The following is a 57671-nucleotide window of genomic DNA, read 5'->3' as shown; positions in this document are numbered from 1 at the left end:
CGTGCCACAGCGGAGGCCTTCTCCAGCGCCTTGTCCTGCGCGGGGCGGGGGTGCGGCTTGACGGTGGAGAGCACGGCGGCCGTCTTCTTGGCGGAGGCGATGGACTTCTCCGGCGGCTTGACCTTCTTGAACTTGGCCCAGGCGACCAGCCCGAGGAGGCCCGCGAGCAGCACGTTGAACGCGAAGGACAGCAGGAAGCACCAGATGAGGTTCCAGCCGCCGTTGCCGTTGTGCCCGCCGGTCCAGGTGTTGATGGCGTACGCGAGCGCGAAGCTCAGCATCGGCAGCGAGAACAGCAGCACCACGATGGCGCCGATCCCCATGATGCTGCCGAACGCCCCGCGCTTCACGTCCTGGCGGAGTTCGGCCTTGGCCAGGGCGATCTCGTCGTGCACCAGCGCGGACATCTCGGCGGTCGCCGAGGCGACCAGCTGGCCGAGGCTGCGCTCGGTTCCGTCGAACGGGTCGCTCATCGCTGCTCCCTCTTCTCTTCTGCGGTCCGAGTCTTTCTGCGGTCCGACTCAGATCATGCCGGACGGTCGGCCCCGTCGCGCGGTGCCCCCGCCAGTCGGGCGCGCTCGCGGTGCTCGGCGGCCTTCTTCTCGTAGATCTCGGCCATCCGGAGGTGGTACTCGGGGTCGTCCTCCTCGTAGATGTCGGGGATGCCGTCCTGGTCCTCGTCGCGCTCCTCGGCGGTGACGAGCGCCTGGTACTTCCGGACCCGCAGCTTCAGCAGGACGGAGGCGAGGACGGCCGCGATGAGCGAGCCGATGAGGACGGAGGCCTTCACCTCGTCGGTGAGGACGGCGTCGCCGGCGAAGGCCAGCTCGCCGATGAGGAGGGAGACGGTGAAGCCGATCCCGGCGAGCGAGGCGACGGCGAACACGTCCGGCCAGGCCAGTTCGGGGTTGAGCTCCGCCCGGGTGAAGCGGGCGGCCAACCAGGTGCCGCCGAAGATGCCGATCGCCTTGCCGACGACGAGGCCGAGGACGACGCCCAGGGTGACCGGCTGGGTGAACACGTCGTGGATCGCGCCGCCGGAGATGCTGACACCGGCGGAGAACAGGGCGAACAGCGGGACGGCGAGACCGGCCGAGAGGGGGCGGACCAGGTGCTCGATGTGCTCGCCGGGGGAGTGCTCCTCGCCCTCGCGGGTGGTGCAGCGCAGCATCAGGCCCATGGCGACACCGGCGATCGTGGCGTGGACGCCGCTGTTGTACATCAGGCCCCAGATGACCAGGGCCAGCGGGACGTACACGTACCAGCCCCGGACGTCCTTGCGGAGCAGGAACCAGAAGAGGACGAGGCCGGCGACGGCGCCGCCGAGGGCCGCGAAGTTCAGGTCGCTGGTGAAGAAGACCGCGATGATCAGGATCGCGAAGAGGTCGTCGACGACGGCGAGGGTGAGCAGGAAGGCGCGGAGCGAGGAGGGCAGCGAGGTGCCGATGACCGCGAGGACGGCGAGCGCGAAGGCGATGTCGGTGGCGGTGGGGACCGCCCAGCCGTCCATGGAGCCGTTGCCGACGGCGTTGACCAGGGCGTAGACGAGGGCGGGCGCGGCCATGCCGCAGATCGCGGCGATGACGGGGAGCGCCGCGGCCTTGGGGTCGCGCAGTTCGCCCGCGACGAGTTCGCGCTTGAGCTCGATGCCGGCGACGAAGAAGAAGATCGCGAGGAGGCCGTCGGCGGCCCAGTGCTGGATCGACAGGTCGAGGCCGAGGGCGGCCGGGCCTATGTGGAAGTCGCTGACGGCCTCGTAGCTGTCGCTCAGCGGGGTGTTGGCCCAGACGAGCGCGGCGACGGCGGCGACGAGGAGGAGGACACCACCGACGGTCTCGGTACGCAGGGCGTCGGCGAGAAAGCGCCGCTCGGGCAGCGGGAGTCGGCCGAGGAATTTGCGGTCGGTGGGCGCGGACACGTGGTGAACCTCCGTCGGGCAGGCAGGGCGAAGCACATGCCGACCAGACTTCCCGGCTCACCTAGGTAATTCTGTCGCGTTCCTGACGCGATCCTTACCTTACCTAACGAGCCGGGGTTGTGTCCGGCGAGATTCACTCTAGGGAGATATGAGGCTTTCGTCCCCTCGGGCCGGACACGGAAACGCCCGCCCCGAATCGATCGGGACGGGCGCTTCCGGCGTACGGGCCCCGGCCTCGTGGCGTACGGGCCGTGGCGTACGGCCCCGGCTCAGTCCTCGCTGGACGCGGTCGGCAGCTGGGTCTGGATGAGCGACATGACCGAGGAGTCGGTCAGCGTGGTGACGTCACCCAGCTCCCGGTTCTCCGCCACGTCGCGCAGCAGACGGCGCATGATCTTGCCCGAGCGGGTCTTCGGCAGCTCCGCCACCGGCAGGACGCGCTTCGGCTTCGCGATCGGGCCGAGGGTCGCGCCGACGTGGTTGCGGAGGTCGGCGACCAGGCTCTCGTCCTCGCTCGCCGTACCGCGCAGGATGACGAAGGCGACGATCGCCTGACCGGTGGTCTCGTCTGCGGCGCCGACGACGGCCGCCTCGGCGACGGCCGGGTGCGAGACGAGCGCCGACTCGACCTCGGTGGTCGAGATGTTGTGGCCCGAGACGAGCATGACGTCGTCGACCCGGCCGAGCAGCCAGATGTCGCCGTCCTCGTCCTTCTTGGCCCCGTCACCGGCGAAGTACATGCCCTCGAAGCGGGACCAGTAGGTGTCGATGTACCGCTGGTCGTCGCCCCAGATGGTGCGGAGCATCGAGGGCCACGGCTCGGTGAGGACCAGATAGCCACCGCCGCCGTTCGGCACCTCGTTGGCCTCGTCGTCGACGACGGTGGCGGAGATGCCCGGCAGCGGACGCTGGGCGGAGCCCGGCTTGGTCTCGGTGACGCCCGGCAGCGGCGAGATCATCATCGCGCCGGTCTCGGTCTGCCACCAGGTGTCCACGATCGGGCACCGGTCGGCACCGATGTGCTTCCGGTACCAGACCCACGCCTCGGGGTTGATCGGCTCGCCGACCGAGCCGAGCACCCGGAGGCTCGACAGGTCGAACTTGGCGGGGATGTCGTCGCCCCACTTCATGAACGTACGGATCAGCGTCGGCGCCGTGTAGAGGATCGTGACGCCGTACTTCTGCACGATCTCGAAGACCCGGCCCTGGTGCGGGGTGTCCGGGGTGCCCTCGTACATGACCTGCGTCGCGCCGTTGGCCAGCGGGCCGTAGACGATGTACGAGTGCCCGGTGACCCAGCCGATGTCGGCGGTGCACCAGTAGACGTCGCTCTCCGGCTTGAGGTCGAAGACGGCGTCGTGGGTGTACGCGGCCTGGGTGAGGTAGCCGCCGGAGGTGTGCAGGATGCCCTTCGGCTTCCCGGTGGTGCCGGAGGTGTAGAGGATGAAGAGCGGGTGCTCCGCCTCGAAGGCCTCCGGGGTGTGCTCGGCGGACTGGCGGGCGACGATGTCGTCCCACCAGACGTCGCGGCCCTCGGTGAAGGCGGTCTCCTGGCCCGTACGGCGGACCACGAGCACGTGCTCGACCTGCGGGCACTTGGCGACGGCCTCGTCGATGGCCGGCTTGAGGGCGCTCGGCTTGCCACGGCGGTAGCCGCCGTCGGCGGTGACGACCAGCTTGGCGTCGGCGTCCTGGATGCGGGAGGCGACGGCGTCGGCGGAGAAGCCGCCGAAGACCACCGAGTGGGCGGCGCCGACACGGGCGCAGGCCAGCATCGTGATGGCGGCCTCGGGGATCATCGGCAGGTAGACGGCGACCCGGTCGCCCTTGCGGACACCCAGCTCGGTCAGGGCGTTGGCGGCCCGGGAGACCTCGTCCTTGAGCTCGGCGTAGGTGATCGAGCGGCTGTCGCCCGGCTCGCCCTCGAAGTGGATGGCGACGCGGTCGCCGTGACCGGCTTCGACGTGCCGGTCGACGCAGTTGTACGCCACGTTCAGCTCGCCGTCCGCGAACCACTTGGCGAACGGCGGGTTCGACCAGTCGAGGGTCTCGGTCGGCTCGGTGGCCCAGGTCAGGCGCTTGGCCTGCTCGGCCCAGAAGCCCAGCCTGTCCGCCTTGGCCTGCTCGTACGCCTCCGCCGTCACGTTGGCGTGCGCGGCCAGCTCGGCGGGCGGCGAAAATCGACGCTCTTCCCGAAGCAGATTGGCCAGGCTTTCGTTGCTCACGACATCTCCCTTTCCCAGGGCGTCCTCTGTGCGTATGTGTCCCGCGTCATAGCTCATCAGTCGGAGGCCCGGGTGACAAGAGCATCCAGGCAATTGGTTTAGACCTGTGAGTTGTCCGACGTGCGGGGGCCCCTTCTTCCCGAGCGGTGGGAGAAGGGGCCACACAGTCTCACGGACGGCAGGGGCGGAAGGTTCAGGACGCGCGGGCCGGTTCCAGGGCCCCGGTCGGCATGACCTGGGTGAATACGTCGTCGTAGCTGTGCACCTCGTCCGTCCCGGAGAGCAGGTACGCCTGCGCCTCGCCCACGTGGAAGTACACGCCGTGCAGCGTCAGCGAGCCCTCGGCGAGGCGCCGCGCCACCGGCTCGTACGCCCGCAGGTGCTCCAGCTGCTGCACCACGTTCGTCAGGCACAGCTGCTCGACCGCGTCCGCCGGGAGCCGCCCGGAGATCCGGGCCCAGGCGTGTCTGCGGCTCGCCATCCGCTCCAGGCTGGGCCGGCCGTGGCGCAGCCAGCGGCGGAGCGGGGTCGGCGGATCGTCCGGGCCGGCGTTCAGCAGGGCCTGCATCGCGCCGCAGCCGGAGTGGCCGCAGACGGTGATCGACGCGACCCGCAGCACGTCCACCGCGTACTCGATCGCCGCCGCCACCGAGTCGTCGCCGCTCTCCTCGCCCGGGAGGGGCACGAGATTGCCGACGTTGCGCACGGTGAAGAGGTCGCCGGGGCCGCTCGACGTGATCATGCTCGTGACCAGGCGGGAGTCGGCGCAGGTCAGGAAGAGCTGCGAGGGCGTCTGGCCCTCGCGCGCGAGCCGCGCAAGCTCGTCCCGGACCAGCGGGGCGGTGTTCCGCTGGAACTTGCCGATGCCGCTGGCCAGGTGCAGCCCCGTCGTCGTGCGCTCGGGGGTCTGGCTCTCCGTCCGCTCGGCCGGCCGCTCCCCGCACTGGTGGTTGTGCCAGGGCGTCCAGGGACGGCAGCAGGAATGGCCGGCGGAGGCGGTCGCGGGGGCCGGCTCGGCGATCCGGGCGCCGGACGGGCCGGTCGTCTCGACCGTCCCGCCGTGGGCGAGGTGCCCGGCGGTCCAGTCGCTCAGCGTCTCGTAGGCGGCGTGGTCCATGAAGGACCCGTCGAGCTCGACCACCACGTCCGAGCCGTGCGGCAGCTGGTGCAGGGCCCGGCTCAGCCGGGGCACGGCGAGGAAGGTCAACTGGCCGCGGACGTGCAGCAGCTGACGGCCGTCCCGCTCCTCGCGGGTGATCCGGGTGCGGGCGAGCCGGTGCAGGGCGACGGCGATGGCCACGCCGACGCCGAGAGCGACGCCCTCCAGGATGCCGACGAGGACGACACCCGACAGGGTCACCGCGTAGACGACGACCTCGCGGTGCCGGGTGACGGTACGGATGTGGGTGATGCTGACCATCTGGAGGCCGACCACCATGACCAGCGCGGCGAGCGCCGGCAGCGGGATCAGGTCGAGCACCGGCACCAGGAGCAGGGCCGCGAGCACGATCCACAGGCCGTGGAGCATCGTGGAGGCGCGGGACACCGCGCCCGCCGAGACGTTGGCGACGCTGCGGACCGCGACCCCGGCGACCGGAAGGCCGCCGAGCGCCCCCGAGACCACGTTCGCCGCGCCCTGACCGGCGAGTTCGCGGTCGAGGCGGGAGCGCGGGACGCCCTTGCCGTGGTCGGGGCGGCCGGCGATCAGCTTGTCGACGGCGACGGCGGAGAGCAGCGACTGCACGCTGGTGACCAGGGTGATCGTGAGCACCCCGGCCGCGATGCCGAGCACCGGGCCCTCGGGCAGGCCGGGCAGCGCGTGGCTGCTCCAGGACGGCAGGTCGACCCGGGGCACGGCGAGCCCGGCGAGCGCGGCCACCGCCGTCGCCCCGGCCACCGCGACGAGCGCGGCCGGGACCTTCCGTACGAGCCGACCGGCCCGGCCCGGCAGGCGCGGCCAGCAGAGCAGTACGGCCACGGTGAGGGCGCTGATGCCGAGCGCGGCCGGCTGGGCGTGCGCCAGCTGGGCGGGCAGGCCGAGGGCGTTGCCCACGGCGGAGCTCTGGGGAGTGCCGCCGAGCACGATGTGGAGCTGGGCGAGGGCGATGGTGGCGCCGATGCCGGCCAGCATGCCGTGCACGATCGCGGGCGAGACGGCGAGTGCCGAGCGGGCCACGCGGAGGGCGGACAGGCCGAGCTGGACGAGTCCGGCGAGGACGGTGATCGCGCAGGTGGTGCGCCAGCCGTACAGCCGGATGAGCTCGGCGGTCACGACGGTGAGGCCGGCGGCGGGGCCGCTCACCTGGAGCGGGGAGCCGCCGAACCGGCCGGCGATCAGGCCGCCGACGGCGGCGGCGACCAGGCCGGACTGGAGCGGGGCTCCGGTGGCGAGCGCGATGCCGAGCGAGAGCGGCAGCGCGATCAGGAAGACGGCGACCGAGGCGGAGAGGTCGGCGCCGGCGATAAGGAAGCGGCGTGGGCCGCCCGGCGGACTGTGGGGCCGCTGGACGCGGGGTCGGTTGGTCGTGCGGGCAGGGGTGCAGAGGGTCATGTTCCCGTCTCCTCCGGGGCAGCGTGGTCGCGGCTCGTGCGGGGTGCAGTGGCGGGGACACCGAGGCGGGAGGGCGGGGACGGCCATCAACGCTCGGTAAACGAACAGTAATGGAGAGTAAAGTCTGCGGCATTATTTTCGGGGCAAACAGGGCAATGATTCACCGGTTCCGGTGACAGAACGCGCTTATGCCGCTTGTCGTTGACGCCCTTCGGTCCTCGCGGTGCGACGTTGACGCCGCTTGTAGGGAAATCAGAGGATCCGAAGAGAGGTGTGCGGATGTCAGCCGCCCGCAGAACGACCACCGTCCGGAGGAAGGCGCTCACCGTCGGCGCGCTCACCCTCGCTCTCGCCACCGGCCTCGCCGGATGCTCGGGCTCCGACGGCCCCGCGAAGGAGGGCGCGCTGGGCGGCGCGGGCGTCAAGAAGGGCCCGGCAGCGGCCCCGCAGACCGCGCCCCGGCTGATCGGCGACGGCTCGACCGCCTTCACCGGCGCCCAGCCCCACCAGCCGACCTGGCAGCGCCTCAAGCCGGGCGAGACCCCGCCGCAGTTCGTCGTCTTCTCGTGGGACGGCGCGGGCGAGGACAGCCAGAAGCTGTTCTCCCACTTCCGCTCGGTGGGCAAGAAGTACGACGCCAAAATGACGTACTTCCTCAGCGGCGTGTACCTGCTGCCCGAGGAGAAGCGGAACCTCTACGACCCGCCGCAGCACAGCGCCGGCCGCTCCGACATCGGCTTCAACGACACCGAGGGCATCCGCGCCACCGTCCGCGAACTCCGTGCCGCGTGGCAGGAGGGCAACGAGATCGGCACCCACTTCAACGGGCACTTCTGCGGCGCCGACGGCGGCGTCGGCAACTGGTCCGTCGAGGAGTGGAAGAGCGAGATCAAGCAGGCCAAGTCCTTCGTCAAGAACTGGAAGACGAACGCCGGACTGCGCTCCGAGCAGCCGCTGCCCTTCGACTACGACAAGGAACTCGTCGGCGCCCGCACCCCCTGCCTCGAAGGCCGGAAGAACTTCGTCCAGGCGGCGGCGCAGATGGGCTTCCGCTACGACACGAGCGGCGTCAACGACCAGATCTGGCCCAAGAAGGACCTGGGCCTCTGGGACCTCTCGATGCAGCTCGTGCCGGTCCCCGGCCGCGCCTTCCAGACGCTCTCGATGGACTACAACTTCCTCGTCAACCAGTCCCCGGGCACGACCCAGGGCGACCCGTCCCAGCGCGAGTACTGGGGCGACCAGATGAGGGACGGCCTGGTGCAGGCCTTCGAGCGCTCCTACCGGGGCAACCGCGCGCCGCTCGTCATCGGCAACCACTTCGAGTCCTGGAACGGTGGCGTGTACATGCGGGCCATCGAGGAGACCATCGCCACCGTCTGCACGCAGAAGGACGTCAAGTGCGTGTCCTTCCGTCAGCTCGCGGACTGGCTCGACGCCCAGGACCCCGACGTCATCGCCAAGATGCGCGGGCTGAAGGTCGGCGAGGCCCCGGCGGCCGGCTGGAAGGCCTTCCTGGCCCCCCAGCCGGCGGCCCCGGCGGGCGCCCCGGCGACCGGCGCCGGCGCCCCGGCGGCAGCCGTCAAGCCGGCTGAACGGCACTGAGCCTTTCGGCGAGTACGAAATCGGGGTCGACCTGCGCCGCCAGGTCGGCCCCGGTCTTCGCGTTCCCCCAGCTCTCCGCGTTACGCAGATGGAAGTGGACCATCTGGCGCGTGTAGCGCTCCCAGTCGCGGTCGGCGTACGAGTCGTCCGCCGCGTCCTGGAGGGCCTGGAGCGACATACGGTTGTCCGCCTCCAGGAGCTCGAAGCGCGGCGGGCGGCCCTTCTCCATCGCACGGACCCAGTCCGAGTGCCCCACCGTGACGAGCAGGTCCTCGCCGACCTCGGCGCGCAGGAAGTCGAGGTCGTCCTCGCCCTGCACCTTGTTGCCGACGACCTTGAGCGCGACGCCGAAGTCCCGCGCGTACTCCTTGTACTGGCGGTAGACCGAGACGCCCTTGCGGGTCGGCTCGGCGACCAGGAACGTCATGTCGAAGCGGGTGAAGAGCCCGGAGGCGAAGGAGTCCGAGCCCGCCGTCATGTCGACGACCACGTACTCGTCGGCGCCGTCGACCAGGTGGTTGAGGCAGAGCTCGACCGCCCCGACCTTCGAGTGGTAGCAGGCGACCCCGAGGTCCGACTCCGTGAAGGGGCCGGTCGCCATCAGCCGGATCTCGCCGTCGTCGAGCACGACCGGCCGCGCGCAGGCCTCGTAGACCGGGTTCTCCTCGCCGACCCGCAGCAGCCGCGAGCCCTCCCCGGGCGGAGTGGTCTTGATCATCGTGTCGGCGGAGGTGATCCGCGGGTTGGTGCCCCGCAGGTACTCCTTGATGAGCGGCAGGTGCGCGCCCATCGCGGGCAGCGCGGCGGCTTCCGCCTCGGGCAGGCCGAGCGCGGCACCGAGGTGCTGGTTGATGTCGGCGTCGACGGCGACGACCGGGGCTTCGTTGGCGGCGAGGTGGCGGATGAAGAGCGAGGACAGCGTGGTCTTGCCGCTGCCGCCCTTCCCCACGAAAGCGATCTTCATGTTCACCTAGCGTAGTGGTATGAACGCGGCCGGTGGTCAGGGTGCGTGAAGAAGACCACTCCATCGTGGGGCGGGCGGCCGGGGCGCGTAGCCTCCCTACTTATGAGTACGCACGCCTCTGACCCCTTGGCCGCCCTCGGCTCCCTGCCGGGCGTCGCCGATGCGGTGGACTCCGTACGCAAGGCCGTCGACCGGGTCTACGGCCACCGTGTGATGCGCCGCCGCAGCAACGAGATCTCCTCCGAGGCGGCCCTGCGCGGGGCCCGCGGTTCGGCCGCCCTGTCCGGCGCCGACTGGGCCCTCGAAGAGGTCCGCCGCCGCACCGACTTCGGTACCGAGCCCGAGGCCCGCACGGTGGGCGCGGCCCTGCGGCTCGGCGCCGAGGCCGGGCAACTGCTCTCCATCTGGCGCCAGTCGCCGCTACGGGTTCTCGCCCGGCTCCACCTGGTCGCCGCGGGCGACCCGGGGGACTCGGTGGGGCGGCCCCGGCTGGACGGCGAGACCGTCGACGAACCGCTGGTCGAGGCCCCGCTGCCGAGCCCGGCCGAGGTCGCGGGACGGCTGGACGGTCTCTCGGAGCTGATCGTCGCGGGCGGCGAGGCCCCGGCGCTGGTGACGGCCGCCGTGGTCCACGGCGAACTGCTCGCGCTGCGCCCCTTCACCTCGTACAACGGCCTGGTCGCGCGGGCGGCGGAACGGATCGTGCTGGTCGGCAGCGGGCTCGACCCCAAGGCGATCTGCCCGGCCGAGGTCGGCCACGCGGAGCAGGGGCGGGTCGCGTACCTCGCCGCGTTCGAGGGGTACCTGTCGGGGACCCCGGAGGGCGTGGGCGGCTGGATCGCGCACTGCGGACGCTCGGTCGAGCTGGGGGTCCGTGAGTCGACGGCGGTCTGCGAGGCACTCCAGCGCGGCGCGGCCTGAGCCGGTGAGGCGGGGGCGAGCCGGCGGCGCGGCCTGAGGGCGAAATGAATTTCCGGGCCCCGTGCGGGGCCCGGAAAAGGGTTGCGGCGGCACCCGTTCAGGTACCGCCGCTGGCACGTCTACCCAGTTACCATGCGTCCTCGAATATGTGCCCATCAGGCCGGGAACTTTGCCCGTGGCCTGGTGCGGCTGGCCCGTAATCGACGGGTCGACGTCGCGTGGGTGCTCGGTTTCTGTGCTAGGTCCGTGGGGCCTTCATGCTCAACAGGTGATCCTCTCGGATGTCCTTGGTCTCGCGGGCCTGATTCCTTTCTACTCCTGTCCGCCAGGAAGCGAAAGTGCTGGCTCCGCTTCTCCTGCCCTCTCGCTCAAATTCGGGCAAAGCCATCCGTGAGCCGATGGGCGAGAGCGGCCTGTCGGCGCCGGGAGGCGTACCAGACGAGTCCGGCCCCCACGGCTGCCGCACCCACCGCCGCGGCGGCGACGAGCGTGGGACGCGGCGGCATCCGGAACCCGGGCAGCCGCTGCTTGAGCCGCACCGGCTTCTCGAAGGCGAGAACAGGCCATTCCCGCGCCGCGGCCTCACGGCGCAGCGCCCGGTCCGGATTGACGGCGTACGGGTGGCCGACGGCCTCCAGCATGGGGACGTCGGTCGCCGAATCGCTGTACGCGTAGCAGCGCGAGAGGTCATAGCCCTCGGACTCCGCCAGCTCCCGGACGGCCTCGGCCTTTGTCGGGCCGTAGGCGTAGTACTCCACCTCCCCGGTGAAGCAGCCGTCCTCGCCGACCACCATCCGGGTGGCGACGACCCGGTCGGCCCCGAGCATCTCGCCGATCGGCTCGACGACCTCGGCGCCGGAGGTCGAGACGATCACGACGTCGCGGCCGGCGGCGTGGTGCTCCTCGATGAGCGAGGCCGCCTCGTCGTAGATGATCGGGTCGATCAGATCGTGAAGGGTCTCGGCGACGAGCTCCTTCACCTGGGCGACGTTCCAGCCTTTGCAGAGCGCGGAAAGATATTCACGCATCCGCTCCATCTGGTCGTGATCGGCTCCGCCCGCCAGGAAGACGAACTGGATGTACGCCGTCCGCAGGGCGGCGCGGCGGCTGATCAGTCCGCCCCGGTAGAAGGACTTGCTGAAGGTCAGCGTCGAAGACTTCGCAATGACCGTCTTGTCCAGGTCAAAGAAGGCGGCTGTGCGCGGCAAGGAGTGGTTTTCCACAAGCCTGAGCATAGGTGCCCGCCATTCGGCGTACGCTGGGGCGCGTGGGTTTGCCTGAGAAGGCTCTCGGGTACACCATGGAAGTCACGGATCGTTCGCGACCGTGTCAACCCGGTCCGGCTCCTCCCCCCCCGAGTCGGCCGGAAAGACGACCCCCGCTCTCCCCCCCGGCGGGGGTCGTCGCATGTCCGGAGCCGTTTTGGCCCTGAGTGACATCGTCAGCTCCTCTCTTTCCGGCCAGCGGCCGCCGCCCCGGCCGAAGTCCTGCCGGACACTCGATTCATCACTCACAGTAACCGGCGGGCTGCGTTCCGGGCAGTCCCCCGAGGGGTGACGAAGATATTCACAGGGCTTCGGATATCCCCAGTTTTTCAGCAAGATCCCCAGGATTTTCGGTACGGCCCCACGGTGATTCCTGTCGCGAAGTTCGCGGACGGCAGGAATCACGAGAGGGGTGTGCGTCATGGCGACATCGAGGACTTCCGGGGCCAGGGGTGCGGCGCGGAGCGGGGCGGGTGAGTCCGCCGCCGCCGAACCCCGCCGCACCGGGCCGCTGATCGTCACCGAGGACCTCGGGCTGCTCGACGACCTGCTGCGGCTGTGCGCCGCCGCCGGCGTGGAGCCCGAGGTCCACCACCGGGTGCCGGAGCGGCGGGCGGGCTGGACCGATCCACCGCTCGTCCTGGTCGGCGAAGACGCCGCGGGCAGGTGCCGGGGAGCGGCCCGCCGCGCCGGACTCGTCCTCGTCGGACGCGACCGGGACGACCCGGGGATCTGGCGGCTCGCCGTCGAGATCGGAGCGGAATGCGTGCTGCGGCTGCCCGAGGCCGAGAGCCTCCTCGTCGACCGCATCGCCGACGCCGCCGAAGGCGTGGGCCGGCAGGCGCTCGCCGTGGGGGTCGTCGGCGGCCGGGGCGGTGCGGGCGCCTCCACCCTGGCCTGCGGTCTCGCCCTCGCCGCCGCACGCACCGGGCGGCGCACCCTGCTCGTCGACGGAGACCCCCTGGGCGGAGGGCTCGACGTACTGCTCGGCGGCGAACGCGAGGAGGGGCGGCGCTGGCCCGACTTCGCCGCCTCGAAGGGACGGCTGGCCGGCGGCGCCCTGGAGGAGTCCCTGCCGTCCGTGCGGGGCGTCCGGGTGCTCAGCTGGGGCCGGGAACCCACGGTGCCCGTGCCGCCCGAGGCCGTGCGGTCGGTGCTCGCCGCCGCCCGCCGCCGAGGAGGCGTCGTCGTGGTCGACCTGCCGCGCGGAACCGATGCCTCGGCCGCCGAGGCCGTGGCCCAGCTCGACCTCGGACTGCTCGTCGTGCCGGGGGAGTTGAGGGCGGTCGCGGCGGCCCACCGGGTGGCCTCCACCCTCTCCGCCGGAGTGCGCGACCTGCGGGCCGTGGTCCGCGGGCCGTACGCCGCAGGACTCGACGAGCGTTGGGTCGCCGACGCGCTGCGGCTGCCGCTGGCCGGTGAACTTCCCTACGACCCGGGGATCGTGACCGACCAGGACGCGGGCGTACCACCGGGCGCCGAACCCCGCGGGGCGCTCGGCCGGTTCTGCGACGCGTTCTGGGCCCGCGCCCTCACCCCCGGCGGTGCGGCATGACCGGGCCCGGGACGGGAGTCGGGGCGGGGGCCGTCGGCGGTGGTGGCGTCGGGCTGCTCGACGCCGTGCGGCAGCGCCTCGCCGCCAGCGGCGCCGAGCCCACCCCGGCGCGCGTCGCGGCGGCGCTGCGGGCCCAGGGGCGACTGCTCGGCGACGCGGAAGTGCTCGGAGCGGCGGAGGAGTTGCGGTGCGAACTCATCGGCACCGGACCGCTGGAACCCCTGCTCGCCGACCCCGCCGTCACCGACGTCCTGGTCTCGGCACCCGACCGCGTGTGGGTCGACCGGGGCGCCGGACTCGAACGGGCCCCGGTGTCCTTCCCCGACGCCGCCGCCGTCCGCCGACTCGCCCAACGGCTCGCGGCGGTGGCCGGCCGCAGGCTCGACGACGCCCGGCCCTGGGTGGACGCGCGGCTGCCCGACGGCACCCGGATGCACGCGGTACTGCCCCCGGTGGCGGTCGGCTCCACCTGCCTCTCCCTCCGGGTGGTGCGCCCCCGGGCCTTCACCCTGGAGGAGCTGGCGGCGGCCGGCACCGTGCCGCCCGGCGGCGCCCCGATCCTGCGGGCCCTGATCGACGCCCGGGTGTCGTACCTGGTCAGCGGGGGGACGGGGACCGGGAAGACCACACTGCTCGCCTCGCTGCTCGGGCTGGTCGGGCCGCGGGAGCGCATCGTCCTCGCCGAGGACTCGGCCGAACTGCGGCCGGACCACCCGCACGTGGTGCGCCTGGAGGCACGTCCGGCCAACCAGGAGGGCGCCGGGCTCGTGACCCTGCGGGACCTGGTCCGGCAGGCGCTGCGGATGCGGCCCGACCGGCTGGTGGTCGGCGAGGTCAGGGGCGGGGAGGCCGTCGACCTGCTCGCCGCCCTGAACACAGGCCACGAAGGCGGCTCGGGGACGCTCCACGCCAACACGGCGGCGGACGTACCGGCGCGGCTCGAAGCGCTGGGGACGGCGGCGGGGCTCGACCGGGCAGCCCTGCACAGCCAGTTGGGGGCCGGGCTGTCCGTGGTGCTCCATCTGGCGCGGGACCGGGACGGGCGGCGGCGGATCGCCGAGGCGCACGTGCTGGAGCGCGACGGGGACGGCCTCGTACGGACGGTTCCCGCGCTGCGGTGGGGTGCGGCCGGGTTCGAGCGGGAGCGGGGCTGGGAGCGGCTGCGGTCGCTGATCGGAGGGGGAGCGTGATGACGACGGAACCGGTTCCGGCGCGGGCCCTGGCCCACGGGGCGGCGGCGCTCTGCGCGGGGCTCGCGCTGTGGTGGACGGTCGAGCGGCGGCGCGGTGCCGGCCGGGCGCGGGCGTTGCTCGCGGGCGGCACCCCGGCCGCCGCACCGGGCGCGGGTGGCGCGTGGGCGGCGCTCGCCGCCCGCGGATGGACCTTGGTGCGCGAGCGGCGCGCGTGGCTGTGCCTGCCGCTCGCCGGGGTCCTCGCGGTACTCGGCGGATCACCGCTGCCCCTGGTGGCGGGCGCGGTCGCGGTGCCGCTCGTCGGGCGGCGGCTGCGGGCGGCGGAGCGCCGCAGGGCCGGCGAGGCGCGGGCCGAGCGGGTGGTCGCCCTGTGCGGGGCGGTCGTCGGGGAGTTGAGGGCCGGATGGCAGCCCGCCCAGGCCCTGTCCTTCGCGGCCAGGGAGACGGGCGCCCTGGGCGCCGAGGAGGCGGCGGTGCTCGCCGCCGCCCGGTTCGGCGGGGACGTACCCGAGGCGCTGCGGAGAGCTGCCGCGCAGGACGGCGCCGACGGACTCGCGGGGATGGCGGCCTGCTGGCAGGTGGCCGTGGACGGCGGTGCGGGCCTGGCCGCCGGACTCGACCGGCTCGAAGCGGCACTGCGGGACCACCGCGAGCAGCGGGAGCGGCTGCGGGCCGAACTGGCCGGTGCCTGGGCGACGGTGGCCGTGCTCGCGCTGCTGCCGGTCGCGGGGATCGGCCTCGGGGCCGCGCTCGGCGCGGACCCGCTCCGGGTGCTGCTGCGCACCCCGGCCGGCCTCGGCTGTCTCGCCGTGGGCGGGGCTCTGGAGGCCGCCGGACTGTGGTGGGCCGCGCGGATCGTACGAGGAGGGGAGCGGGCGTGATCGACGAACTTCGGCTGGGGGCGCTGCCGGCCGCGGCGCTGGTCGGGTGCGTGCAGGGCGCCCGGGCGGTGATGTGCGGACGGCGGGCGCGCGGGACGCGGCGACGGCTGGGGAGCCTCTTCCCGGCGGCGGCGCCTCCGCCGCCGAGGGCCCGGTCCGGGATCCCGGACCGGTGGGGGAAATGGGCGGCGCCCTTGGGGGCGGCCGGTCTCGGCTGGGTGCTGTTCGGGGTGCTCGGAGGGCTGTTGGCCGGGGTCCTGGTCGGCGTGGGCGTGCGAAGGAGAGCCCTGCGGCGGTCGGTCCCGCCGGCCGACGAGGAGGCGGCGGTGCGCGATCTACCGCTGGCCGCCGACCTGTTGGCCGCCTGTGCCTCGGCCGGAGCCGGGCCGGGAGAGGCGGCGGAGGCGGTGGGCAGATCGCTGGGCGGCCCGCTGGGTGAGCGCCTGACCCGTACGGCGGCCGAGCTGCGGCTCGGCGGTGAACCGGCCGAGGTGTGGCGGAGGTTCGGCGCGATGCCGGGCGCACTGGGGCTGGCCCGCTGCATGGAGCGGGCCGGTTCCTCGGGAGCGCCGGCGGCGGAGGCCGTCGCCCGGCAGGCGACCGCGCTGCGGTCGGCACGGGCCCGCGCGGCGGCGATCAGGGCGCGCCGGGCGCAGGTGCTGATCAGCGCGCCCGTGGGGCTCTGCTTCCTGCCCGCCTTCCTGGCGGTGGGGGTGGCTCCGGTGGTGATCGGCCTCGCTACGGGACTTCTGGATGGGTGAACGGGGGAGCGGATGAACGGCGCGGCAGGGCAAGGCGCGACGAGACACGACGAACACGACGAGTACTGCGAACGATTCGAGGAGGACGGCATGACGGGTAAGGCGGGCGGGACGGGTATGGCGGGTGTGGCGGGCAAGGCGGCGGTGGATGGCTGGTGGCGGGCGCGGCGGGAGGCCGCGCGTCGCGACACGGGGATGACCACGTCCGAGTACGCGGTGGGCACGATCGCCGCGGCGGGATTCGCCGCCGTGCTCTACAAGATCGTGACGAGTGGGACGGTCTCGGGCGCACTGGAGTCGGTGATCGGGAAGGCGCTCGATGCGTCGTTCTGACCGGGGGTTCGTGACCGTGGAGGCGGCGATGGTCCTGCCCGTCCTGGCGCTGTTCACGGTGGTCCTGCTCTGGGCGCTCGCGGCGGCCGCCGCCCAGATCCGGTGCGTGGACGCGGCCCGGGCCGGTGCCCGGTCCGTCGCCCGCTCCGAGCCGGTGGCCACCGCGGAGGCCGTCGCACGGGACGCCGCGCCCGGGGGCGCCCGGGTGTCGGTGACGCGGTCGGGAGAGCTGTGGCGGGTGACGGTGGAGGCGGCGGCCCCGGGCCCCCGGGGCATGGGGCTCACCCTGCGGGCGGACGCGGCGGCCCTCGCGGAGGACGGAGGCCCACCGTGACGCCCGAGACACGGCGCCGGGCGCGTGCCGGGGGTGACCGGGGTGCGGCGACCGTGTGGGTGGCGTTCGCGGCCTGCGCGCTGTGCGTGGTGTTCGGGGCGGTGCTCGCGCTGGGGCAGGCGGTGGCGGCCCGGCACCGGGCCGGCGGGGCCGCCGACCTGGCGGCGCTCGCCGCCGCCGACCGGGCGCTGTGGGGTGGGGCGGAGGCGTGTGCGGCTGCCTCCCGGGTGGCGGCCGCACAGGGCGCCGAGCTGGTGGGATGCGCGCTGCGGGGCGAGGTCGCGGAGGTGACCGCCCGGGTCGTGCGGGGCCCGTACCGGCCGGAGGTCAGGTCGCGGGCGGGACCGTCGGAGGAGCTTCCCCCTCCGGCGGGGCCGGCGGGGCTGACGGAAACTCACTGGTCGGCGGGGCCGGCGGGGCCGGCGGGGGCTCCGTGGCCTCAGGGGCCTCCCTCAGGAGTTCCGTGAGGAGGCGTACCGCGCCTCGTTTGTGGAGCGGGTCGTTGCCGTTGCCGCACTTCGGGGACTGGATGCAGGAGGGGCAGCCCGCCTCGCACTCGCAGGAGGCGATGGCCTCCCGGGTGGCTGTGAGCCAGGCGCGGGCCGTGTGGAAGGCGCGCTCGGCGAAGCCCGCACCGCCCGGGTGGCCGTCGTACACGAAGACGGTGGGAAGCAGCGTGTCCGGGTGGAGCGGCACGGAGACGCCGCCGATGTCCCAGCGGTCGCAGGTGGCGAAGAGCGGGAGCATGCCGATGGAGGCGTGTTCGGCGGCGTGCAGGGCGCCGCCGAGGATCTCGGGGGTGATCCGGGCGGCGTCGAGCTGGTCCTCGGTGACCGTCCACCACACGGCCCGGGTGCGCAGGGTGCGGGGCGGCAGGTCGAGCTTGGTCTCGCCGAGGACCTCGCCCGTGATGAGCCGGCGGCGGAGGAAGGAGACGACCTGGTTGGTGACCTCGACGGAGCCGTAGCAGAGGCGGCCGGTTCCCCAGGGGATCTCGGTGTCGGTTTCCAGGACGGAGATGGAGGTGGTGTCGCGGGCGGTGGTGGAGTACGGCGGGACGGCCTCCTCGACGAGGGCCACGGAGTCCTTCAGGTCGAGTTCCCGCACCAGGTAGGTGCGGCCCTGGTGGAGGTGGACGGCGCCCTCGTGGACGGCGGTGTGGGAGGCGGCCTCGTCGACGGTGCCGAGCAGCCTGCCGGTGCCCGACTCGACGATCCGGACGGGACTGCCCCCGCCGCCCCGGATGTCGGTGAGGTCGGCGGCCCGCTCGCGGCGGGTCCAGTACCAGCCGGTGGAGCGGCGGCGCAGCAGGCCGGCGGCCTCCAGCTGGGGCAGCAGTTCGGGGACGGCCGGGCCGAAGAGGGCCAGGTCCGGTTCGGTCAGGGGAAGCTCCGCGGCGGCGGCGCACAGATGGGGGGCGAGGACGTAGGGGTTGTCGGGGTCCAGGACGGTCGACTCGACCGGCTGGTCGAAGATCGCCTCCGGGTGGTGGACCAGGAAGGTGTCCAGCGGGTCGTCGCGGGCGACCAGGACGGCGAGGGCGCCCTCGCCCGAGCGGCCGGCGCGGCCCGCCTGCTGCCACAGGGAGGCGCGGGTGCCCGGGTAGCCGGCGATCAGGACGGCGTCCAGGCCGGAGACGTCCACGCCCAGCTCCAGGGCGGTCGTGGCGGCCAGGCCGAGCAGCTCGCCGGAGTGCAGGGCCCGCTCAAGGGCGCGGCGCTCCTCGGGCAGATAGCCGCCCCGGTAGGCGGCGACCCGGCGGGCGAGTGAGCGGTCGGTCTCGGCCAGTCGTTCCTGGGCGATCACCGAGATGAGTTCGGCGCCGCGCCGGGAGCGGACGAAGGCGACGGAGCGGACGCCCTGGCGGGTCAGGTCGGTGAGGAGGTCGGCGGTCTCGGCGGTGGCGGTGCGGCGGACGGGCGCGCCGCGCTCGCCGTGCAGCTCGGTCAGCGGCGGCTCCCAGAGGGCGAAGACCAGCTCGCCGCGCGGGGAGGCGTCGTCGGAGACCTCGACGACCTGGAGGCCGGTGAGGCGGCCGGCGGCGACGGCGGGGTCGGCGGAGGTGGCGGAGGCGAGGAGGAAGACCGGCTCGGAGCCGTACCGGGCGCAGATCCGGCGCAGGCGCCGCAGGACCTGGGCGACGTGGGAGCCGAAGACGCCCCGGTAGGTGTGGCACTCGTCGATCACGACGTAGCGCAGGGAGCGCAGGAAGGAGGACCATCTGGGGTGGGACGGGAGTATGCCCCGGTGCAGCATGTCGGGGTTGGTGAGCACGTAGTTCGCGTACTGGCGGACCCACTCGCGTTCCTCGACCGGGGTGTCCCCGTCGTAGACGGCGGGGCGGACGCGGGTGCCGAGCGGGGCGGCCAGTTCCCGCACGGCGCGCCGCTGGTCCGCGGCGAGGGCCTTGGTGGGCGAGAGGTACAGGGCGGTGGTCCCGCGCCCGTTGGGGGCCTCCGCGCCGTCCAGGAGGGTGCTGAGGACCGGGGCGAGGTAGGCGAGCGACTTGCCCGAGGCGGTTCCGGTGGCGATCACCACGGACTCGCCGTCGAGGGCGTGCTCGGCGGCCTCCGCCTGATGCGCCCAGGGGTGCTCGATCCCGGCCTCCTGGACCGCGGCGATCACCTCCGGACGGATGCGGTGCGGCCAGACGGCATGACGACCCTCGCGGGCGGGCATGTGCTCCGTATGAGTGATGCGCGCGGCCCGGCTCTCGCCCGAGGAGAGCCGGTCCAGGACCTCGCCGGGAGAGGGGCGGCTGCCCGTGTCCCCGGCCGGACGACGGGGGCGGTGATTCTTGGCCATCGGTACCGAGTGTGTCACTGCCATGACGGACAATGCTTCCAAGGCGTCGTGCATGGCTGCTGGTAAGTGATTGAATGCCATCGCGGCTGGCGATCAGTTCTCCGACTCCGCCCGGGAGACCCGAGGGGAACGGTCGTTCGATAGCAAGGTGCTGGAGGATCCGTGGACCTGTCCCTGTCGACTCGCAATGTGACCGGCGCTGGTGGTGACCGTACGGTCGTCGAGGTCGGTGGCGAGATTGATGTGTATACCGCGCCCAAGCTGCGCGAGCAGTTGGTCGAGTTGGTGAACGACGGCAGCTACCACCTGGTCGTCGACATGGAGGGCGTGGACTTCCTCGACTCCACCGGCCTCGGTGTGCTCGTCGGCGGCCTGAAGCGCGTTCGCGCGCACGAGGGCTCGCTGCGTCTGGTCTGCAACCAGGAGCGCATTCTCAAGATTTTCCGGATCACGGGTCTCACCAAGGTGTTCCCGATCCACACCTCGGTCGACGAGGCCGTCAACGCCGTCGACTGAGCCCAGGGGGTTCGCATGGCCACCGTTGAACTCCGCTTCAGCGCCCAGCCCGAGCACGTCCGTACGGCCCGCCTGGTGGCGGCCGCGGTCGCGCGCCGGGCAGGGGTGGACGAGGCGGTCCTCGACGAGGTGCGTCTCGCCGTCGGTGAGGCATGTTCCCGTGCCGTCGGGCTGCACCGCAGCAACGACGTCACGACCCCCATCAGAGTCGTGCTGACCGAGGAGGAGAAGACCTTCTCCATCGAGGTCGGCGACGAGGTGCCGGGCGCGGGGGTGGCGGCGGCGGACGCCGCCGGTGTCCCCGGCGCGCGGACCGCGGCCCCGGCCGAGGACTTCGACGACGCCGACGGTGAGGACGAGATGGGGCTCGCGGTGATCCGCGGGCTCGTCGACGACGTCGAGGTGAGAGCCGGCGAGGACGGCGGCACCATCCGGATGAGCTGGCCGGTGAGTTCGGCGGACATCCTGTCCTGACCCGTACGGAGTCAGAAGCGTGAGGAGAAGAGGCCCTGCCCCGCAGGGCCTCTTCTTCGTTCCCGGGAGGAGCCGCACCTCCGAGGCGATTCCGGATTGGTGCATCCGCGCGGAGGTCTCCGCCGCATCCCCGTTTGTACCGGTCCGTCTCCCTATGATCCGTCCCCATGTACCCCACTTCCCTCGCCGCGGCGGTGCTCACGAGCGGGAACCGGACGATCGTGGCCGTCGTCGGCGTCGTCGCTGTCCTCGCGCTCGTGGTCGCGCGGCTCCTCGCCCGCCAGGTCCTCGCGGCCGGCGAGGGCACCGAGCGGATGAGGGAGATCGCCGCCGCCGTGCAGGAGGGCGCCAACGCCTACCTCGCACGGCAGCTGCGGACCCTCGCCGTCTTCGCGGCCGTCGTGTTCTTCCTGCTGATGCTGCTGCCCGCCGACAACTGGTCGCAGCGCGCCGGACGCTCCCTGTTCTTCCTGGTCGGGGCCCTGTTCTCGGCGCTCACCGGCTATCTCGGCATGCGGCTGGCCGTACGGGCGAACGTGCGGGTCGCCGCCGCGGCCCGGGAGGCGACTCCGGCGCCGGGCGAGCCGGAGCGGGACCGGTCCGAGGTCGCGCACCGGGCCATGCGGATCGCGTTCCGCACCGGCGGGGTCGTCGGCATGTGCACGGTCGGCCTCGGACTCCTCGGAGCCGTCTGCGTCGTCCTCGTCTACGCCGCCGACGCGCCCAAGGTGCTTGAGGGATTCGGACTCGGTGCCGCGCTGATCGCCATGTTCATGCGGGTGGGCGGCGGCATCTTCACCAAGGCCGCCGATGTCGGCGCCGACCTCGTCGGCAAGGTCGAGCAGGGCATCCCCGAGGACGACCCGCGCAACGCGGCCACGATCGCCGACAACGTCGGCGACAACGTCGGCGACTGCGCGGGCATGGCGGCCGACCTCTTCGAGTCGTACGCCGTGACCCTGGTCGCCGCGCTCATCCTGGGCGAGGCGGCCTTCGGCGACCACGGCCTGGCCTTTCCCCTGATGGTCCCGGCGATCGGCGTGGTCACCGCGGTCATCGGCATCCTCGCGGTCTCGCCGCGCCGCGCCGACCGGGGCGGGATGAGTGCGATCAACCGCGGATTCCTCGTCTCGGCGGTCGTCTCGCTCGCCGGGGTCGCCGTCGCCGCCTTCGCGTACCTGCCGTCCTCCTACGCCGAACTCCAGGGCGTCACCGGGCCGGGCATCCACGACCACGGCGGCGACCCCCGGGTCCTCGCGCTGGTCGCCGTCGCCCTCGGCATCGTCCTCGCCGCGCTGATCCAGCAGCTCACCGGCTACTTCACGGAGACGAGCCGGCGGCCGGTCAGGGACATCGGCAAGTCCTCGCTCACCGGCCCCGCGACCGTCGTCCTCGCGGGCGTGGCCCTCGGCATGGAGTCCGCCGTCTACACGGCGCTCCTGATCGGGCTCGCCGTGTACGGGGCGTTCCTGCTGGGCGGCGCCTCGATCACGCTCGCGCTGTTCGCGGTGGCCCTCGCCGGTACGGGGCTGCTCACCACCGTCGGAGTGATCGTCGCCATGGACACCTTCGGTCCGGTCGCCGACAACGCCCAGGGCATCGCGGAGATGTCCGGGGACGTCACGGGGGCGGGCGCGCAGGTCCTCACCGACCTGGACGCCGTCGGCAACACCACGAAGGCCATCACCAAGGGCATCGCCATCGCCACCGCCGTACTCGCGGCCTCGGCGCTGTTCGGCTCGTACCGGGACGCCATCGCGACCGCGGTCGCCGACGTCGGGGAGGTCGGCGCGAAGGGGGACCTCCTGACGCTCTCGATGGACATCTCCCAGCCCAACAACCTCTTCGGCCTGATCCTGGGCGCGGCGGTCGTCTTCCTCTTCTCGGGGCTCGCGATCAACGCCGTGTCGCGGTCGGCCGGATCGGTGGTCTACGAGGTGCGGAGGCAGTTCCGCGAACACCCCGGGATCATGGATTACACCGAGAAGCCGGAGTACGGGCGGGTCGTCGACATCTGCACCAAGGACGCGCTGCGCGAACTCGCCACGCCCGGCCTGCTCGCCGTGTTGGCCCCGATCGCGGTCGGCTTCGCGCTCGGGGTCGGCCCCCTCGGCGCGTACCTCGCCGGGGCGATCGGGACGGGTGCGCTGATGGCGGTCTTCCTCGCCAACTCCGGTGGCGCCTGGGACAACGCGAAGAAGCTGGTCGAGGACGGGAACCACGGCGGCAAGGGCAGCGAGGCGCACGAGGCGACGATCATCGGGGACACCGTCGGGGACCCCTTCAAGGACACCGCGGGGCCGGCCATCAACCCGCTCCTGAAGGTGATGAACCTGGTCGCGCTGCTCATCGCGCCGGCGGTCGTGCGGTTCAGTTACGGGGAGGACGCCGCGGCCGGTCTGCGGGCGGCGGTCGCGGTGCTCGCGCTGGTCGTGGTGGTGACCGCGGTGTGGGTGTCCAAGAAGCGCCCGGTAGCCGTCTCCTGACGTGTCGTCCGTCTCATTCCCTGGCGCTCGGGGGGTGTGTGGGAGGTCTCTCCCTTGGGGCAAAAGGTTGCAATACAGGGTGAATCCGTCGTACGAAAGGTGGAAGTAGCCCGTTCGGCGTGTATGTTCCGGGGCCGAGAGCCTTGGAAGGGACCGATCCGGTGAACAAGAAGCTTGCGGCCGCACTGTCCGGCGGCGCGGTACTCGTGCTCGCGCTGTCCGGTTGCAGCGACGACGAGGGCGACAAGGTGGGTGACTGGGCGAAGACCTTCTGCGACCAGGCGAAGCCGCAGATCCAGAAGCGGGCCAACGCCCACCAGATCATCATTTCGACGGCCGCCGACAGCAAGCCCGCCGAGATCCAGGCCGCGGACTCGAAGGCGTTCCAGGACATCGCGAACGCGGACCGGGCCCTCGCCAAGGCCGTGGAGAGCGCCGGCGCGCCCCCCGTCGAGAACGGCGAGAAGGTCAAGCAGGACGCGATCAAGGAGCTCACCGCCACCGCGGTGGCGTACGAGGGGCTCAAGAAGCAGGTCGACGCGCTGGACCCGACGAACCAGCAGAAGTTCGCGGACGGTCTCCAGGGCGTCGCCGACGGCCTGACCAAGATCGAGAAGATGGACCAGAACGCCCTGTCCAAGCTGGAGGAGGGCGAGCTCGGCCAGGCGATGGCCAAGCAGCCCGGCTGCCAGAAGCCCACGGCCTCGGTCCCGCCGAAGACCTCCGCGTCCCCGAAGGCCGGCTCGACCTCCGGTGGCGACGCCAACCCTGGGCCCACCAAGACGGCCACCGCCAAGCCCACCAAGACGGCCGCGGCGAGCAAGACCGAGGAGTAGGAGCCGGGGCCCGGATCCAAGGCCCCGGACCCGGTGGGGGCGGCGATCGGCCGCCCGCCGCCGGGTCGGCGGCCCGGATGTCGGTGGCGGCCGTCACAATGGAGCGGTGAGTACGACCAGCCTGCCTCCCCGCCTCCCGGTGCCCGCGCACGCCGCCCGTCTGCGCGAGGCCCTGCTCGCCGCCGACTTCACCGCCGACGGACTCCTCGACCTGCTCGGCGCCCCGGCCTACGCGGCGCTCGCCCGCAGCGAGACCGTGCCCGCCCTGCGTGCCACCCGGGGTGACTCCCCGCTGGAGACCCTCATCCGGCTCTTCCTGCTCCAGCAGGCCGTCGGGCAGGAGCGGGCCGCCGCCGCGCTCCCCCTCGACGAGGCCATCGCCGACGGCTGGGTGGTCCGCGAGGACGACACCGTGTCCGCCACGGCCGACATCCGGCCGTACGGCGGACCGGACGGCGAGGACTGGTTCATCGTCTCCGACCTGGGCTGCGCCGTCGGCGGAGCCGGTGGCATCGGCACCAAGGCCGAGGGCGTCGTCCTCGGCGTCGGCGGTGCCTCCACCACCCTCGCCGGCATCACGGTCCGTACGCCGGTCTCCTCGGCGCTCGACCTCGGCACCGGCTCCGGTATCCAGGCGCTGCACGCCGCCCAGCACGCGACCCTGGTCACCGCCACCGACCTCAATCCGCGCGCCCTGGACTTCACCCGCCTCACGCTCGCCCTCTCCGGGGCCCGCGAGGCCGAGCTGCTCGCCGGCTCGCTCTTCGAGCCGGTCGACGGCGACACCTACGACCTGATCGTCTCCAACCCGCCGTTCGTGATCTCCCCCGGCGCCCGGCTCACCTACCGGGACGGCGGGATGGGCGGCGACGACCTGTGCCGGACGCTCGTGCAGCAGGCGGGCGAGCGGCTCAACGACGGCGGGTACGCCCAGTTCCTCGCCAACTGGCAGCACGTCGAGGGCGAGGAGTGGCAGGACCGGCTGCGGTCCTGGGTGCCCGCCGGCTGCGACGCCTGGATCGTGCAGCGCGAGGTCCAGGACATCACCCAGTACGCCGAGCTGTGGCTGCGGGACAGCGGCGACCACCGCGGCGACCCGGAGGAGTACCGGGAGGCGTACGGGCGCTGGCTCGACGAGTTCGACGCCCAGAAGACGCGCGCGATCGGCTTCGGCTGGATCACGATCCGGCGGAACGACGCCGTGGTCTCCGGCGCCGTCGAGCCCTCGGTCGTCGTCGAGGAGTGGCCGCACCCCGTCGAGCAGCCTCTCGGCCCCACCGTCCGCGCCCACTTCGAGCGCCAGGACTATCTGCGCGGCCACGACGACGCGGCCCTGCTCGCCGACCGGTTCGTCCTCGCGCCCGAGGTCGTGCAGGAGCAGGTCGGGCTGCCGGGTGCCGAGGACCCCGAGCACGTCGTGCTCCGGCAGAACCGGGGCATGCGCCGCGCCACCCGGGTGGACCACGTCGGCGCCGGGTTCGCCGGCGTCTGCGACGGCACCCTCAGCGCGGGCCGCATCCTCGACGCGATCGGCCAGCTGATGGGGGAGGACCCGGTGGTACTGCGGGACCGCACCCCGCAGGCGATCCGGCTGCTCGTGGAGGAGGGCTTCCTGCTGCCCGTCGGGATGGACTCCCCGGAGGCGGACGGGGCTTGATACGGATCGAGCTGGACGAGGCCTCGCTCGGGGCGACCCGGATCGCGATCAGCCCGCTGCGGGACGCGTTCTGCGCGATGCACCTCGCGCTGCCCCGCCGCACCCCCTCCTGGCCGTACCAGGAATGGGTCGGGCAGGCGCGCGAGGTGTGGCGGGAGGACGATCGGCTCCGGCCGCTGTGGGACCTCTTCGCCGACGGGCGGTACGAGGTCTCCGACTTCCTGCTGCCCCGCCCCTTCGGCACGGTCCACGTCCACGAAGAGCTGGCCGCGCTGCGGGCCACCGACCCCGCGTTCGTCCGCGAGCAGGTGGCCGTCTGCTACCCCGGGATGGCCGACGCACCCTTCGTACAGCCGTATCTGAAGGACCCGGAGGCGGCCTGCGCGGCGCTCGCCGACGCGTACGCGGCCTACTGGGAGGGCGCGATCGAGCCGTACTGGCCGACGATGCGGCGGCTCGTCGAGGACGAAGTGCTCGTCCGCGCCAGGACGTTCGCCACCGAGGGCGTCGACGCGCTGTTCGCGGGCCTGGAGAGCCGGGCGCGCTGGCAGCCGCCCGTGCTCGAACTCACCAAGCACATCGACGCGGAGTACGCGCCGGGGGAGCGGCGGCTGGTGCTCGTGCCGCTGGTCTTCGCCGAGGGCTGCCGGCTGTACTCCATGGACGACCCCGAGGTCTTCGCGGTCAGCTTCCAGGCCCGGGGCGCCGGCGCCCTGCGCGAACCGCCCGAGCCCGTGGCCGAGGACCGGCTCGGGCTGATGCTCGGCCGGGGCCGGGCGGCGGTCCTGCGCGAGCTGGGCGGCCCGCTGACCACGGCCGGGCTCGCCGACCGTCTCGGCCTCGCGCCCAGCACGGTGTCCGAGCACCTGTCGGTGCTGTCGGAGGCCGGCGTCGTGACCCGGCACCGGGTCGGGCGCTCGGTGTACTACCAGCTGACGGACACCGGCCGTTCGCTGCTCGCGCTGCTCGCGGGACAGGACGTCCTCACGGCGGTGGCCTGACGAACCCCCGGGCCCCGGCCCGACGATTCGGGGGCTCCCGAATCGATGGCCCCGCCCCGCCCCGGCTCCTACCGTCCGGCGCATGCTCGCAATCGAGGCGGACGCGCTGCGCCGCACCTACACCAGCAGGACCGGGTGGCCGAAGTCCCGGCGTACCGAGACCGAGGCCGTGCGCGGGGTCACCTTCGAGGTGGCGCCGGGCGAACTCTTCGGCCTCCTCGGCCCCAACGGCGCCGGGAAGACCACCACGATCAAGATGCTCAACACCCTCCTCCTGCCGACCTCCGGCACGTCCCGGGTGTTCGGCCACGACGTGGCCCGCGACCCCGTCGCCGTACGCCGCCGCATCGGCTACGTCTTCGGCGGCGACCGGGGGCTCTACGACCGGCTGTCCGCGCTCGACAACCTCCGCTACTTCGCCGAGCTGTACGGCGTCAGCCCCCGCCGCCAGAAGAAGCGCATCGCCGAACTGCTCGACCTGGTCGGCCTCCTGGGCCGGGAGAAGGAGCGCGTCGAGGGCTACTCGCGCGGGATGCGGCAGCGCCTCCACATCGCCCGCGGCCTCCTCCACCACCCCGATGTCCTCTTCCTCGACGAGCCGTCCATCGGCGTCGACCCCGTCGCCGCCCGCGACCTGCGCCGTACCGTCTCCGACCTCACGGCGGCCGGTACGACCGTCCTGCTCACCACCCACTACATGGCCGAGGCCGACGAACTCTGCGACCGGATCGCCGTCATCGCCGGCGGCCGCATCCGCGCCCTCGGCACCCCCGACAGCCTCAAGTCGCGCGTCGGGGAACGGGACGTGCTGGAGATCGAGGCGTACGGCGTCGACGAGGAACGGCTCGACCGCGTACGGCGGGTGCCGGGCGTCCGGGGCGTCTTTGCCGAGGACCGCGGCGCGCTGCAGACCGTGACGGTGCAGACCGGCCGGGGGGCCGGAGAGCTGCACGGACCGGTCCTGGCGGCGCTCGACGGCGTACGGATCGGCCGGGTCACGAGCCGCGAACCGTCCCTGGAGGACGCCTACATCGCGATCGTGGAGGAGGCGGCGGGCGGCGCCGCGGCGGAGGAGGTGCCGGTATGAGCACGCGTACCGCCCGTACCCCTCGCCCGGGTCGTACCTCACACACCTCGCGTACCCCTCGTACCTCTCGCACCGCCCTCCTCCGGCGTGTTCCGCGGCTCGTCCTCGTCGGGGTGCGCACCCATGTCTCGTACATGTCGCGCTCCCCGATCGAGATCACGTTCGCCGTCCTCGTCCCGCTCGTCTACGCGACCCTCGCGGTCTACCTGTTCCGCGCCGCCGGCGACCCCGACCGGCTCCTGACCGCCTCCGTCGGGGCCGGACTCATGGGCATCTGGGGCTCGGTGCTCTTCGGTTCGGGCGGCGCCGTGCAGAACCAGCGCTGGCTCGGCACCCTGGAGTCCCTGGTCGTCGCGCCGACGCCGCTCGCGCTCGTGCTGCTCCCGATCACCCTCGCGACCGCCGTCATCGGCACCTACGCGATGGGCGCGACGCTCCTGTGGGGCGTCCTGCTCTTCGACGTACCGCTCGACTTCGCGCACCCGCTGCTCTTCCTGCTCGCCGTCCCGGTCTGCGTCCTCGCGCTCGGCATGACGGGGCTGCTGCTCGCCGCCACCTTCGTCCTGCTGCGCAACGCCAACGCGCTGGCCAACCCGCTCGACACCCCCGTCTGGCTGCTGTCCGGCCTGCTCGTGCCCGTCACCGTGCTGCCCGCCTGGACCCACCCGGTCTCCTGGGCGCTGCCCACGACCTGGGGGGCGCGGGCCGTGCACGCGGCGACCTCCGGCGGGGAGGTGGTCACCCCCATGCTCACCGCCCTCGCGCTCGGGGCCGGATACGCCCTGGCCGCCGTTCTCGTCCTCGGGCGGGTGGAGCGCCGGGCGCGCGCCGCCGCGACCCTCGCCCTCACCTGAAAGGCCGGCGAAGATGTTCCGTTTCCATGGCTTCCGTTTCCTCGGTACCGCCCGGCTCCTCGTCGTCGGCGGGGCGATCTCCTACCGGGCGCTGTTCAACTGGACCACCCCGCCGATGTTCATCGGAACGCTGCTGGTCGGGCCGTTTCTCCAGGTTTTCTTCTTCGTCTGTCTGGGCAGGGAACTGGGTGTCGCCGACGACCGCTTCCACCTCGTCGGAAACTCCGTGCTCGCGGCTTCCGCCTCCTGCGTGTACGGCGGCACGATGGCCGTCGCCAACGAGCGCCGGTACGGCACGCTCGGCGCCGTCCTGCTCTCGCCCCGGCACCGGGTCCCGCTCTGGCTCGGCCGCGCCCTGCCGTACGTCCTCAACGGGGTGTTCGTCAGCGCCTTCGTGCTCACCGCCGCCTCGCTCGTCCTCGGGCTGCCCGTCCCCGCCGGGGCGCTGCCCGGTCTCGGACTGGTGCTGCTCGCCGCGGCCGGCGCCTGCTCGGCGTTCGGGCTGGCCCTCGGCGCGCTCGGGCTCCGCTTCCGGGACGTGTTCCTGGTGTCGAACGTGGCGAGTTCGGGGCTGCTCCTGCTGACCGGCGCGGCCGTTCCCCGGGAGACGCTGCCGGAGTGGATGCGGGTCGCCGGCGAGCTGCTGCCGCTGACGCACGCGGCGGACGCGGCGCGCGGGCTGACCGCGGGCACCGGCCTCGACGCGTCCCTGCTCGGGGGCGAGCTCGCGGTCGGCGCCGGATGGGGGCTGCTCGCCGTCGTCCTGCTCGCGGTCTTCGAGCGGGGCAGCCGCCGCCGGGCCACCCTCGACACGATGTGACGGATGAAACGGAGGAAACGGAGGAAGGAGAGCGGGGGAGAGAAAGGAGAAGCGGAGTGACGGAGGCGCGGATCACTACCGGCCATCTTCGTGAAACCGTACGGACCGCTCCGCACCGTTCACCCGGAATTCGCACCCCTGACGCCCGGGGGTGTCAGCCTCGGCCCCGGGAGACGAACACCGCACGTGGACGGAACGGGGTACGGGCATGGAGAGCGGGCCGGCGATCTTCGCGGGGACGGCGTTCACGCTGTTCGGAGGCGCGCTTCTGCTGTGGACCACCGTGCGGGCGCTGCACCGTGAGCCCGTGGCGTACGGGGTCGCCCCGGGTGTCGCGGTCGCGCTGAGCGGCCTCTCCGGCGCCGTCTTCCTCCTCCTCGGCGTCTGGTGCTTCGGCAGGCTCTGAGCCTCCTCCCGGCGCCGCGCGGGCTCGCTTCCGGAGCCCGCGCGATCTCCCTCCGGCACCCCGTGCGCGGACGGCCCGCCCCGCCCGACCGGGAGTCCGGGCGGCAGGAATGCCAGGACTCGGGTTACCGTTCGAGTGGCCGTTGCGGGCTTTCGCCGTTTGACACGGGGGCGGGTTGTACCGTCACACTCCGCAGCGACGGGAGCGTCACCGTCCGTGCCGCTGCCGTGCGTGCCAGCGCCGTACGTGCCAGAGAGTGTCGATCCGGAGAGAAGAGCGAAGTTGTCCCCGACCAGCGAAGCCGCACACGGCGGCCGCCGACTCGTCATCGTCGAGTCGCCTGCCAAGGCGAAGACGATCAAGGGCTACCTCGGCCCCGGCTACGTCGTCGAGGCGAGCGTCGGACACATCCGCGACCTCCCCAGCGGCGCCGCCGAGGTGCCCGAGAAGTACACCGGTGAGGTGCGTCGGCTCGGTGTCGACGTCGAACACGACTTCCAGCCCATCTATGTCGTCAACGCCGACAAGAAGGCGCAGGTCAGGAAGCTCAAGGAGCTTCTTGCCGAGTCCGACGAGCTCTACCTCGCCACCGATGAGGACCGCGAGGGCGAGGCCATCGCGTGGCACCTCCAGGAAGTCCTCAAGCCCAAGGTCCCGGTCCACCGGATGGTCTTCCACGAGATCACCAAGGACGCGATCCGCGAGGCCGTCGCCAACCCGCGCGAGCTGAACCAGCGCATGGTCGACGCCCAGGAGACCCGTCGCATCCTCGACCGGCTGTACGGCTACGAGGTCTCGCCGGTCCTGTGGAAGAAGGTCATGCCCCGGCTGTCCGCCGGCCGCGTGCAGTCCGTCGCCACCCGGCTCGTCGTCGAGCGGGAGCGCGAGCGCATCGCCTTCCGCTCCGCCGAGTACTGGGACCTCACCGGCACCTTCGGCACCGGCCGCTCCGGTGACGCCTCCGACCCGTCCCAGCTGGTCGCGCGGCTCGCGGCGGTCGACGGCAAGCGCGTCGCGCAGGGCCGTGACTTCGGCGCCGACGGGCGGCTCAAGAGCGAGAGCGTGCTCCACCTGGACGAGGCGAACGCGCGGGCACTGGCCGCCGGGCTCGCCGACACCGCCTTCTCGGTGCGTTCGGTCGAGTCGAAGCCGTACCGCCGCTCGCCGTACGCCCCCTTCCGGACCACCACCCTCCAGCAGGAGGCGAGCCGCAAGCTGGGCTTCGGTGCGAAGGCGACCATGCAGGTGGCGCAGAAGCTGTACGAGAACGGCTTCATCACCTACATGCGTACGGACTCCACGACCCTGTCCGACACCGCCGTCTCGGCGGCGCGGGCGCAGGTCACCCAGCTGTACGGCGCCGACTACCTGCCGGAGAAGCCGCGCGTCTACGCGGGCAAGGTCAAGAACGCGCAGGAGGCGCACGAGGCGATCCGTCCTTCGGGTGATCGTTTCCGCACCCCGGCGGAGACCGGTCTGACCGGCGACCAGTTCCGGCTGTACGAGCTGATCTGGAAGCGGACCGTCGCCTCCCAGATGAAGGACGCGACCGGCAACTCGGTCACCGTGAAGATCGGCGGCCGGGCCGCCGACGGCCGCGACGCCGAGTTCAGCGCCTCCGGCAAGACGATCACCTTCCACGGCTTCATGAAGGCGTACGTCGAAGGCGCCGACGACCCGAACGCGGAGCTCGACGACCGCGAGAAGCGCCTCCCGCAGGTCGCCGAGGGTGACGCGCTGACCGCCGACGAGATCACCGCGGACGGCCACTCGACCAAGCCGCCGGCCCGCTACACCGAGGCCTCGCTGGTCAAGGAGCTGGAAGAGCGCGAGATCGGCCGCCCGTCGACGTACGCGTCGATCATCGGCACGATCCTCGACCGCGGCTACGTGTTCAAGAAGGGCACGGCGCTCGTCCCGTCCTTCCTGAGCTTCGCCGTCGTCAACCTCCTGGAGAAGCACTTCGGGCGGCTCGTCGACTACGACTTCACCGCCCGGATGGAGGACGACCTCGACCGCATCGCACGCGGCGAGGCCCAGTCCGTGCCGTGGCTCAAGCGCTTCTACTTCGGTGAGGGCGAGGGTTCCGGCGCGGGTGGCGCGGCCGACGCCGGGAACGGCGACGGCGACCACCTCGGCGGCCTCAAGGAACTCGTCACCGACCTCGGTGCCATCGACGCCCGCGAGATCTCCTCCTTCCCCGTCGGCAACGACATCGTGCTGCGCGTCGGCCGCTACGGCCCGTACGTCGAGCGCGGCGAGAAGGAGGCCGAGGGCCACCAGCGCGCCGACGTCCCCGAGGAGATGGCGCCCGACGAGCTGACCGTCGAGCTCGCGGAGGAGCTGCTCGCCAAGCCGAGCGGTGACTTCGAGCTGGGCGCCGACCCGGTCAGCGGCAACCAGATCGTCGCGAAGGACGGCCGCTACGGCCCGTACGTCACCGAGATCCTGCCCGAGGGCACCCCGAAGACCGGCAAGAACGCGGTGAAGCCGCGTACGGCCTCCCTCTTCAAGTCGATGACCCTCGACACCGTCACCCTGGACGACGCGCTCCGGCTGATGTCCCTGCCCCGGGTCGTCGGCGCGGACGCCGAGGGCGTCGAGATCACCGCGCAGAACGGCCGCTACGGCCCGTACCTCAAGAAGGGCACGGACTCGCGGTCGCTGACCGAGGAGGAGCAGCTCTTCACGATCACGCTGGAGGAGGCGCTCGCGATCTACGCGCAGCCCAAGCAGCGTGGCCGGGCGGCCGCCAAGCCGCCGCTGAAGGAACTGGGCACCGACCCCGTCAGCGAGAAGCCCGTGGTCGTCAAGGACGGCCGCTTCGGCCCGTACGTGACGGACGGCGAGACCAACGCCACCCTGCGGACCGGCGACAGCGTGGAGGACATCACGCCGGAGCGCGGTTACGAGCTGCTCGCGGAGAAGCGCGCCAAGGCACCGGCGAAGAAGACCGCCAAGAAGGCCCCCGCGAAGAAGGCCCCGGCGAAGAAGACGGCCACGAAGACGGCGGCGAAGAAGACCACCACCGCCAAGAAGACGGCCGCGAAGAAGACGACGACGGCGAAGAAGACGACCGCGGCCAAGAAGACGGCGGCGGCGAAGCCGGAGTAGCCCTTCCGGGCACGAGAGAGGCGGGGGTGGAGGCGGGTGCCTCCACCCCCGCCTTTCGTTCCCCCGCCGTTCCTCTCCGTCCTCCCTTCGCCCTCCCTTCGTCCTGTCACAGGCTCGTCCGGATGTTCGGGCGGAGGCCGCGGGGAGCAAGGGCGTCCGGATAGGGTGGACGGATGACGCGAGCAGAGCAGCAAGACCGCCGCGGCGATTCCGACGCCGCACTCGTCGCGGATTCCCGGGAGCGTGCCGTACGGGCCCTCTTGCGCCATCAGCCACTGCGCCGGCTGTGGAGCGCCCACCTGGTCGGCAGCGTCGGTGACGCCCTCGCCCTCCTCGTGCTCGTCATCCTCGGCTACCAGGCCGCGGTCTCCGAGGGCGCGCTCGGCGGCGGCGACCGGGGAGCCGCGTTCGCCGTGGCCGCCGTCGTCGGCGCCCGGCTGCTGTCCTCGGTCCTCTTCGGGGCCGTGCTCCTCGGGCCGCTGACCGCGCTCACCGGCCCCGGCGGCTTCCTCGACCGGCGCTGGACCATGATCGGCGCCGACGCCGTCCGGATCGCGCTGCTCGTCATCGCCCCGCTGTGGATCGACTGGACCCCGGGCAGTGCCCTCTGGTTCGTCCTCGGCACCGTCTTCGTCACCGGCGCGGCCGAGCGGCTGTGGACGATCAGCCGCGAGGGCGCCGCCCCCGCGCTGCTGCCCGCCCCGCCGATCGAGGGCGGGGCCGTGCGGCCGCTGCCCGACCACCTCGGCGCGCTGCGCCGGCTCTCCCAGCGCACCGGCTTCCTCGCCGTCCCGGCCGCCGCCGCCGTACTGCTCGTCGCCACCCTCGTCGGTGATCTGCTCGGCATCGGACTCGACTGGTTCTCGCTGCACCAGGCCGCCCTCGGCTCGTACGTCGCCGCCGGCCTGTTCGCCGCCTCCGTCTCCGTGGTGTACGTGATGGCGCTGCCCGGCGGGGAGACGCCCCGGCCGCGTTCGCCGCTGGAGGGCCTGCGCCGCCCGGCCGGCGAGAAGGGCCGTACGGGTGTCGTCCAGATCCTCGTCCTGACCTGCGCGACCGTCGCCGGGGCCATCGCCGCCGCCGCGTCCGTCGCCGTGCTCCACGCCTACGACCTGGGCGGCGGGCCCGTCACGTACGCCCTCCTGATCCTCGCGCTCAGCGGCGCCGTCGCCGTCGGCATCCGCACCGCCGGCTCCGTGCTGCCCGTGCTGTCCCGGCGCCGCCTGCTCGCCCTCGTCACCGCCGTCACCGGCGTCGCGCTGATCGCGATGGGCCTGGTGCCGGACACGGCGACCGTTCTGTTCCTCGCCGTCGTCGCCGGTTACGCCGCCGGGGTCGCCGCGAACACCGGCCACACCCTCGTCGACCAGGAGACCGAGGAGCCCCGCCGGGCCCGGACCACCGAGCACCTCCAGGCCACCGCCCGCGTCGGCATGGCCGTCGGCGCGCTCGCCGCGCCGCTGCTCGCCGCCGCCATCGGGCCGCACCGTCTCGCCTCCGGCGACTTCGTCCTCGCGCACGGCGGCGCCGCCTTCACGCTCGCCCTGATCGGCGCCCTGCTGCTGCCCGTCGCCGCGCTCGTCCTCGCGAAGACCGACGACCGGGCGGGCGTCCCGCTCCGCCGCGACCTGCGCGACGCGCTGCGCGGCTCCGACCCGGTGCAGGCGCCCTCCCCGACCGGCTTCTTCATCGCCCTCGAGGGCGGCGACGGCGCCGGGAAGTCCACCCAGGTGCAGGCGCTCGCCGACTGGATCCGCGCCAAGGGCCACGAGGTCGTCGTCACCCGCGAACCCGGCGCCACCCCCATCGGCAAGCGCCTGCGCTCGATCCTCCTCGACGTGTCGTCGGCGGGGCTCTCCAACCGCGCCGAGGCCCTGCTGTACGCGGCCGACCGCGCCGAGCACGTCGACTCCCTGGTCCGGCCGGCCCTGGAGCGGGGCGCGATCGTCCTCTCCGACCGGTACATCGACTCGTCCGTCGCCTACCAGGGCGCGGGCCGCGACCTCTCCCCGACCGAGATCGCCCGTATCTCGCGCTGGGCGACCGACGGTCTCGTCCCGCACCTGACCGTCGTCCTCGACGTCTCCCCGGAGACCGCGAGGGAACGGTTCACCGAGGCGCCCGACCGGCTGGAGTCCGAGCCGCCCGAGTTCCACGCGCGCGTACGGGCCGGTTTCCTCGCGCTCGCCGCCGCCGACCCCAGCCGCTACCTCGTCGTCGACGCCGGGCAGGAGCCCGAGGCCGTCACCACCGTCGTACGCCACCGGCTCGACCGGATGCTGCCGCTCTCCGAGGCCGAGGTGAAGGCCGTCGAGGAGGCCCGCCGCAAGGCCGAGGAGGACGAGCGCAAGCGGCGCGAGGAGGAAGCCGCCCGCAAGGCCGAGGAAGAGCGCCTGGAGCGCGAGCGGCAGGAGCAGCTCGCCAAGCTCCGCGCCGAGGAGGAGGAGCGCAAGCGGCGCGAGGAGGAAGAGGCGCGACGCCTGGAGGCCGAACGGCAGGCGGAGGAGGCCCGCCGGAAGGCCGAGGAGGCCCGGATCGCCGCCGAGGCCGCCGCCGAGGAGGAGCGCAGGCGCCTCGCGGCCGAGGAGAAGGCCCGCCGGGAGGAGCAGGAGCGCCTCCGCAAGGCGGCCGAGGAAGAGGCCCGGCTGCGGGCCGAGGCGGAGGAACGCCGCCTGGAGAAGCAGCGCAAGGCCGAGGAGGCGCTGCTGCGCGCCGAGGAGGCTCGCCGGATGGCCGAGGCCGCCGCTGCCGTGAAGGCGGCGGAGGAGGCCGCGGCGAAGGCCGCCGCGGAGAAGATCGCGGCCGAGGCCGCGGCGAAGGCCGCTACCGAGCGGGCGGCGGCGGAGAAGGCTGCCGCGGAGCTGGCGGCGGCGCGCCGCGCCGAGGCGGCGAAGGCGGACCGAGAGCGGGCGGCGGCCGAGAAGAAGGCGGCTGCGAAGAAGGCGGCAGAGGCGGAGAAGGCCGCGGCGGAGGCCGAGAAGGCCGCCCGCGCCGCCGAGGTGTCGGCGAACGAGGTCACGGTGGAGACCCCGGTCGTGAGGCCGGAGGACGTCACCGAGCCGACGCCGGTCGTGAAGCCGGGCGCGCGGACGAAGCCGGGCGCAGGGCGCGATCCGCGTGCCGCTGCCGATCCGCGTACGGCCGTCCGGCGGGAGGCCGTGGCCGCGCCGTCGGACGAGCCGACCGTCTCGCCCGAAGAGGTCACCGTCGCCACCCCGATCGTGAGGCTCCCGAAGCCGGAGGCCGAGACCGCCGTCCTGCCGCAGATCCGGGACCGCGCGCCGCGCGCCGCCGATGAGACGACCGTGCTGCCTCCCGTACGGGACACGGAGTCGACCGCCGTCCTGCCCCTCGTACGGGACACGGCGGCGTCCGACCCCACCGACCGGGTGCCGCCGGGCATCTTCAGGGACGCGCGTTCGGAGCCGCACGGGGCGAACGAACGGACCCGCGAGCTGCCCCAGCTCGACGAGAACGGCATGCCGCGGCGCCGCTCCGACTGGGCCGAGGAGACTCCGCTCGACGATCTTCCGTCGCTCGCGGACGAGCTGTTCGGCCCGCACGAGGACGGGGACGAGGGCCGCCGGCGCCGCCGCTGACCCCCATCCCCGGCTTGGGGGTGTAGCCAGCTCCACCCCCAAGCCGGAAGCCAGCTCCATACCGCTGTGACCTGCACTTTTCTAGCGTTGTCGGTATGACGACGACTGTAGTGACGGAGAGCGGTACCGGTATCGGTGCCCGTACCGGCAGTGGTGCATCCCGCGCCCTCGATGCCGCCCTCGCCCTCGACGGGGTGAGCCGGACGTACGGGGGCGGGGCGCCCGCGCTCGACGGCGTGGACCTCGTCGTCCCGCGCGGCCGGTTCCTGGCGGTGATGGGACGGTCGGGTTCCGGCAAGTCCACTCTGCTGCGGTGCGCCGCCGGACTCGAACGGCCGACGACCGGCACGGTACGGATCGGCGGCACCGACCTCGCCACCCTCCGGAAGACCGCGCTCACCCGCCTCCGACGGGACCGCGTCGGCTTCGTCTTCCAGTCCCTGAACCTCGTCTCCGCCCTGAACGTGCGGGAGAACGTCACCCTGCCCCTGCTCCTCGCCGGGGCCCGCGAGGGCCGGACGCTCGACGCCCGCGCCCTGGCCGGGCTCGACGCCGTCGGGCTCGCCGACCGGGCCGAGGACACCCCGGAGAACCTGTCCGGCGGCCAGCGCCAGCGGGTGGCCATCGCCCGCGCCCTGGTCAACGAGCCCGAGGTCGTCTTCGCCGACGAGCCGACCGCCGCGCTCGACCCGGTCACGGCGGCCGGGGTGCTCGCCCTGCTGCGGCGCGCGGTCGACGAGCGCGGCACCACGGTCGTCCTCGTCACCCACGACCCGGTCGCGGCGGCCTGGACGGACGAGGCGGTGTTCCTCGACCGGGGCCGGCTCGTCGCCCGGCTCGACCGGCCGGACGAGCCGGGGGTACGGGACATGCTGGGCGCCCACGCGGAGGCGGGGCGCCGGGGCTCGGACGCCGGTGGGCTTCGTACGGGCGGCGCCGGACGGATTTCCGGGTCGGTGACCCGGTGAAGGCGTTCGGGAACCCCGCCGTGCGGCTGCTCTCCGCCCGTTCCCTGCGGGCGCACCGGAAGGCGTGGGCGGCGGTGTTCGCCGCCGTCGCCGTCACCTCCGCGCTGCTCGGCGCCCTCGCCCTCGCCCTCGGCGCGACCGGCCTCGGCCACGCGCGCGTGGAGCGGTACGCCGCCGCGTCCGTCGTCGTCGCCGGTGACCAGGAGGTGCGCTGGACGACCAAGCCCTGGGGGAGCGAGCCGACCACGGAGACGGCCGGTCTGACCGAGCGGGTACGGGTCCCGGGCGCGGCCGTCGCCGTCCTGCGGGCGGTGCCGGGGGTACGGGCCGCGGTGCCGGACCACACCTTCGTCGTACGGGAGCGGGCGGCGGGTGCGGCCGGGGAGACCCGGACCTACACCGGGCGGTCCTGGGACGCGGCGCGACTCGCCCCGTACCGGCTGCTCGACGGTCGGGAGCCGCGCGGGGCCGGGGAGGTCGTGACGGGTGCGGGGACCGGTGTCCGCGTCGGGGACACCGTCGCCGGGCGCGAGGTCGTCGGGGTCGCCGACGGCCCCGACGCGCTGTACGTCACGGCGGGGGAGGCCCGGCGGCTTGCCGGGCGTCCTGGTGCCGCCGGTCCCCTGGCCGCCGGTCCCCGCGACTCCGTCGACGCGATCGGCGTCCTCGCCGAGCCGGGCGTGCCCGTGGACACCCTCCACGCGCGCGTGCGGGCCGCCCTGGACCGGGCCGGGCTCAGGGACACCGCCTCCGGGCAGCCGCTCAGGGCGTTCACCGGTGACGGCAGGGGCAGTGCCGAGCACCTCGCCGCGGCGCCCGCGCGCGCCGAACTGCTCCAGCTGCTCGCCGCCGTCTCCGGGACCGTCGTCCTCGTCGCCGTCCTCGTCCTCGCCTCGCTGGTCGCCCAGGCACTCCAGCAGCGCGCGGGCGAGCGCGAGCTGCTGCTCTCGGTCGGTGCGACCCCCCGGCAGATACGTGCGGCGGCGGGGCGCGAGGTGACCCGGGTGGCCGGCGCCGCGGCGCTGCTCGGCGCGCTGGTGGCCGTACCGGTGTTCCTGGGGCTGTGGTCGGCGCTGCGGAGCCGTACCGGAGTGGTCCCTGACGGCCTCGAACTCGCCGCCCCGCCCTGGCTGTTCGCCGGCGTCCTCGTCGTCGCCGCCGTCGTGGTGGGCATCGCCCGGCTCGTCGTCCTCCTCGCCACGCCCTTCCCGGGCCGGCCCGGGAAGGGCGCCGTCCGGCGCGTCAGCGGGATCGTGCTGCTTCTGGCGGGCGTGGCCTCGGCCGGTACGGCGACGGCCCAGAGCGGTGGGGCGGCCGCCGCCGCTGCCGGGGCGGCCACGGTGACGCTGGTCGCCGGGTGCGCGCTGCTCGGGCCGTGGATCGCGCGGGCCGCGATGACGGTCCTGGACCGGCCGTTCCGGCGGTTCGGCGGCGCGCCGGGGCGGCTCACGGCCGCCGGGGCGAGCGCGCACTCGCGCCGCCTCGGGGCCGCGCTCGTCCCGGTCGTCCTCGTCACCGCCTTCGCGCTGGTGCAGCTCGCGGCGGGTACGACGGCGGAGCGGGCCGCCGACGCGCAGGCGCGCGCCGCGACGACCGCGGACCTCGCGGTGTCCGGTACGACGGCGGAGCGGGTGCGGAAGCTGCCCGGGGTCGTCGCGGCGACGGACGTGCTGCGGTCGACGGTGGTCCTGGCCAGGACGGAGGCGGGTACGCCGCGCCTGGAGCGGCTTCCGGTGCTCGGCGTCGACGCGGCCGGTCTCGCGGGCACGCTCGACCCGGGCGTGGTCGCCGGTGACCTGGCGGGGCTCGCCCGTACGGGCACGGTGGCGGTCGGCGCGGACATGGCCGACTCGCTGGACGTACGGCCCGGTTCGACGGTCGGGCTGCGGCTCGGCGACGGGACCCCGAGGACGCTGCGGGTGGTCGCGGTGTACGAACGCTCGCTCGCCCTCGGGGAGTTCCTGCTGCCCGCGGCGGAACTGGCCCCGCACATGAGCGATCCGCACCCCGCGCGCGTGCTGGTGGCCACGGAGGGGGCGGCCGGGTCCGTCAGGTCCCTCGCGCCCGTCGCGCCCGTCGCACCCGTCGCACCTGAGCAGGTGACCCCGCCGGGCGCCGAGTTGAACGGGCTCGTCTCGGCGGCCGTCGTCGCCGCGATCGGCGGGCTCACCCTGCTCTCCGTGCTCAGCACCCTCACCCTGATCGGCGCCGGACGGCGCGACGAGCTCCGGCTGCTTGACCAGGTGGGCGCCACGGCGGGTCAACTGCGCCGGATGCTCTGCCTGGAGGCGGGGTTCCTGACCGCCACCGGACTGCTCATCGGCGCCGTGGTGGCCGCGCTGCCGCTGACGGCCTTCGCCTGGTCCTTCACGGGCGGGCTGCCGTATCTGCCGCCCGCGTACGCCGCGGTGATCGCCGGCGCGGTGGTGGTGACGGTGACGGCGGGAGTGTTCCTGCCGGCCTCGGCCAGGCGCTGAACGCCACCGGGAGGTCGAGTCCCGCTCAGGCGTTGAGGTAGGCGAGTACGGCGAGGACCCGGCGGTGGCCGCCGCTGTCGGTCGGCGGCAGGCCGAGCTTCAGGAAGACGTTGCCGATGTGTTTGTGCACGGCCCGCTCGGTGACCACCATCGAGCGGGCGATCGTGCCGTTGTCGTGGCCCTGTGCCATCAGCTCCAGGACCTCGCGCTCGCGGGGGGTGAGCGAGTCCAGCGGGTCGTCGCGGCGGCGGGCCAGCAGCTCGGTGACGACCTCGGGGTCCAGGGCCGTACCCCCGGAGGCGACCCGTTCCAGGGCGTCGAGGAACTCGTCCACCCGGCCCACCCGGTCCTTGAGAAGATAGCCGACGCCCCGCGCGCCGCCGCCCAGGAGTTCGGCGGCGTACGTCTCCTCCACGTACTGGGAGAGCACGAGCACGGGAAGTCCCGGCAGCTGTTCGCGGGCCGCGAGCGCCGCCCGCAGCCCCTCGTCGCGGAAGCCGGGGGGCATCCGTACGTCGAGGACGGCCACGTCGGGCCGGTGCTCCAGGAGCAGCGGCAGGACCTCGGGCCCGGTCGCGGCGACCCCGGCCACCTCATGGCCGGAGGAGGTCAGCAACAGCACCAGGCCCTCCCTCAGGAGGGCGTTGTCCTCGGCGATCACCACACGCACGGAAGCTCCACTTCGATCACGGTCGGGCCCCCGACGGGGCTGGTCAGTCGTACGGTGCCGTCGAGCGCGGCGACCCGGCGGCGCAGGCCGGTGAGCCCGGAGCCGCCGCCCTCGCCCGCTTCGGCGCCGCCCCGGCCCTCGTCCGCCACGCGCACGCGTAGAGCGGCGGGTTCGCGGGAGAGCGCGACGGTGGCGCGGGTGGCACCGCTGTGCTTGGCGGCGTTGGTGAGGGCCTCGGCGACGGCGAAGTAGGCGGCGGCCTCGACGGCGGCGGGCGCGCGGGGGCCCCGGTCGGGGCCGGGGGAGGAGGAGGCGGCGGTCGGCTTGTCGTCGGGGCCGGTCACGGCGTCGGGGGCCGGGCCCGCGCTGAGGGAGCTGTCGTCTACGGGACTGTCGTCTACGGGGCTGCCGCCGAGGGCCCTGCCGCCGAGGGCGCTGTCGTCGTGGGCCAGGCCCGCCACGGACACCGCCACCTCCAGGCCGCTGCTCGCGGCGAGGGCCCGTACCGCCCCCGTGAGGCCCCGGTCGGTGAGGATCGGCGGGTGGATCCCGCGCACCACGTGCCGCAGCTCGGCGAGCGCCGCCTCGGCCTGCGTCTGCGCGTCGTCGAGGAGCCGGCGCGCTGCGGCGGGATCGGAGTCGTACGCGCGCTTGGCCAGGCCGATCCGCATGGAGAGCGCCACCAGATGGGCCTGGGCGCCGTCGTGCAGATCGCGTTCGATCCGGCGCAGCTCGGCGCCGTGCGCGGCGACGGCGCCGGCCCGGGTGGCGGTCAGCTGCTCGATACGGGCGGCGAGCACGGCGTCCCTGGCGGCCGAGGGGGCGGGGGTGAGCAGCGCGCGCGACCACTCGGCGGCGAGGCCGGCGAGCCTGCCGATCAGCGGCAGGGCGACGGGCCTCCGTCCCGCGAGCCCGGCCACCACGCCGTCGACAAGGAGCGCGGGCACCCACAGGATGAGCGAGGCGTACCAGAGCACCAGGCCGTAGAAGAGCTGCGCGGCGGCCCAGACCAGGTCCCGCGCCGTGCCGGGGTCGGTGACGGCGGTGCGCACGCGCGCGGGGAGGGGCCCTTCCAGCGGAAGATACGCCTCCGGTACGGGGGCTCCGGTCCACACGGCGGTACGGCGCCGCTCCCAGCCGGCCATCCGGCGCAGCAGCAGCACGCTCTCGGGAAGCACTCCGGCGCCGATCACCGTGACGGTGAGGAGGGCCGTGAAGAGGGCGACGCCGATCATCAGGTAACAGAGGAGCGCGATGGCGGCCCCGTACAGGAGGTGGAGCGAGGCCCGGCCCGCTTCCTTGATGGCGTCACGCATGACGACAGGCTATGCGGCCGGAGCCGGGGGGTGCGGTGGAGCAGGCTCCACCATGGGTCCGGGGGCGGGCACCGCTGTGCGCGGCGGGCGCCGGGACGAGGATCGAACCCGTACCTCCTCCCCATCCCTCCCCTTCCTCTCTGGAGATTTCCATGCGGTTCGTGCTCTGGCTGATGCTCGTGGTGAGCGTCCTCGCCAACGCCTACGTCAACACCTTCGCCGGCTGGACCGGCGCCACCGAGATCGTCGCGAGCGCCTGCACGGGCGCGGCGGTACTCGGCTCGGCGATCGGCCTGTGGGTCACCCGCTCCCGTACGGAGGCCTGACGCCCGTACGGGAACCGGCTCCTCCGCGTCCTCCGGCCTTGGTTGTCAGACGCCTGCCCCACAATGGAGGGCGTACCTGAGGAGGGGCAGACATGGCCGTATGGGACGACCTGGTCGGACAGACGCGGGTCGAGGAGCAGCTCTCCGCCGCCGCGCGGGACGCCGACGCGCTCGTGACCGCCCATGCCGCCGGAGGACCTCCGCCCGAGGCCTCGAAGATGACCCACGCCTGGCTCTTCACGGGCCCGCCGGGGTCGGGGCGGGCGACGGCGGCGCGGGCGTTCGCGGCGGCGCTCCAGTGCGTGAGCCCCGACCGTGCCCTCGGCGGCGCCCCGGGCTGCGGCTTCTGCGACGGTTGCCACACGACCCTCGTCGGCACCCACGCGGACGTCGAGATCGTCCGTACGGACCTGCTGTCCATCGGCGTGAAGGAGACCCGCGAGCTCGTCCGGCGCGCCCAGCTCTCCCCGGCGGGCGGCCGTTGGCAGGTCATCGTCCTGGAGGACGCCGACCGGCTCACCGAGGGCGCGGGCAACGTGCTGCTGAAGGCCGTAGAGGAGCCCGCACCGCGTACGGTCTGGCTGCTCTGCGCGCCGTCCCTCGAGGACGTGCTGCCGACGATCCGCTCGCGCTGCCGTCATCTGACCCTGCGGACCCCGCCGGTGGAGGCGGTGGCCGACGTGCTCGTACGGCGCGACGGCGTCGCGCCGGAGGTGGCGCAGGCCGCCGCCCGCGCGACCCAGGGCCACATCGACCGGGCGCGCAGGCTCGCCACCGACGAGCGGGCCCGCGCCCGCCGGTCGGTCGTCCTCAAGCTGCCGTTGCGGGTCGGGGACGTCGGCGGCTGCCTCAAGGCCGCCCAGGAACTGGTGGACGCGGCGGCCGAGGACGCGAAGCAGGTCGCGGAGGAGGTCGACGTCAAGGAGACCGAGGAGATGAAGGCGGCCCTCGGCGCGGCGCAGGGCGGGCGGATGCCGCGCGGCACGGCCGGGGTGATGAAGGAACTGGAGGAGCGGCAGAAGCGCCGCAGAACGCGTACGCAGCGCGACAGCCTGGACCTCGCCCTCACGGACCTGACCGGCTTCTACCGCGATGTGCTCGCGCTCCAGCTGCGCTCGCGCTCGCCCCTCGCCAACACGGACGTGCGGGACGCCATCGAAGGCATCGCCCGCGACACCACCCCGGAGCGCACCCTGCGCCGCATCGAGGCGATCCTCGCCTGCCGCGAGGCCCTCGACCGGAACGTGGCGCCGCTGCTCGCGGTGGAGGCGATGACGATGTCGCTGAGGGGCTGACGGGACAGCACGGGGGGTGACCAGGACCGACCCGCACGGACCTCGACCGACCTGGACCGACCGGCGTCACCGGTCGGCCGAGGCGGGCGATTGGACACGGTCCGTACCGGTCCGGATACGCTCCGGGGATGGACTCCAGGCGTTTGCTCCGTACGTCCGCCACGGCCCTCGCGGCTGCCGGGCTGATCCTGTCCGGCTGCTCGGGCGGAAGCGACGCGGCGGCGTCCCGCACCACGTCGGCGCCCCCGGCGGCAGCTCCGTCGGCCTCGCCGCAGGCGCTGGCGAAGTACTACGGGCAGAAGCTGAAATGGCGTGACTGCGGAGTCGCCACGTTCCAGTGCGCCACGCTGCGCGCCCCGCTGGACTACGCGAAGCCGGACGCCGGAGACATCGACCTCGCCGTCTCCCGGGTCAGGGCGACCGGCCCCGGGAAGCGGCTCGGTTCGCTCCTGGTCAACCCCGGCGGCCCCGGCGGCTCGGCCGTCGGCTACCTCCAGGGGTACGCGGGCATCGGCTACCCCGCCCCGGTCCGCGCGCGCTACGACATGGTGGCCGTCGACCCGCGTGGAGTCGCCCGCAGCGAGCCCGTGGAGTGCCTGACGGGCCCGCAGATGGACGCGTACACCCAGGTCGACCAGACCCCCGACGACACGGCTGAGATCAACGCCCTCGGTGCGGCCTTCAAGGACTTCGCGGCCGGCTGCGAGAAGAAGTCGGGGAAGATCCTCCCGCATGTCTCGACGGTGGAGACGGCCCGCGACATGGACATCCTGCGGGCGGTGCTCGGTGACGAGAAGCTGAACTACGTGGGCGCGTCGTACGGCACCTTCCTCGGCGCGACGTACGCCGAACTGTTCCCGGCCCGGGCCGGCCGGCTCGTCCTGGACGGGGCGATGGACCCCTCGCTCCCGGCGCTCGATCTGAACCGCGACCAGACGGCCGGGTTCGAGACCTCCTTCCGCGCGTTCGCGGCCGACTGCGTCGGCCGGCCGGACTGCCCGCTCGGCACCGGATCGGTGGAGGCGGCGGGCAAGGCGCTCAAGAAGTTCTTCCGCGACGTGGACGCCGAGCCCGTACCCACCGGAGAGAGCCGCCCGCTCGGCGAGTCCCTGGCGACCACGGGGGTGATCGCGGCGATGTACGACGAGGGCGCCTGGCCCCAGCTGCGCGAGGCCCTCACCCGGGCGATGGGGGGCGACGGCTCGGGCCTGCTCGCCCTGGCGGACAGCTACTACGAGCGGGAGGCGGACGGCACGTACGCCAACCTCATGTTCGCCAACGCCGCAGTGAACTGCCTCGACCTGCCGCCCGCGTACACCGGCCCCGCCGACGTCGAGAAGGCCGTGCCGTCCTTCGAGAAGGCCTCCCCGATCTTCGGCGAGGGCCTCGCCTGGGCCGCCCTCAACTGCACCTCCTGGCCGATCCCGGCCACCGGCCGCCCCCACCGCATCACCGCCGAAGGCGCCGCCCCGATCCTCGTCGTCGGCACCACCCGCGACCCGGCGACCCCGTACAAGTGGGCCGTGTCCCTCGCCGACCAGCTCTCCTCCGGCACCCTCCTCACCTACGAGGGCGACGGCCACACGGCCTACGGCCGGGGCAGCGACTGCATCGACACGGCGATCAACACCTACCTCCTCGAAGGCACCCCGCCGACCGAGGGAAAGCGCTGCTCATAGGCCCTCTCGGGGGGTGGTCGGAGCACCCCCCGAAACTGTGTAGACTTGGCGACGCTGCTGCACCCACCATGGGCCTGCACGGCGCGCCGCCTTAGCTCAGCTGGCCAGAGCAACGCACTCGTAATGCGTAGGTCTCGGGTTCGAATCCCGAAGGCGGCTCGGAATTACCCCAGGACTCACTCGCCGTGACCTGGGGTTTTTTCATGCCCGGGCGGTGCGCGTCGCGTGAGGGGAACGCCGTGGGAACGGCTTGCGTGAGCGATGCGTGAGCGATGCGTGAGCGGAGAGGGCAGCGCTCTGGTTGGCCCCGGGCTACTCGGGTATCGGCGGTGTGCCCAGTGCCTGCCGTGCCGTGCTCGTGAAACGCTCCCGGCTGAGTTCGCGAGCCTCCTTGTTGCGCTTGAGCACGTCCAGCATCGCTTGGGCCTCCCTCACCGTCGTTGCGAGCTGGTCGGCGTTCGCTATAAGTGCGTCGCGCGCATCCGCGGAAACACGCGAGTGCTGCTCGATGCTCGTCATCACCTCAGCCAGCAGAGGGTGACCATCAAGATCGCTCAGGGCACGCCCTTGATCGCGATAGCTGTTCATCACCTCCGCGAGGTGCTCTGCGTGCTGCCTGTACTCCGCTGTTGCATCAGCTACAGCGTCTGTGTGAACAGGGCGGCCCTCGATCGCCGCTAACGCGGATTGGCACACCTTGACGAACCGGATGGACACGTCGACGTCTTCTTGCATCGCCTGGGTCAGGCTCTCAGCCGCCTGCGTGACTTCGCCGGGCCCCAGGAGAGCGATACGCCGCGCTCGCTCCGCCATACGCCCGGCCGCCCCATTGAGTTCGTCGAGGACCGTCGAGTCGGCGTCCGGATCAGCCGCGGACGATTGAGTAATACGCAGGCACTCATCCCACGCTTCTAGGAAGCTCTCGTAGGTACCGAGCCGCTGCTGCCTGAGCCAATGGCCATGCTCTACGGCACTCTGGTCCTGCACCTGACGCCGTACTGTCTCGGCGTTCTTCTCGGCGCCGAACCTGGCTGCTCGTGCTCCAAGGATTGCGCCCAACACCGTTGCAGCCAATCCGATCACCGCGATGAGAAGAGGAATCACTAAGTCCTTCACGGCTGCTCATCATGTCGGCATCATCGGTGCTTGGAAAGCACGCGTTGGCCAAAGAGCGTTGGGAGCAATTGTCAAGATCTGTGGATGGGGCCGCAGCCTTTGTCAGCGGGGCGGGTTAGGGTAGGCGGCGCCCGCTCGGGTTCCGGCCCGCAGTGTCTGCCTTGGGCGGCCTGGGGCGTAGGGGGGCGGCTGGACGGTCCCTCTGGTACGCCTCAGGGAGCGGAGTAGACGCCCGATCCCCCCTTCCCCCTACTCGACATGCCGTACCTGGTGCACCGCACTACTCGGTGACCTTACGGATCATTCGGGAAGGTACGCCTTTCGCATGTCCTCCAGGGACTGATCCACAAGTCCTGAGCATCGCTCAACAGGAGGACGCCCCGCTCCTGTGCGCGTGATCCCTGGCCCGGAGACCCTTCAGGCGGGCAGGGCCGTGTCGAGGTAGTCCCGCACCGGCTCGAATACTCCGTACGGCACGTACTGCGGGATCTCGCCATGGGTGCCCCAGGCGAGCTCGGCCACCTCCTCGGTGTCCGCGACATGAGCGGTGCCGCCCACCACCTCGCAGACCGTGTACGACATGAGTCGACCCGTCTGCGGGTGGATCCGCTCGCCGAGCAGCTTCACAGCGGCCACGGTCAGCCCGGTCTCCTCTTGCGTCTCGCGCACTGCCGCCTCTTCACGGCCTTCACCGGGCTCGACCTTGCCGGCCGGGAACTGCCAGGACAGCTGCCCCTCGCTCACCCGGCGGCGCACCAGGAGGACGCGTCCCCCGTGAACGATTACGGCTGCCGCTACACCCGGCTGCTTCTCCAAGTGCTGCTGAGTCACGTCTGCTCCTCCGAGGCGGCCACGATGGGCGAAACGACAGTACCGAGAGGGATGAAACAGGACACCGTGTCACTGAGAACTGCCCAGGGACCGCCGTTCTGGCGTTGGCATCATCGGCGCCAAGTCTCGGCAGAGGCCGTCGACCCACTCGTTGCCGTCGTCGGTCGCTGCCGGCCCGGGCAGTCCGCCGCGGGCGAATTCGGCGATTCCAGGGATCACCCTGTTCGGCAAGGCGAGTTCTGTGAGCATCTCTTCTCGCCTGAGGTCACCGGCCTCGGACCGGTTCGGAGGGAACCTCCTGCTTGTCGGAATCGGCGAAGAGGAGCGTGGGCTCGGCGAGGATGTCGCGGCCGGCCTCGCTCTTGTAGATCTCGTCGACGCTGCCGAAGCGGGCTTCGGCGTAGTCGAGGTCGAGCAGGTCGGCGGCCTGGCGGACGGATGCCTCGTCCGGGCCTTCGATCTCGACGAACGTGGGGAGGTCCGGCCAGGTGTCGAAGTCGAAGGCGACCTCGCCCAGGCGCCACTCCTCGCGGTAGTTCTCCTGGTAGCGGACCTCGGTGAGGCCGAGGCGACGGAGGATGTCGGCCATGGCGTGGAGATCGGTGACCTCGGTCTCGATCTCCGTGGTGCCGTCGATGGTCGTTGCGTCGGTGACCTGCTTGAGGGTGAGGGTGGATCGCGTCCCCTCGTCCCGCAGCCGGAGCCACGCGCCGCCGTCGAGGGCGTCGTTCTCGAAGATCTTGCGGGTGAGAAGGGTACGGGGGAACGCTTGCGTGGCGCCCAGGGCGGTGAGCTTGTCCTGGAGGGCGGTGACGTCGACGTTGAGGAACGTGGCCTCGTACTCGTGCTTCATGGTCGTCTTCCTCGTTGGGTGCGATTACCTGGGGGTGTGGGCCGCGATGAGCAGACCCATGCGGTGCGTGTGGTCGTGGGGCTGGCCGAGGTGCGGGCGCTCGATGAACTGGTTCGTGCGCACCGTGAGCAGGACGTCCCAAGCGGGGGTGAAGTGGCGGGAGAGTCTCTCTGGCGAGGTGTAATGCTCGATGAACTGGTGGCGCTCTTCGATGGGCATCATGAACTCCGCGCCGAACAAGCCCCCTTCGCGAACGAGGGCCTGCATGCGGCGGACGAAGTCGCCGAGCGGGCTGCGGTGGTTGGCACTGTAGTGCCACGAACAGCTCGTCCAGACTGCGTCGCAGTGACCCTCGGGGAGCTCGGCCGCGAGGAAATCCTCGCCGATGACCTGGACCCGGTCGTGGAGTTCCTCGGCCTTGAGGCGGTCGATGAGGCCGGGGGCCTGGGCCTGGGTGTCACCCGGAAGGCTGACCTCGCCTCCGTGGAGAGCGAAGGGGTCGCGCTCGATGGCGATGACACGGTAACCGGCGGCGGCGAGGGGCAGCACGAACTTGCCGTCGCTCGCGCCGACGACCGCGACCGTGGCGTCAGGAGATGTGCGCTCCTTCAGGGCGGCGAGGAACTGGGGGAAGAACGTGAGGGTGTGCTCCCACAGGCTCTGCGTCTGCACGGTGATGTCCTTCCTGAGAGGTGGTGAGGATCGTCTGGACGATCTGCTCCGGGGCACGGCTCGTGGTGTCGATCCGATGCATCGGGAACTGGGCGTAGGCGGTCGAGATCCGGTCTGCGGCTTCCTCGCTCATCGCATCCCACCGGGAGATGGGCTTGATCCGTTGGGCGAGGCGCCGCTGCCGTTCGTCCTCCGTGCACAGCAGGTGGTACGTCGCGGGCTGGGGCAGATCGGGCGGGAGGGCGATGCCGAGGCGGGCCCCGAAGGCGTGGTGGTTCGTGAGGCAACGGGCGAAGTAGCTCTCGACGACGACCGGGGTGCCGGCGGCGAGGTGCTCTCGGATCTCCTCGGCGGCCGTGAGCAGGGCCGAGAGGTAGAAGCACAGGCGGGCCTCGACGCTCTCCCGCAGATCCACCTGGCGCCGCAGCGGCTGGTAGAAGAGCGGCACGGTGGGGACCAGGACGGCGCCCCTGGCAGCCGCGAGCAGTGGCGCGACGGTGGATTTCCCGCTTCCCCGTAAGCCTTCGAGCGCCTCGAAGAGCGGTCGGTCAGGCACGGGCGTACACCACATCCGGGACGGCGAGGGTGAGCTCGTCGGTGGCGGAGGGCCGGTGGACGATGTGGTTGGCGGTCTTCTCGTACCAGAAGGCGTGCGAGTCCTTGCCCACGGCCTTGCAGGACATGGTGAGCGCGCCGCGCGGGTCGGCCTCGATCCGTTCGATCTCGCGAGGGCCGCCGACGGGTGCGCAGATCTCCGGAGCCCCGCCCTCGGCGAGGTCTTCGTCGAGGATGACCTCGATGGAGAGCCCGGCGGTCCGGAGGTCCTCGCGGAGGCGGGTGTACGCGGTCGGGTCGTCGACCAGGAGCTCGGGGTGGTGGGCGGCGTTGCCGACCGGGCGGAGGCAGTGCAGCTTGAGCTGACGTGCTCCGAACCTCTGCATGACCCGCGCCAGTGGCAGCACCTCGTCGATGTTCCGTGAGGTCACGGTCATCGTCGCGGCCGTCATGACGCCGAGGTCCCGAGCGAGGTTCAGCGTGCTGAGCGCGGCGTGGTAGCTGCCCTGCCTGCGGATGTCGTCGTTGGTGTCGGCGACGCCCTCCAACGAGACCCGCAGCAGGTCCACGTAGGGAGCGATCTCGGTGAGGCGACGCTCGATCCGGTAGCCGTTGGTGCAGATTTCCACCTGCATCCCCAGCTCTTGGTGGGTGTAGCGGACGACCTGCGCGAGCTCCTTGTAGAGGAAGGGCTCGCCGCCGAGGAGGGTCACGGCCTCGGTGCCGTACTCCTCGCGCATGAGCCGGATGAGTCCGACCGCCTCCTCGGCGGTGAACGCGTCGGCCTGCTTCAGGCGCTCGCCGTGGAAGCAGTGCAGGCAGGAGAAGTTGCAGCGGTACAGCAACTGCAAGTACAGCATCCCGATCCTGCGGATTCCGGTGACGTCGCGGATCACGCGGGCCTCCTGGGTCAGTTGACTGGCGGGGAGGATCCGATCGTGGCCGTGTGGGTGTGGACGGCGTCACCGCGTAGGCGGACGGTCCGAGGACGTCCTGGGACGTTTCAGCGCCCGGCGATGCCCTCAAAGTGGCTCATCAGCCCTGCGGCGTCCGAAAGGTCAGGCAGCACGACCGTCGCACCGGCTGAGGCAAGTTCCTCCTGACTGTGAATGCCCGAGGCGACAGCGACGACGTGAGAGCCCGTAGAGAGCGCGGCTTCGACGTCCCGCGGCGTGTCCCCCACGAGCACGACGGTGACGTCCTGCTCCGCTCCATAGGTGCGGCGGATTCGCTCTCGCGCCACCGCCACGAGATCGGGACGCTGGACCCCGTCGGCCCCGTAGGCACCGACGGAGAGGTCGAGCAGAGAGTCGAGGCCGAAGGCGGCGAGCTTGACCTTGGCGTTCGCCGCGATGTTGCCCGTGAGGACCGAGGCCACCCACCCCTCCCTCTCCGCAACGCACTTGAGCGCGTCGCAGGCACCCGGCAGGGCTGTACCGCGCACCCGCAGCTCCGCGAACCGCTCCTGCCCGGCATGGGCCAGGGCGTCCTGGATCCGGACCCATTCCGGCTCGGGAACATCGTGCCGAACGAACAGCTCCCGCATGATCAGGCGGTCCGTACGCCCCTCCGTGCGTGCGGGCTCGGTCGGCGCGAAGCCGGCCAGCGCGGCGAACGCGGCGGAGTAAATCTCCTTGCTCACCCCCGCGTTGTCGATGAGCGTGTGGTCGATGTCCCACAGGACGCTGAGCTGCATACCGCCAGCGTAAGCACTGCTCGATGTCGCCCGGCGCCGTGGAAACGTCCCACGACGTCCTTGCCCTTCCCCTCACGACTCGGCTTGTATTGCGTCCGTGAACGAGCGACTTCACTCCGTACTCGCCCAGCGCGGTGTATCTCCAGAATCGCTCGCCGAAGCCTGCGAAGTGGACCCCAAGACCGTCGGCCGGTGGCTCGGCGGACGCGTGCCCCACCCACGGCACCGCTTCAGCGTGGCCCAGCACCTGCGTGTCGAGGAGACCTTCCTCTGGCCCGCACCGCTGTCGCGCGGCGGTCGGCCTGGCACCGGCTGGGGCAGCGGCGAGATCATCGGCACCTACCAGAACCGGGCCAGCGTCCCCCGAGACACATGGCTCGCCCTCCTCCAGGGCGCGCAGCGGCAGATCGATGTCCTGATCTTCTCCGGCACCTTCTTCGCCCAGACCAACCCGCACGTCGCCAAGATGCTCGCCGAGCGCGCGGCCACCGGAGTGCGCGTACGCCTCTGCTTCGGCGACCCGAGCGGCAACGCAGCCGCCACCCGAGGCCGCGAGGAGGGCATCGGCGACACCCTCGCCGCCAAGATCCGCGCCTCCCTCACCTATTACCGCCCGCTGCTGTCCGAGGCCGGATGCGAGGTGCGGCTCCACGACACCACGCTCTACAACTCCCTCTTCCGGTACGACGACGATCTGCTGGTCAACCCGCACGTCTGGGGCCAGCCGGCGAGCGCCAACCCCCTGTTCCACCTGCGGAGAGTGGACGCCATGGGCTGGTTCGACAACTACGCTCAGAGCTTCGACGCCGTCTGGGCCGGCGCACGGCCCTGGACGCCCGATCACGAGGGGACCGCCGCACATGGGCAGGACTGAGTACTACAACGACCCCAACGCCCCCAAGGCCAACACCCTCATCCCGGCCAGCAACCTGCTGGTCGTCGACGACAGCGGCGCCATCCTGCTCCAGCGCCGCCGTGACACCGGTCAGTGGGCACTGCCGGGCGGGGCCCAGGACATCGGCGAGACGGCGGCCGAGTGCGCGGTGCGCGAATGCCTGGAGGAGACGGGGATCGTCGCCGAGATCACCGGCTTCCTCGGCGTCTACACGAACCCCCGGCACATCGTGGCGTACACCGACGGCGAGATCCGGCAGCAGTACGAGAACACCTACATCGGCCGCCCTGTCGGCGGCGAACCCACGATTAACGACGAGGCCGACGGCGTCCGCTTCGTCCAGCCGGCCGACCTCGACCGGTACGACATCCACGCCAGCATGCGCCAGCAGATCGGCAACTACCTCGCCGGCACGTACCCCTACCTGGGCTGAGCCGCCAGCACGGCCTCCACCCGACCCACGGCGCCGAAGATCTCTGGCGCCGCCCGACGGATGAACCGTCCGACGATGCTGTCGTCCCCGTAGCGGCCCAGGATCTCCGCGACACGATCTTCAACGGTGGTCCGGCCGCCGTCGGGCGTGGTCGTCATGTCGCAGTACACAAGCGCGTCCACCAGCAGCGGCTCCTCCAGCAAGGGGAACTCGCTCGCGAGCTCCTCCCGCAGTCCGCGCTCCTCGGCCTCTAGGAGCGCGAACGAGTGGTTCGCGACCAACCGCACCAGCCGCTCGTCGGCCCCGTGCTCGTCACGGAGAAACCGGGCACCGTCCAGCGGGTGGAACCCCGTAGCGGCCAAGCGCGGCGCGTACCCGACATCGTGCAGCGTGGCGGCGGCGACGAGTAGGGCGGCGTCCTTGCCCATAGCGGCCTCAACCTCGGCCGCACGACTAGCCACACCTCGCGTATGCGCCCACCGCCGGGGAAGGGGGCTCTGGAGCTCTGCCTCCGCGACCTGTGCCGCCCACTCAACGATCGAATCGTTCATGCCATGCCTCATGCCTCAATGGTGGCGTCAAGCACGTAGCCGCGAACGAACTTCCCGGACGCTGGCTTTAACCGGTCGAGTCCCTTGACGCCTGTCGCACTATGCCCTCGATCCGAGCGCAGGCGTCCACAGGATCTTCGTGCTCCCAGACGCGGACGACGGTCCACCCCGCTTCACCGAGCAGGCGGTCGGTCTCGGCATCGCGAGCGCGATTGCCCTCGATCTTGCTACGCCAGAACTCGGCGTTCTTGTGTGACTCCCGAAGATGCTCGGGGCATCCGTGCCAGTAGCAGCCGTCGACGAAGACCGCGACCTTCGGCTTGGAGAACAACACGTCGGCGGTTCGTCGCAGTTCGGGCAGCGGCCGTGCGGCTACGCGGTAGCGGAGGCCCTGCTTGTGCAGCAAGGAGCGGAGTCGCAGCTCTGGCCGGGTGTCCTTGTTCCTGTTGCCCCGCATCACCGCACGCACGGATGGCGAGGAAGCCCAGGAGCCCTCAGCCGGCGGTTCCTCGGTGAGAAGCCCCTTTTCCCAGGCCACCTTCCAACCCTCGGCGAGGTTCGCGGCCCGGGTCTCGTGCTCGACCTGTCCGAGGTAGCGGGCCGGGGACTTGCCGCCGTCGGACCAGCGCAGGTACGCGCGAATGCGTCGTGTGTCGGGAAGTACCTTCAGCTCCACAGAGGCCCGGGCGAAGCGCCCCTCGCCGAGGTCCACAGATCGTCTGTGACGACCGCCGGCTGCCCGGTCCTGCTCAGCGGCGATGGCGGAGCGTGCCCTGCCGGGCCGCCCCTTCCATGCCCGGTCCGGCGGAGGGTCGTGCTTCCAGCCGCTCTGCGCTCTACTGGTGGGCGCCGTCACTTCTGGCGCTCCTCCGCCTCGTCCAGGACGGTGGCGACGCCCTTGGCGAAGACTTCGCCAAGGGCAACGGGCACGGCGTTGCCGAGCTGGCGCATCTTCTCCCCTCGCGGGCCCCTGAGGTCCCAGGTGTCGGGGAAGGTCATGACGCGGGCGGTTTCGCGGACCGTCATGTACCTGTGCTTGTACCGGACGCCGCCAGGGGCGGTCTTATCGGCCACCAATTCGTCGAGGAGCATGACCGACTCGCCGCCAGGTACGCCGTGTACACCGGCCTTGACGGTCTTCGCCGGGCGGTCGAGTTCGTTGGGGGTGTGCCCTTCGTAGATGCGGGCGCCGGGCCAGCCGATGTGTTCCGTGAATCCGCCAAGGAAGTGCTCGGTGCGGTCCAGCCACTCGTCCGGTACCTCGGGCAGTGGCTTGTTGTCGCCGATGCCAGCGATCGCGTCCCGCAGGGTGTGCCAGGGGAGCAGGCCATCGTCCATGGGCATGGTTTCCGGGAGGCGGTCCATGACGTCCTTCTTCACATGGTCCGGGACATTCGGATGGCGCTTCCAGTACTCCCCGCCCTCGTCCATGGAGCGGATGAGGGCAGTCGCGGAGTGGGTCGGCCTCACGAGAGACTTGAACAGCTCGCGGTCGACATTCAAGTCGCGACGGAACGCGACGATGATCACGCGGTTGCGGATCTGAGGTACCCCGTAGTCGGCGGCGTTCACCGGCATCATGACGAGGTCGTACCGCTTCTTGGGGTCGTCGGGCTCCTTTTCACGCCGCTCCAGCAGGTACTCGTAGTGCTTCTCCCAGTCGGTGCCTTTGGCTCGTTCCTCGAAGGGAAGCTCCAGCTCGCGCTGGATGTAGTCGAAGTAGTCCCTGAAGGAGGGCCTGAGCAGGCCGCGCACGTTCTCACAGATCACGGCCTTGGGCTGGATCTGCCGGACGGCCTTGAACATCTGCGGGAACATGTTCCGCTTGTCCTCGTCGCCCTTGGCGACGCCGCCGAGGCTGAACGGCTGGCAGGGAGGGCCGCCGGCGAGCACGTCCACCTGGCCCGCCAGGTAGTCCATGTCGAGCTCTTGGACATCGCCAGCGACGAGGGGCACCTTCTCGTCAGGCTTGGGAGCTCGGGTCGGCTTCTGGCCGTCGGGCAGTCGCTGAGCCCCGTTGGCCTCCAGCGTCTCGCACGCCCGCTTGGCGAACTCGTTGAAGAGCAGGGGGCGGAATCCAGCGCGGTGGACGGCCATGGCCAGACCGCCAGCGCCGGCGAAGAGTTCGACGCCCGTGCGGTCCTTCTTTGATCCTTCTTGCAGTTCAGCCATTTCAAAAGCATACCGCGGAGCTGTAGATCTTCAAGCCATTCCGAAGCGAAGGTTCGGCCACGTGTGTAGGTCACCGATAGGGTTTCCGAGATCATGTCGACCAAGGGAGTGGGACGGATGGCGCCGGTGGTGGGCTCCGACGACGGGACGCAGTACCACAAGGACTTCACCTTGAGCATCACCAAGGCGCTCGGTGACCAGCTGGCCGCCGCCCTCGATGGACTCGACAGGGCTCCACTCACGGAGCCGAACATCGCGCGGCTCAAGGAGAAGCCCGGCGTCTACCAGCTTTACTTGAAGGGCGAGTTCGTCTACGTCGGTAAGGCCGACAAGTCCCTGCCGGCCCGCCTCCGCAACCACCTCGGCAAGATCTCGGGGCGCCGCAACATCTCCCCGGACGAGATGGCCTTCTCGTGCCTGTACGTAGCCGAGGACTTCTCCGCACTCGCCCCGGAACAGCTACTCATCACCCACCACAAGGGCATGGGCGACATCCCCTGGAACAACAACGGCTTCGGCAACAAGGATCCTGGCCGCCAGCGGGACAGCACCGTCCTGAAGCGGAACCACTTCGATGTCGTGTTCCCCATCGATCTCGACCGGCCGATCGAAGGGTTGTCGCCCGGCGAGACGACGCTGCACGAACTCCTGGAGACGATCAAGGCTGGCCTCCCGTACAACTTCAGGTACGGAAAGTCGGCGGACTTCAAGGCTCGAAGCGTTCACGTGCCATCGGCCGCAATGACCGCCGACGAGGTGTTCCAGCTGGTCTCGGGGGAGATACCGGCCAAGTGGCAGGTCGCCGCCCTCATGGGCTACGTGATCATGTACGACGACAGTCCCAATGACTACAAGAGCGCGTGGCGGTACTACCGGGCTGGCCAACGCGTCAACACCGTGCCCGAGGCTGAGCCAGCAGGGGACATCGAAGTCGATCCGCCAACGGCAGGCGGCTGACCCAGCCCGCGCGGACCAGCGTCACATCCAGTAGCCAACGTTTCCGAACAAGAAGCGGAGAAGCCACCGTGTCAGCCCAACTTCCCCTCGATGGTGCCCTGGACGAGCCGCCAAAGGCTGGCGCCGACAGCATCTACGACCCGCTTCGACGGGAAAACCTCGGGCGCAGTGTGCTCTGGGCGCTAACGTCCGGCGAACCTATCCGGATGGACAGGGTCCAGTCGTTCAACGGCTGCGGGATCTACGCGATCTACTACGCGGGGGACCACGAGCTGTACGCGCCGATCTCCGGATCGTTCGAGGTGCCCATCTATGTGGGCAAGTCCGACCCCGAGGGCGGCCGCAAGGGCGTTGAGGTCGCCGAAGCGTGGGCAGGAACGCCGCTGTGGAAGCGGCTCTCGACCCACCGGCGGAAGCTCAAAGCGGCCGCTGATTTCGAACTGGAAGATTTCTACGTCCGTTACCTCCCTGCCGACGACCTCTTCACGCCGATGGCCGAGCGCTTGATGATCCAAGACCTCCAGCCTGTCTGGAACGTGATACTCGAGGGCTTCGGCGTGAACCCCCAGGGAGTGCCCCGCCAGGCCGAACAAATGCGTCCAAAGTGGCATGAGGTCCACACCGGTGTCGCGTGGGCCGACGGGATGCGCCCCCAGCCATCGGGGCCCTTGCCGCTCCGGGAAGCGGTCCGCGATCACCTGAAGCTGCACGCGACGCCTCCGACGAGCGCGGCGGGGAAGCCGCCCGGAGCGATCTGACACGGTCATTCTTGAGCCGCCCGCAGGCGGGCGTAGCGCGGGAGGCTCCAGTGACACACTGGCGGAATGATCAGGGAACCAGCCGAGGCCGCCATCTCCGAAGCAGGCACCGTCGAGATCCCCTTGGGGGTACTCGCGGAGGCGGGGCTGTCTCCAGGCGCCGCTGTCGTTGTGTATAGCGACGGGGATGGGCGGATCGTTGTTCGCAGGCGAGACGACGCGATCCGCGATCTGTTGGAGAAGGGCACGCTGTAGTTCGAGCGCCCCAGCCCCTGCCCTGGTCCGTCGGTCGAAGCCATGCGCTCTAGTCATCTGCCATGCGAGCGAAGTGCTGCCGCACCGCCCGTTGCAGCTCGGCGCGGCTCAACCTGGCGTCCCTCTGGCGCTCGGCCTGCGGTCTCCCCGGATGTAGCTCATCCCAGAACGTCCGAGGCGTCGTTGCCGCCCGAATGCTCCCCTGTGTGTGGACCCCGAAGCCTTCGACGACGACGTTCCAGACCGGGCGGTGATCGCCGATCATGAGCCGCTCAGGGCCGGTCGTCCAGATTTCGTCTACTGGGAGATACCGCACCAGGAAGTCCTGGGCATCAAGGTCGTGTACGGCCTCGAGCGATCTCAGATGGGTGCGCAGCCGGCGATTCATGGAACCCCGGACGACCATCCCGCTACGAGACTTCCCACTCGGCAGGGACTTGCCGACATAGATCGGAACCGCGCAAGCCGGTGAGGACACCGGGCGATAGAGCGAGTGGGACCCCACGTAGTACAGGGCGTACAGACCTTCGACCGGCGCCGCAGGGAACGAGGCAAGCCGGACGGGCGGGGCACTTTCTAGCGCCCACTGCACTGACCGTTCCAGATTCTCGCGTCGTAGCGGGTCGAACCGGCCTGAAGTGTCCGCGGCATCATCTACCTCGGAGCTGGGTTCGCGGGCGAACTGCCGGCTCCGGTCCTCTGCTCGCGGCCCGGGGGGCGGAGTTCGCCGATCCTCCTTGGCTTGCCTGAGCAGTTCAAGCAACGGAGTCGAGTCCACGCCGAGAGCCCGGCAGATCCTTACGACCGTGTCCGCAGATGGGACTTTCCGGCCCTTGCGGGCGTTCAGCGCGTTGCTGATCACTGTCCGCCCCAGAGGATTGCACCTGGCGACGAGCTGATTGACGTTCCAGCCGCTCATCACACGCAAGTCAGTCAGGCGCTGGCCCAGTTCAGCCAGCGGGTCGCTCGTCACGCGCTCTCCCCCGATCCCCATGTTCACCACTGTGCACCATTGTGCGTGGTGAACAAAAAGTG

Annotated in this window: 49 protein-coding genes, 1 tRNA gene and 1 pseudogene (1 of these 51 running past the window's edge); 31 read left to right on the top strand and 20 right to left on the bottom strand. The window is 72.0% G+C overall.

Annotated elements, in window-relative coordinates; genetic code table 11:
- The 4 genes from V4Y03_RS15145 to V4Y03_RS15130 form a co-directional block, all read right to left on the bottom strand.
- Window positions 1–473, bottom strand: partial view of a phage holin family protein gene (locus V4Y03_RS15145; RefSeq protein ID WP_317876065.1) — the 5' portion only. The gene continues 13 nt to the left of window position 1, outside the view; 473 of the gene's 486 nt are visible here — the first part of the coding sequence; it begins with the start codon at window positions 471–473; the stop codon falls past the left edge of the window.
- Between the two features lie 53 nt (window positions 474–526).
- Complete coding sequence (gene nhaA, locus V4Y03_RS15140) at window positions 527–1918, bottom strand: Na+/H+ antiporter NhaA (protein WP_332435266.1); 1392 nt, start codon at window positions 1916–1918, stop codon at window positions 527–529.
- Window positions 1919–2187: 269 nt separating this feature from the next.
- On the bottom strand, window positions 2188–4143 hold the full coding sequence (gene acs, locus V4Y03_RS15135) for an acetate--CoA ligase (RefSeq protein WP_332435265.1): 1956 nt from the start codon (window positions 4141–4143) through the stop codon (window positions 2188–2190).
- 193 nt (window positions 4144–4336) lie between these two features.
- On the bottom strand, window positions 4337–6694 hold the full coding sequence (locus tag V4Y03_RS15130) for a SulP family inorganic anion transporter (protein ID WP_332435264.1): 2358 nt from the start codon (window positions 6692–6694) through the stop codon (window positions 4337–4339).
- A 279-nt stretch (window positions 6695–6973) separates the two neighbouring features.
- On the opposite strand from V4Y03_RS15130, the gene V4Y03_RS15125 reads away from it, so the two are divergent.
- Window positions 6974–8299, top strand: coding sequence for a hypothetical protein (locus tag V4Y03_RS15125; RefSeq protein WP_332435263.1), 1326 nt, complete (start codon window positions 6974–6976; stop codon window positions 8297–8299).
- Here the strand turns inward: V4Y03_RS15125 and V4Y03_RS15120 are convergent.
- A complete protein-coding gene (locus V4Y03_RS15120) occupies window positions 8277–9263 on the bottom strand; it encodes an ATP-binding protein (protein WP_332435262.1) in 987 nt (328 codons plus the stop codon). The two genes, V4Y03_RS15125 and V4Y03_RS15120, sit on opposite strands and share 23 nt — an antisense overlap.
- Window positions 9264–9365: 102 nt before the next feature.
- Here V4Y03_RS15120 and V4Y03_RS15115 point away from each other — a divergent pair, with 102 nt between their 5' ends.
- Window positions 9366–10184, top strand: a complete 819-nt coding sequence (locus V4Y03_RS15115; protein WP_332435261.1) for an oxidoreductase — start codon at window positions 9366–9368, stop codon at window positions 10182–10184.
- 368 nt (window positions 10185–10552) lie between these two features.
- Here the strand turns inward: V4Y03_RS15115 and V4Y03_RS15110 are convergent, their stop codons facing one another.
- On the bottom strand, window positions 10553–11419 hold the full coding sequence (locus V4Y03_RS15110) for an HAD-IB family hydrolase (RefSeq protein WP_332435260.1): 867 nt from the start codon (window positions 11417–11419) through the stop codon (window positions 10553–10555).
- 451 nt (window positions 11420–11870) lie between these two features.
- Here V4Y03_RS15110 and ssd point away from each other — a divergent pair, with 451 nt between their 5' ends.
- The 7 genes and pseudogenes from ssd to V4Y03_RS15075 all read left to right on the top strand — a co-directional run.
- Window positions 11871–13004 (top strand): septum site-determining protein Ssd, encoded by a 1134-nt coding sequence (ssd, locus tag V4Y03_RS15105; RefSeq protein WP_332435259.1) that lies wholly within the window; start codon window positions 11871–11873, stop codon window positions 13002–13004.
- On the top strand, window positions 13001–14194 hold the full coding sequence (locus V4Y03_RS15100) for a TadA family conjugal transfer-associated ATPase (protein WP_332435258.1): 1194 nt from the start codon (window positions 13001–13003) through the stop codon (window positions 14192–14194). Before ssd ends, V4Y03_RS15100 begins: the two co-directional genes overlap by 4 nt.
- A complete protein-coding gene (locus V4Y03_RS15095; protein ID WP_332435257.1) occupies window positions 14194–15078 on the top strand; it encodes a type II secretion system F family protein in 885 nt (294 codons plus the stop codon). Before V4Y03_RS15100 ends, V4Y03_RS15095 begins: the two co-directional genes overlap by 1 nt.
- The gene (locus V4Y03_RS15090) at window positions 15078–15839 is read left to right on the top strand and encodes a type II secretion system F family protein (RefSeq protein WP_332437184.1); all 762 of its coding nucleotides are present in this window, start codon (window positions 15078–15080) and stop codon (window positions 15837–15839) included. The genes V4Y03_RS15095 and V4Y03_RS15090 overlap by 1 nt, the downstream gene beginning before the upstream one ends.
- 90 nt (window positions 15840–15929) lie before the next feature.
- Window positions 15930–16172 (top strand): DUF4244 domain-containing protein, encoded by a 243-nt coding sequence (locus V4Y03_RS15085; protein WP_443079873.1) that lies wholly within the window; start codon window positions 15930–15932, stop codon window positions 16170–16172.
- Window positions 16159–16506 carry a TadE family type IV pilus minor pilin gene (locus tag V4Y03_RS15080; protein ID WP_332435256.1) on the top strand — a complete coding sequence of 116 codons (348 nt, stop codon included), beginning with the start codon at window positions 16159–16161 and terminating at the stop codon, window positions 16504–16506. The genes V4Y03_RS15085 and V4Y03_RS15080 overlap by 14 nt, the downstream gene beginning before the upstream one ends.
- Window positions 16404–16793 (top strand): annotated as a pseudogene (locus V4Y03_RS15075) (Rv3654c family TadE-like protein); the annotation flags it as partial. The gene V4Y03_RS15080 and the pseudogene V4Y03_RS15075, both read left to right, overlap by 103 nt.
- A gap of 40 nt (window positions 16794–16833) precedes the next feature.
- Here V4Y03_RS15075 and V4Y03_RS15070 read toward each other — a convergent pair.
- Window positions 16834–19392 (bottom strand): DEAD/DEAH box helicase, encoded by a 2559-nt coding sequence (locus V4Y03_RS15070; RefSeq protein WP_332435255.1) that lies wholly within the window; start codon window positions 19390–19392, stop codon window positions 16834–16836.
- A gap of 81 nt (window positions 19393–19473) precedes the next feature.
- Here V4Y03_RS15070 and V4Y03_RS15065 point away from each other — a divergent pair, with 81 nt between their 5' ends.
- The 14 genes from V4Y03_RS15065 (at window position 19474) to V4Y03_RS15000 (ending at window position 39606) form a co-directional block, all read left to right on the top strand.
- On the top strand, window positions 19474–19827 hold the full coding sequence (locus V4Y03_RS15065; RefSeq protein WP_056569340.1) for an STAS domain-containing protein: 354 nt from the start codon (window positions 19474–19476) through the stop codon (window positions 19825–19827).
- A gap of 15 nt (window positions 19828–19842) precedes the next feature.
- On the top strand, window positions 19843–20301 hold the full coding sequence (locus V4Y03_RS15060; protein ID WP_317876466.1) for an ATP-binding protein: 459 nt from the start codon (window positions 19843–19845) through the stop codon (window positions 20299–20301).
- A gap of 167 nt (window positions 20302–20468) precedes the next feature.
- A complete protein-coding gene (locus V4Y03_RS15055; protein WP_332435254.1) occupies window positions 20469–22787 on the top strand; it encodes a sodium-translocating pyrophosphatase in 2319 nt (772 codons plus the stop codon).
- 161 nt (window positions 22788–22948) lie between these two features.
- Complete coding sequence (locus V4Y03_RS15050) at window positions 22949–23623, top strand: small secreted protein (RefSeq protein WP_332435253.1); 675 nt, start codon at window positions 22949–22951, stop codon at window positions 23621–23623.
- Window positions 23624–23729: 106 nt separating this feature from the next.
- Window positions 23730–25280, top strand: coding sequence for a DUF7059 domain-containing protein (locus tag V4Y03_RS15045; RefSeq protein WP_332435252.1), 1551 nt, complete (start codon window positions 23730–23732; stop codon window positions 25278–25280).
- Window positions 25277–26281 (top strand): ArsR/SmtB family transcription factor, encoded by a 1005-nt coding sequence (locus V4Y03_RS15040; protein WP_317876470.1) that lies wholly within the window; start codon window positions 25277–25279, stop codon window positions 26279–26281. Before V4Y03_RS15045 ends, V4Y03_RS15040 begins: the two co-directional genes overlap by 4 nt.
- Window positions 26282–26363: 82 nt before the next feature.
- Window positions 26364–27368: an ABC transporter ATP-binding protein gene (locus tag V4Y03_RS15035; RefSeq protein ID WP_332435251.1), complete on the top strand. Its 1005-nt coding sequence runs from the start codon at window positions 26364–26366 to the stop codon at window positions 27366–27368.
- Window positions 27365–28222, top strand: coding sequence for an ABC transporter permease (locus V4Y03_RS15030; RefSeq protein ID WP_332435250.1), 858 nt, complete (start codon window positions 27365–27367; stop codon window positions 28220–28222). The genes V4Y03_RS15035 and V4Y03_RS15030 overlap by 4 nt, the downstream gene beginning before the upstream one ends.
- 13 nt (window positions 28223–28235) lie before the next feature.
- Window positions 28236–29042, top strand: coding sequence for an ABC transporter permease (locus V4Y03_RS15025; protein ID WP_332435249.1), 807 nt, complete (start codon window positions 28236–28238; stop codon window positions 29040–29042).
- Window positions 29043–29250: 208 nt separating this feature from the next.
- The gene (locus V4Y03_RS15020; protein ID WP_317877827.1) at window positions 29251–29448 is read left to right on the top strand and encodes a hypothetical protein; all 198 of its coding nucleotides are present in this window, start codon (window positions 29251–29253) and stop codon (window positions 29446–29448) included.
- 282 nt (window positions 29449–29730) lie between these two features.
- Complete coding sequence (gene topA / locus V4Y03_RS15015; protein WP_332435248.1) at window positions 29731–32562, top strand: type I DNA topoisomerase; 2832 nt, start codon at window positions 29731–29733, stop codon at window positions 32560–32562.
- A gap of 173 nt (window positions 32563–32735) precedes the next feature.
- Window positions 32736–36161, top strand: coding sequence for a dTMP kinase (gene tmk, locus V4Y03_RS15010; RefSeq protein WP_332435247.1), 3426 nt, complete (start codon window positions 32736–32738; stop codon window positions 36159–36161).
- Window positions 36162–36256: 95 nt separating this feature from the next.
- A complete protein-coding gene (locus V4Y03_RS15005) occupies window positions 36257–37129 on the top strand; it encodes an ABC transporter ATP-binding protein (protein ID WP_332435246.1) in 873 nt (290 codons plus the stop codon).
- Window positions 37126–39606, top strand: a complete 2481-nt coding sequence (locus V4Y03_RS15000; RefSeq protein ID WP_332435245.1) for an FtsX-like permease family protein — start codon at window positions 37126–37128, stop codon at window positions 39604–39606. Before V4Y03_RS15005 ends, V4Y03_RS15000 begins: the two co-directional genes overlap by 4 nt.
- 25 nt (window positions 39607–39631) lie before the next feature.
- Here the strand turns inward: V4Y03_RS15000 and V4Y03_RS14995 are convergent, their stop codons facing one another.
- Together V4Y03_RS14995 and V4Y03_RS14990 are read right to left on the bottom strand one after the other, a co-directional pair.
- Window positions 39632–40276, bottom strand: coding sequence for a response regulator (locus tag V4Y03_RS14995; RefSeq protein ID WP_056569375.1), 645 nt, complete (start codon window positions 40274–40276; stop codon window positions 39632–39634).
- Complete coding sequence (locus V4Y03_RS14990) at window positions 40264–41592, bottom strand: sensor histidine kinase (RefSeq protein WP_332435244.1); 1329 nt, start codon at window positions 41590–41592, stop codon at window positions 40264–40266. The genes V4Y03_RS14995 and V4Y03_RS14990 overlap by 13 nt, the downstream gene beginning before the upstream one ends.
- 152 nt (window positions 41593–41744) lie before the next feature.
- Here V4Y03_RS14990 and V4Y03_RS14985 point away from each other — a divergent pair, with 152 nt between their 5' ends.
- From V4Y03_RS14985 to V4Y03_RS14970, 4 genes are all read left to right on the top strand, one after another.
- Window positions 41745–41918 (top strand): hypothetical protein, encoded by a 174-nt coding sequence (locus tag V4Y03_RS14985; RefSeq protein WP_317875445.1) that lies wholly within the window; start codon window positions 41745–41747, stop codon window positions 41916–41918.
- Between the two features lie 92 nt (window positions 41919–42010).
- Window positions 42011–43213 (top strand): DNA polymerase III subunit delta', encoded by a 1203-nt coding sequence (locus tag V4Y03_RS14980; RefSeq protein WP_317875446.1) that lies wholly within the window; start codon window positions 42011–42013, stop codon window positions 43211–43213.
- Window positions 43214–43341: 128 nt separating this feature from the next.
- Entirely contained in the window at window positions 43342–44892 is a 1551-nt protein-coding gene (locus V4Y03_RS14975; RefSeq protein ID WP_332435243.1) for an alpha/beta hydrolase, read from the top strand.
- Window positions 44893–44977: 85 nt separating this feature from the next.
- Window positions 44978–45051 (top strand) — tRNA-Thr (locus V4Y03_RS14970).
- Between the two features lie 153 nt (window positions 45052–45204).
- Here the strand turns inward: V4Y03_RS14970 and V4Y03_RS14965 are convergent.
- The 7 genes from V4Y03_RS14965 to V4Y03_RS14935 form a co-directional block, all read right to left on the bottom strand.
- The gene (locus V4Y03_RS14965; RefSeq protein ID WP_332435242.1) at window positions 45205–46008 is read right to left on the bottom strand and encodes a hypothetical protein; all 804 of its coding nucleotides are present in this window, start codon (window positions 46006–46008) and stop codon (window positions 45205–45207) included.
- 417 nt (window positions 46009–46425) lie between these two features.
- Window positions 46426–46839 (bottom strand): NUDIX hydrolase, encoded by a 414-nt coding sequence (locus V4Y03_RS14960; RefSeq protein ID WP_332435241.1) that lies wholly within the window; start codon window positions 46837–46839, stop codon window positions 46426–46428.
- 265 nt (window positions 46840–47104) lie between these two features.
- Window positions 47105–47692 (bottom strand): class IV adenylate cyclase, encoded by a 588-nt coding sequence (locus tag V4Y03_RS14955; RefSeq protein WP_332435240.1) that lies wholly within the window; start codon window positions 47690–47692, stop codon window positions 47105–47107.
- A gap of 24 nt (window positions 47693–47716) precedes the next feature.
- Window positions 47717–48364: a class I SAM-dependent methyltransferase gene (locus V4Y03_RS14950; RefSeq protein ID WP_332435239.1), complete on the bottom strand. Its 648-nt coding sequence runs from the start codon at window positions 48362–48364 to the stop codon at window positions 47717–47719.
- Complete coding sequence (locus V4Y03_RS14945; protein WP_317874385.1) at window positions 48282–48920, bottom strand: AAA family ATPase; 639 nt, start codon at window positions 48918–48920, stop codon at window positions 48282–48284. The genes V4Y03_RS14950 and V4Y03_RS14945 overlap by 83 nt, the downstream gene beginning before the upstream one ends.
- Window positions 48913–49815 (bottom strand): radical SAM protein, encoded by a 903-nt coding sequence (locus tag V4Y03_RS14940; protein ID WP_332435238.1) that lies wholly within the window; start codon window positions 49813–49815, stop codon window positions 48913–48915. Before V4Y03_RS14940 ends, V4Y03_RS14945 begins: the two co-directional genes overlap by 8 nt.
- A gap of 107 nt (window positions 49816–49922) precedes the next feature.
- On the bottom strand, window positions 49923–50615 hold the full coding sequence (locus V4Y03_RS14935; RefSeq protein WP_332435237.1) for an HAD family hydrolase: 693 nt from the start codon (window positions 50613–50615) through the stop codon (window positions 49923–49925).
- 97 nt (window positions 50616–50712) lie between these two features.
- On the opposite strand from V4Y03_RS14935, the gene V4Y03_RS14930 reads away from it, so the two are divergent.
- Window positions 50713–51489 carry an XRE family transcriptional regulator gene (locus V4Y03_RS14930; protein ID WP_332435236.1) on the top strand — a complete coding sequence of 259 codons (777 nt, stop codon included), beginning with the start codon at window positions 50713–50715 and terminating at the stop codon, window positions 51487–51489.
- On the top strand, window positions 51476–51943 hold the full coding sequence (locus tag V4Y03_RS14925; protein ID WP_317874381.1) for an NUDIX hydrolase: 468 nt from the start codon (window positions 51476–51478) through the stop codon (window positions 51941–51943). Before V4Y03_RS14930 ends, V4Y03_RS14925 begins: the two co-directional genes overlap by 14 nt.
- Here the strand turns inward: V4Y03_RS14925 and V4Y03_RS14920 are convergent.
- The 3 genes from V4Y03_RS14920 to V4Y03_RS14910 form a co-directional block, all read right to left on the bottom strand.
- Window positions 51931–52494, bottom strand: coding sequence for an HD domain-containing protein (locus V4Y03_RS14920; RefSeq protein WP_332435235.1), 564 nt, complete (start codon window positions 52492–52494; stop codon window positions 51931–51933). The two genes, V4Y03_RS14925 and V4Y03_RS14920, sit on opposite strands and share 13 nt — an antisense overlap.
- Before the next feature lie 67 nt (window positions 52495–52561).
- Entirely contained in the window at window positions 52562–53206 is a 645-nt protein-coding gene (locus tag V4Y03_RS14915; protein WP_332435234.1) for a very short patch repair endonuclease, read from the bottom strand.
- A 140-nt stretch (window positions 53207–53346) separates the two neighbouring features.
- Window positions 53347–54666, bottom strand: coding sequence for a DNA cytosine methyltransferase (locus tag V4Y03_RS14910; protein WP_332435233.1), 1320 nt, complete (start codon window positions 54664–54666; stop codon window positions 53347–53349).
- 93 nt (window positions 54667–54759) lie between these two features.
- On the opposite strand from V4Y03_RS14910, the gene V4Y03_RS14905 reads away from it, so the two are divergent.
- Together V4Y03_RS14905 and V4Y03_RS14900 are read left to right on the top strand one after the other, a co-directional pair.
- Window positions 54760–55623, top strand: coding sequence for a GIY-YIG nuclease family protein (locus V4Y03_RS14905; RefSeq protein ID WP_332435232.1), 864 nt, complete (start codon window positions 54760–54762; stop codon window positions 55621–55623).
- Between the two features lie 68 nt (window positions 55624–55691).
- Window positions 55692–56381: an Eco29kI family restriction endonuclease gene (locus tag V4Y03_RS14900; protein ID WP_332435231.1), complete on the top strand. Its 690-nt coding sequence runs from the start codon at window positions 55692–55694 to the stop codon at window positions 56379–56381.
- 304 nt (window positions 56382–56685) lie between these two features.
- Here the strand turns inward: V4Y03_RS14900 and V4Y03_RS14895 are convergent, their stop codons facing one another.
- Window positions 56686–57609: an Eco29kI family restriction endonuclease gene (locus tag V4Y03_RS14895; RefSeq protein ID WP_332435230.1), complete on the bottom strand. Its 924-nt coding sequence runs from the start codon at window positions 57607–57609 to the stop codon at window positions 56686–56688.
- Between the last annotated feature and the right edge of the window lie 62 nt (window positions 57610–57671).

This window comes from Streptomyces sp. P9-A4 (assembly GCF_036634195.1).
Taxonomy (GTDB): domain Bacteria; phylum Actinomycetota; class Actinomycetes; order Streptomycetales; family Streptomycetaceae; genus Streptomyces.
Note: the sequence above shows the minus strand (reverse complement) of the source record. Positions and strands in the feature narration are given on the sequence as shown.

What these genes read in the sequence shown, in the direction of transcription:
- V4Y03_RS14910 (WP_332435233.1), bottom strand. Translation starts at nt 54,666, where the DNA reads ATGGCTGAACTGCAAGAAGGATCAAAGAAGGACCGCACGGGCGTCGAA.
- tmk (WP_332435247.1), top strand. Translation starts at nt 32,736, where the DNA reads ATGACGCGAGCAGAGCAGCAAGACCGCCGCGGCGATTCCGACGCCGCA.
- V4Y03_RS15100 (WP_332435258.1), top strand. Translation starts at nt 13,001, where the DNA reads ATGACCGGGCCCGGGACGGGAGTCGGGGCGGGGGCCGTCGGCGGTGGT.
- ssd (WP_332435259.1), top strand. Translation starts at nt 11,871, where the DNA reads ATGGCGACATCGAGGACTTCCGGGGCCAGGGGTGCGGCGCGGAGCGGG.
- V4Y03_RS15085 (WP_443079873.1), top strand. Translation starts at nt 15,930, where the DNA reads ATGACGGGTAAGGCGGGCGGGACGGGTATGGCGGGTGTGGCGGGCAAG.
- V4Y03_RS15060 (WP_317876466.1), top strand. Translation starts at nt 19,843, where the DNA reads ATGGCCACCGTTGAACTCCGCTTCAGCGCCCAGCCCGAGCACGTCCGT.
- V4Y03_RS15080 (WP_332435256.1), top strand. Translation starts at nt 16,159, where the DNA reads ATGCGTCGTTCTGACCGGGGGTTCGTGACCGTGGAGGCGGCGATGGTC.
- V4Y03_RS15115 (WP_332435261.1), top strand. Translation starts at nt 9,366, where the DNA reads ATGAGTACGCACGCCTCTGACCCCTTGGCCGCCCTCGGCTCCCTGCCG.
- V4Y03_RS15035 (WP_332435251.1), top strand. Translation starts at nt 26,364, where the DNA reads ATGCTCGCAATCGAGGCGGACGCGCTGCGCCGCACCTACACCAGCAGG.
- V4Y03_RS15055 (WP_332435254.1), top strand. Translation starts at nt 20,469, where the DNA reads ATGTACCCCACTTCCCTCGCCGCGGCGGTGCTCACGAGCGGGAACCGG.
- V4Y03_RS14990 (WP_332435244.1), bottom strand. Translation starts at nt 41,592, where the DNA reads ATGCGTGACGCCATCAAGGAAGCGGGCCGGGCCTCGCTCCACCTCCTG.
- V4Y03_RS14985 (WP_317875445.1), top strand. Translation starts at nt 41,745, where the DNA reads ATGCGGTTCGTGCTCTGGCTGATGCTCGTGGTGAGCGTCCTCGCCAAC.
- V4Y03_RS15030 (WP_332435250.1), top strand. Translation starts at nt 27,365, where the DNA reads ATGAGCACGCGTACCGCCCGTACCCCTCGCCCGGGTCGTACCTCACAC.
- V4Y03_RS15025 (WP_332435249.1), top strand. Translation starts at nt 28,236, where the DNA reads ATGTTCCGTTTCCATGGCTTCCGTTTCCTCGGTACCGCCCGGCTCCTC.
- V4Y03_RS15130 (WP_332435264.1), bottom strand. Translation starts at nt 6,694, where the DNA reads ATGACCCTCTGCACCCCTGCCCGCACGACCAACCGACCCCGCGTCCAG.
- V4Y03_RS15095 (WP_332435257.1), top strand. Translation starts at nt 14,194, where the DNA reads ATGACGACGGAACCGGTTCCGGCGCGGGCCCTGGCCCACGGGGCGGCG.
- V4Y03_RS14975 (WP_332435243.1), top strand. Translation starts at nt 43,342, where the DNA reads ATGGACTCCAGGCGTTTGCTCCGTACGTCCGCCACGGCCCTCGCGGCT.
- V4Y03_RS14955 (WP_332435240.1), bottom strand. Translation starts at nt 47,692, where the DNA reads ATGAAGCACGAGTACGAGGCCACGTTCCTCAACGTCGACGTCACCGCC.
- V4Y03_RS14905 (WP_332435232.1), top strand. Translation starts at nt 54,760, where the DNA reads ATGTCGACCAAGGGAGTGGGACGGATGGCGCCGGTGGTGGGCTCCGAC.
- V4Y03_RS14935 (WP_332435237.1), bottom strand. Translation starts at nt 50,615, where the DNA reads ATGCAGCTCAGCGTCCTGTGGGACATCGACCACACGCTCATCGACAAC.
- V4Y03_RS14980 (WP_317875446.1), top strand. Translation starts at nt 42,011, where the DNA reads ATGGCCGTATGGGACGACCTGGTCGGACAGACGCGGGTCGAGGAGCAG.
- V4Y03_RS15120 (WP_332435262.1), bottom strand. Translation starts at nt 9,263, where the DNA reads ATGAAGATCGCTTTCGTGGGGAAGGGCGGCAGCGGCAAGACCACGCTG.
- V4Y03_RS15020 (WP_317877827.1), top strand. Translation starts at nt 29,251, where the DNA reads ATGGAGAGCGGGCCGGCGATCTTCGCGGGGACGGCGTTCACGCTGTTC.
- V4Y03_RS15125 (WP_332435263.1), top strand. Translation starts at nt 6,974, where the DNA reads ATGTCAGCCGCCCGCAGAACGACCACCGTCCGGAGGAAGGCGCTCACC.
- V4Y03_RS14925 (WP_317874381.1), top strand. Translation starts at nt 51,476, where the DNA reads ATGGGCAGGACTGAGTACTACAACGACCCCAACGCCCCCAAGGCCAAC.
- V4Y03_RS15005 (WP_332435246.1), top strand. Translation starts at nt 36,257, where the DNA reads ATGACGACGACTGTAGTGACGGAGAGCGGTACCGGTATCGGTGCCCGT.
- V4Y03_RS15110 (WP_332435260.1), bottom strand. Translation starts at nt 11,419, where the DNA reads ATGCTCAGGCTTGTGGAAAACCACTCCTTGCCGCGCACAGCCGCCTTC.
- V4Y03_RS15070 (WP_332435255.1), bottom strand. Translation starts at nt 19,392, where the DNA reads ATGGCATTCAATCACTTACCAGCAGCCATGCACGACGCCTTGGAAGCA.
- V4Y03_RS14920 (WP_332435235.1), bottom strand. Translation starts at nt 52,494, where the DNA reads ATGAACGATTCGATCGTTGAGTGGGCGGCACAGGTCGCGGAGGCAGAG.